This is a genomic window from Kribbella alba, assembly GCF_039529635.1.
Classification (GTDB): Bacteria; Actinomycetota; Actinomycetes; order Propionibacteriales; family Kribbellaceae; genus Kribbella; species Kribbella alba.
This window is the reverse complement of sequence record NZ_BAAANE010000004.1, coordinates 1501583-1559253: the sequence shown is the minus strand read 5'-3', so window position 1 is coordinate 1559253 and position 57671 is coordinate 1501583. Positions and strand designations below refer to the sequence as shown.

The 57671-nt window shown below is 67.9% G+C and carries 49 protein-coding genes and 1 tRNA gene (2 of these 50 running past the window's edge); 27 read left to right on the top strand and 23 right to left on the bottom strand.

Going from position 1 to position 57671, the window contains the following annotated elements; genetic code table 11:
* From ABD210_RS14240 to ABD210_RS14225, 4 genes are all read left to right on the top strand, one after another.
* On the top strand, positions 1–625 hold the 3' portion of the coding sequence (locus ABD210_RS14240; RefSeq protein ID WP_344111737.1) for a carbohydrate ABC transporter permease. Its footprint begins 275 nt before the window's first position; 625 of the gene's 900 nt are visible here — the last part of the coding sequence; its start codon lies beyond the left edge, outside the window; its stop codon occupies positions 623–625.
* Positions 622–1527, top strand: a complete 906-nt coding sequence (locus ABD210_RS14235) for a carbohydrate ABC transporter permease (RefSeq protein WP_344111736.1) — start codon at positions 622–624, stop codon at positions 1525–1527. The genes ABD210_RS14240 and ABD210_RS14235 overlap by 4 nt, the downstream gene beginning before the upstream one ends.
* 185 nt (positions 1528–1712) lie before the next feature.
* Positions 1713–3356: a hypothetical protein gene (locus ABD210_RS14230; protein ID WP_344111735.1), complete on the top strand. Its 1644-nt coding sequence runs from the start codon at positions 1713–1715 to the stop codon at positions 3354–3356.
* 1069 nt (positions 3357–4425) lie between these two features.
* Positions 4426–6210, top strand: coding sequence for an NHL domain-containing thioredoxin family protein (locus tag ABD210_RS14225; protein WP_344111734.1), 1785 nt, complete (start codon positions 4426–4428; stop codon positions 6208–6210).
* Here the strand turns inward: ABD210_RS14225 and ABD210_RS14220 are convergent.
* The gene (locus ABD210_RS14220; protein ID WP_344111732.1) at positions 6200–6448 is read right to left on the bottom strand and encodes a DUF6458 family protein; all 249 of its coding nucleotides are present in this window, start codon (positions 6446–6448) and stop codon (positions 6200–6202) included. The genes ABD210_RS14225 and ABD210_RS14220 overlap by 11 nt on opposite strands.
* Before the next feature lie 539 nt (positions 6449–6987).
* Positions 6988–8847, bottom strand: coding sequence for an acyl-CoA dehydrogenase (locus ABD210_RS14215; protein WP_344111731.1), 1860 nt, complete (start codon positions 8845–8847; stop codon positions 6988–6990).
* A 225-nt stretch (positions 8848–9072) separates the two neighbouring features.
* Between ABD210_RS14215 and ABD210_RS14210 the strand changes: the two genes are divergently transcribed.
* A complete protein-coding gene (locus ABD210_RS14210; RefSeq protein WP_344111729.1) occupies positions 9073–10377 on the top strand; it encodes an MFS transporter in 1305 nt (434 codons plus the stop codon).
* A 1-nt stretch (position 10378) separates the two neighbouring features.
* Positions 10379–11560, top strand: a complete 1182-nt coding sequence (locus ABD210_RS14205) for an anhydro-N-acetylmuramic acid kinase (protein WP_344111728.1) — start codon at positions 10379–10381, stop codon at positions 11558–11560.
* 120 nt (positions 11561–11680) lie between these two features.
* Here the strand turns inward: ABD210_RS14205 and ABD210_RS14200 are convergent, their stop codons facing one another.
* Positions 11681–12154, bottom strand: coding sequence for an AAA family ATPase (locus ABD210_RS14200; protein WP_344111727.1), 474 nt, complete (start codon positions 12152–12154; stop codon positions 11681–11683).
* Between the two features lie 150 nt (positions 12155–12304).
* Here ABD210_RS14200 and ABD210_RS14195 point away from each other — a divergent pair, with 150 nt between their 5' ends.
* Together ABD210_RS14195 and ABD210_RS14190 are read left to right on the top strand one after the other, a co-directional pair.
* Entirely contained in the window at positions 12305–13468 is a 1164-nt protein-coding gene (locus ABD210_RS14195; protein WP_344111725.1) for a DNA polymerase III subunit beta family protein, read from the top strand.
* A 136-nt stretch (positions 13469–13604) separates the two neighbouring features.
* Positions 13605–13937 carry a hypothetical protein gene (locus ABD210_RS14190; protein ID WP_344111724.1) on the top strand — a complete coding sequence of 111 codons (333 nt, stop codon included), beginning with the start codon at positions 13605–13607 and terminating at the stop codon, positions 13935–13937.
* Between the two features lie 41 nt (positions 13938–13978).
* On the opposite strand, the gene ABD210_RS14185 is transcribed toward ABD210_RS14190, so the two are convergent.
* On the bottom strand, positions 13979–14566 hold the full coding sequence (locus tag ABD210_RS14185) for a TetR/AcrR family transcriptional regulator (protein WP_344111723.1): 588 nt from the start codon (positions 14564–14566) through the stop codon (positions 13979–13981).
* A gap of 186 nt (positions 14567–14752) precedes the next feature.
* Between ABD210_RS14185 and ABD210_RS14180 the strand changes: the two genes are divergently transcribed.
* A complete protein-coding gene (locus ABD210_RS14180) occupies positions 14753–16429 on the top strand; it encodes a DUF8094 domain-containing protein (RefSeq protein ID WP_344111722.1) in 1677 nt (558 codons plus the stop codon).
* A gap of 266 nt (positions 16430–16695) precedes the next feature.
* Here the strand turns inward: ABD210_RS14180 and ABD210_RS14175 are convergent, their stop codons facing one another.
* On the bottom strand, positions 16696–19212 hold the full coding sequence (locus tag ABD210_RS14175) for a polysaccharide lyase family 8 super-sandwich domain-containing protein (protein WP_344111721.1): 2517 nt from the start codon (positions 19210–19212) through the stop codon (positions 16696–16698).
* Between the two features lie 818 nt (positions 19213–20030).
* Positions 20031–20101, bottom strand: a tRNA-Gly gene (locus tag ABD210_RS14170).
* 232 nt (positions 20102–20333) lie between these two features.
* Between ABD210_RS14170 and ABD210_RS14165 the strand changes: the two genes are divergently transcribed.
* Together ABD210_RS14165 and dcd are read left to right on the top strand one after the other, a co-directional pair.
* Positions 20334–20774 carry a MarR family winged helix-turn-helix transcriptional regulator gene (locus ABD210_RS14165; RefSeq protein ID WP_344111720.1) on the top strand — a complete coding sequence of 147 codons (441 nt, stop codon included), beginning with the start codon at positions 20334–20336 and terminating at the stop codon, positions 20772–20774.
* A gap of 124 nt (positions 20775–20898) precedes the next feature.
* Complete coding sequence (gene dcd, locus ABD210_RS14160) at positions 20899–21474, top strand: dCTP deaminase (RefSeq protein WP_344111718.1); 576 nt, start codon at positions 20899–20901, stop codon at positions 21472–21474.
* 682 nt (positions 21475–22156) lie between these two features.
* Here dcd and ABD210_RS14155 read toward each other — a convergent pair.
* Positions 22157–22975 (bottom strand): DUF4097 family beta strand repeat-containing protein, encoded by an 819-nt coding sequence (locus tag ABD210_RS14155; protein ID WP_344111717.1) that lies wholly within the window; start codon positions 22973–22975, stop codon positions 22157–22159.
* A complete protein-coding gene (locus ABD210_RS14150) occupies positions 22972–23718 on the bottom strand; it encodes a hypothetical protein (RefSeq protein ID WP_344111715.1) in 747 nt (248 codons plus the stop codon). Before ABD210_RS14150 ends, ABD210_RS14155 begins: the two co-directional genes overlap by 4 nt.
* Positions 23719–23869: 151 nt before the next feature.
* Between ABD210_RS14150 and ABD210_RS14145 the strand changes: the two genes are divergently transcribed.
* Complete coding sequence (locus tag ABD210_RS14145; RefSeq protein ID WP_344111714.1) at positions 23870–24664, top strand: SDR family NAD(P)-dependent oxidoreductase; 795 nt, start codon at positions 23870–23872, stop codon at positions 24662–24664.
* A gap of 42 nt (positions 24665–24706) precedes the next feature.
* Here ABD210_RS14145 and ABD210_RS14140 read toward each other — a convergent pair whose 3' ends face one another.
* The 3 genes from ABD210_RS14140 to ABD210_RS14130 form a co-directional block, all read right to left on the bottom strand.
* Entirely contained in the window at positions 24707–25516 is an 810-nt protein-coding gene (locus ABD210_RS14140) for an SCO4651 family lipoprotein (RefSeq protein ID WP_344111713.1), read from the bottom strand.
* A gap of 152 nt (positions 25517–25668) precedes the next feature.
* Positions 25669–27819 (bottom strand): (Fe-S)-binding protein, encoded by a 2151-nt coding sequence (locus tag ABD210_RS14135; protein ID WP_344111711.1) that lies wholly within the window; start codon positions 27817–27819, stop codon positions 25669–25671.
* A 141-nt stretch (positions 27820–27960) separates the two neighbouring features.
* Complete coding sequence (locus ABD210_RS14130) at positions 27961–30882, bottom strand: M36 family metallopeptidase (protein WP_344111710.1); 2922 nt, start codon at positions 30880–30882, stop codon at positions 27961–27963.
* Positions 30883–31174: 292 nt separating this feature from the next.
* Here ABD210_RS14130 and ABD210_RS14125 point away from each other — a divergent pair, with 292 nt between their 5' ends.
* Positions 31175–31588, top strand: coding sequence for an RbsD/FucU family protein (locus ABD210_RS14125; RefSeq protein WP_344111708.1), 414 nt, complete (start codon positions 31175–31177; stop codon positions 31586–31588).
* A gap of 635 nt (positions 31589–32223) precedes the next feature.
* On the opposite strand, the gene ABD210_RS14120 is transcribed toward ABD210_RS14125, so the two are convergent.
* Together ABD210_RS14120 and adh are read right to left on the bottom strand one after the other, a co-directional pair.
* Positions 32224–32601: a DUF779 domain-containing protein gene (locus ABD210_RS14120; protein ID WP_344111706.1), complete on the bottom strand. Its 378-nt coding sequence runs from the start codon at positions 32599–32601 to the stop codon at positions 32224–32226.
* Between the two features lie 9 nt (positions 32602–32610).
* Positions 32611–34134: an aldehyde dehydrogenase gene (gene adh / locus ABD210_RS14115; protein ID WP_344111704.1), complete on the bottom strand. Its 1524-nt coding sequence runs from the start codon at positions 34132–34134 to the stop codon at positions 32611–32613.
* A gap of 111 nt (positions 34135–34245) precedes the next feature.
* On the opposite strand from adh, the gene ABD210_RS14110 reads away from it, so the two are divergent.
* Positions 34246–35697 (top strand): GAF domain-containing protein, encoded by a 1452-nt coding sequence (locus ABD210_RS14110; protein ID WP_344111703.1) that lies wholly within the window; start codon positions 34246–34248, stop codon positions 35695–35697.
* Between the two features lies 1 nt (position 35698).
* Here the strand turns inward: ABD210_RS14110 and ABD210_RS14105 are convergent, their stop codons facing one another.
* A complete protein-coding gene (locus tag ABD210_RS14105; RefSeq protein WP_344111702.1) occupies positions 35699–35899 on the bottom strand; it encodes a hypothetical protein in 201 nt (66 codons plus the stop codon).
* Between the two features lie 64 nt (positions 35900–35963).
* On the opposite strand from ABD210_RS14105, the gene ABD210_RS14100 reads away from it, so the two are divergent.
* Positions 35964–36185, top strand: a complete 222-nt coding sequence (locus ABD210_RS14100) for a hypothetical protein (RefSeq protein WP_344111701.1) — start codon at positions 35964–35966, stop codon at positions 36183–36185.
* 73 nt (positions 36186–36258) lie between these two features.
* Here the strand turns inward: ABD210_RS14100 and ABD210_RS14095 are convergent, their stop codons facing one another.
* Positions 36259–37272: a LacI family DNA-binding transcriptional regulator gene (locus ABD210_RS14095; RefSeq protein WP_344111699.1), complete on the bottom strand. Its 1014-nt coding sequence runs from the start codon at positions 37270–37272 to the stop codon at positions 36259–36261.
* 149 nt (positions 37273–37421) lie between these two features.
* Here ABD210_RS14095 and ABD210_RS14090 point away from each other — a divergent pair, with 149 nt between their 5' ends.
* Both ABD210_RS14090 and ABD210_RS14085 read left to right on the top strand, forming a co-directional pair.
* Positions 37422–38333, top strand: coding sequence for an amidohydrolase family protein (locus ABD210_RS14090; RefSeq protein ID WP_344111698.1), 912 nt, complete (start codon positions 37422–37424; stop codon positions 38331–38333).
* 64 nt (positions 38334–38397) lie between these two features.
* On the top strand, positions 38398–38961 hold the full coding sequence (locus ABD210_RS14085) for a cysteine dioxygenase (RefSeq protein ID WP_344111697.1): 564 nt from the start codon (positions 38398–38400) through the stop codon (positions 38959–38961).
* Between the two features lie 427 nt (positions 38962–39388).
* On the opposite strand, the gene ABD210_RS14080 is transcribed toward ABD210_RS14085, so the two are convergent.
* The gene (locus ABD210_RS14080; protein ID WP_344111695.1) at positions 39389–41275 is read right to left on the bottom strand and encodes an HNH endonuclease signature motif containing protein; all 1887 of its coding nucleotides are present in this window, start codon (positions 41273–41275) and stop codon (positions 39389–39391) included.
* Between the two features lie 265 nt (positions 41276–41540).
* On the opposite strand from ABD210_RS14080, the gene ABD210_RS14075 reads away from it, so the two are divergent.
* Genes ABD210_RS14075 through ABD210_RS14065 form a run of 3 tightly spaced genes read left to right on the top strand, consistent with a single transcriptional unit; the run spans position 41541 to position 43842 of the window.
* Positions 41541–42353, top strand: coding sequence for a class I SAM-dependent methyltransferase (locus ABD210_RS14075; protein ID WP_344111694.1), 813 nt, complete (start codon positions 41541–41543; stop codon positions 42351–42353).
* Positions 42346–42948: a bifunctional DNA primase/polymerase gene (locus ABD210_RS14070; protein WP_344111693.1), complete on the top strand. Its 603-nt coding sequence runs from the start codon at positions 42346–42348 to the stop codon at positions 42946–42948. The genes ABD210_RS14075 and ABD210_RS14070 overlap by 8 nt, the downstream gene beginning before the upstream one ends.
* 21 nt (positions 42949–42969) lie before the next feature.
* Complete coding sequence (locus tag ABD210_RS14065; protein WP_344111692.1) at positions 42970–43842, top strand: GNAT family N-acetyltransferase; 873 nt, start codon at positions 42970–42972, stop codon at positions 43840–43842.
* On the opposite strand, the gene ABD210_RS14060 is transcribed toward ABD210_RS14065, so the two are convergent.
* From ABD210_RS14060 to ABD210_RS14050, 3 genes are all read right to left on the bottom strand, one after another.
* Complete coding sequence (locus ABD210_RS14060; RefSeq protein WP_344111691.1) at positions 43796–44029, bottom strand: hypothetical protein; 234 nt, start codon at positions 44027–44029, stop codon at positions 43796–43798. The genes ABD210_RS14065 and ABD210_RS14060 overlap by 47 nt on opposite strands.
* Before the next feature lie 633 nt (positions 44030–44662).
* Positions 44663–45793 carry a TIGR03118 family protein gene (locus tag ABD210_RS14055; RefSeq protein ID WP_344111690.1) on the bottom strand — a complete coding sequence of 377 codons (1131 nt, stop codon included), beginning with the start codon at positions 45791–45793 and terminating at the stop codon, positions 44663–44665.
* Between the two features lie 209 nt (positions 45794–46002).
* Positions 46003–46644 carry a hypothetical protein gene (locus ABD210_RS14050; RefSeq protein WP_344111689.1) on the bottom strand — a complete coding sequence of 214 codons (642 nt, stop codon included), beginning with the start codon at positions 46642–46644 and terminating at the stop codon, positions 46003–46005.
* Between the two features lie 261 nt (positions 46645–46905).
* On the opposite strand from ABD210_RS14050, the gene ABD210_RS14045 reads away from it, so the two are divergent.
* The 5 genes from ABD210_RS14045 (at position 46906) to ABD210_RS14025 (ending at position 53451) form a co-directional block, all read left to right on the top strand.
* Positions 46906–49482, top strand: a complete 2577-nt coding sequence (locus ABD210_RS14045) for a sensor histidine kinase (protein WP_344111688.1) — start codon at positions 46906–46908, stop codon at positions 49480–49482.
* Positions 49479–50156 carry a response regulator gene (locus ABD210_RS14040; RefSeq protein ID WP_344111687.1) on the top strand — a complete coding sequence of 226 codons (678 nt, stop codon included), beginning with the start codon at positions 49479–49481 and terminating at the stop codon, positions 50154–50156. The genes ABD210_RS14045 and ABD210_RS14040 overlap by 4 nt, the downstream gene beginning before the upstream one ends.
* 24 nt (positions 50157–50180) lie before the next feature.
* Positions 50181–51197 carry a magnesium and cobalt transport protein CorA gene (locus tag ABD210_RS14035; RefSeq protein ID WP_344111686.1) on the top strand — a complete coding sequence of 339 codons (1017 nt, stop codon included), beginning with the start codon at positions 50181–50183 and terminating at the stop codon, positions 51195–51197.
* 62 nt (positions 51198–51259) lie between these two features.
* Entirely contained in the window at positions 51260–52114 is an 855-nt protein-coding gene (locus tag ABD210_RS14030; RefSeq protein WP_344111685.1) for a hypothetical protein, read from the top strand.
* An 83-nt stretch (positions 52115–52197) separates the two neighbouring features.
* A complete protein-coding gene (locus ABD210_RS14025) occupies positions 52198–53451 on the top strand; it encodes an SGNH/GDSL hydrolase family protein (protein WP_344111684.1) in 1254 nt (417 codons plus the stop codon).
* A gap of 19 nt (positions 53452–53470) precedes the next feature.
* Here ABD210_RS14025 and ABD210_RS14020 read toward each other — a convergent pair whose 3' ends face one another.
* The 4 genes from ABD210_RS14020 to ABD210_RS14005 form a co-directional block, all read right to left on the bottom strand.
* Positions 53471–54892 carry an aromatic amino acid lyase gene (locus ABD210_RS14020; RefSeq protein WP_344111683.1) on the bottom strand — a complete coding sequence of 474 codons (1422 nt, stop codon included), beginning with the start codon at positions 54890–54892 and terminating at the stop codon, positions 53471–53473.
* Between the two features lie 70 nt (positions 54893–54962).
* Complete coding sequence (locus tag ABD210_RS14015) at positions 54963–55799, bottom strand: SMP-30/gluconolactonase/LRE family protein (RefSeq protein WP_344111681.1); 837 nt, start codon at positions 55797–55799, stop codon at positions 54963–54965.
* A gap of 70 nt (positions 55800–55869) precedes the next feature.
* The gene (locus ABD210_RS14010; RefSeq protein ID WP_325024287.1) at positions 55870–56115 is read right to left on the bottom strand and encodes a type B 50S ribosomal protein L31; all 246 of its coding nucleotides are present in this window, start codon (positions 56113–56115) and stop codon (positions 55870–55872) included.
* Positions 56112–57251, bottom strand: coding sequence for a CobW family GTP-binding protein (locus ABD210_RS14005; protein WP_344111679.1), 1140 nt, complete (start codon positions 57249–57251; stop codon positions 56112–56114). Before ABD210_RS14005 ends, ABD210_RS14010 begins: the two co-directional genes overlap by 4 nt.
* Positions 57252–57406: 155 nt before the next feature.
* Here ABD210_RS14005 and rpmG point away from each other — a divergent pair, with 155 nt between their 5' ends.
* Positions 57407–57574, top strand: a complete 168-nt coding sequence (gene rpmG / locus ABD210_RS14000; protein WP_344111678.1) for a 50S ribosomal protein L33 — start codon at positions 57407–57409, stop codon at positions 57572–57574.
* Between the two features lie 9 nt (positions 57575–57583).
* A protein-coding gene (rpsN, locus tag ABD210_RS13995; protein WP_344111677.1) for a 30S ribosomal protein S14 crosses the window boundary here: on the top strand, positions 57584–57671 show its 5' end (the start). 218 nt of this gene lie beyond the right edge of the window; 88 of the gene's 306 nt are visible here — the first part of the coding sequence; it begins with the start codon at positions 57584–57586; its stop codon lies beyond the right edge, outside the window.

Genomic DNA, 57671 nt, shown 5'->3' with positions numbered 1-57671 from the left:
GTTGCTGCTGGAGAAGGGGGTCACCGGCGAGGGCGTGTTCCGGTCGATCTTCCTGTTCCCGATGGCGATCTCGATGATCGCGTCCGGCGTCGTCTGGGGCTGGTTGCTGAACCCGTCCACGGGCGACGACGCACGCGGTCTGAACCGGCTGTTCTCGATTCTCCACCTGAACTTCCTGGAGAATCCCTGGTGGACCGGGGGGAGCCGGTGGACGACGATGGCGTCCATCGCGCTGCCCGCGGTCTGGCAGCTGTCGGGCTACATCATGGCGTTGTTCCTCGCCGGGTTCCGTGGCATCCCGCCGGAGTTGCGGGAGGCCGCCCGGGTGGACGGCGCCAGCGAGTTCAAGCTGTACCGGTACGTGCTGTTCCCGCAGCTGTCGCCGATCGCCCTGTCGGCGCTGATCATCCTGGGCCACATGTCGCTGAAGCTGTTCGACCTGATCTACGCGATCACCGGGCCGAACCAGTTCCGCACCGAGGTGCCTTCGATCTACATGTGGAACACCTTGCTGCGCAGCGACATGGCCAAGGCGGCAGCCATCGCGATCGTGCTGCTCGCCGTGGTCGCAGTACTGGTCATTCCCTATGTCGCCTACACCGTCCGGCAGGAGAGCGAAGAATGACCGTCGTAGAGGCCCCGGCCGCAACCGGTAAGGCTGCCGCGGCGATCACGGGGAAGCCCCGCCGCAGCACGATCGCGGACGGCTCGACCCGGAAGAGCCGGACGATTCGCTACGTCCTACTGCTGATGTTCCTGCTGTTCGTGCTCACGCCGGTCTACGTCGTGGTCATCACCAGCTTCAAGACCTCGGCCGACACCTCCGCCGCCGCGCAGTGGTCCTTGCCGCAGACCTGGACGCTGGAGCCGTGGCGCAAGGCGTGGGACGTGCTGCAGCCGTACATGGTCCGCTCGCTCTCGCTGGCGGTGCCGGCCGCGATCATCTCGTCGCTGATCGGTTCCGCGAACGGGTTCGTGCTGGCCCGCTGGCGGTTCCCCGGCGCGAACCTGGTGTTCGCGTTCATCCTGTTCGGCATGTTCATCCCGTACCAGGCGGTGATGCTGCCGCTGCGGCAGACCTTCGAGGACCTGAATGTCACCCGCGGGATCCCGACGCTGCTGATCGCGCACGTCATCTACGGCCTGCCGATCTGCACGCTGATCTTCCGCAACTACTACGCCACGATCGTGCCGCACGAGATCATCGAGTCGGCCCGGGTGGACGGCGCCGGGCTGGTCCAGACCTACCTGCGGATCATCCTGCCGATCTCGATCTCCGGCTTCGTGGTGACGCTGATCTGGCAGTTCACCTCGGTCTGGAACGACTTCCTGTTCGCGTTGTTCCTGACCCAGCAGAACAACGGACCGGTCACGCTGGGCCTCGCGGCCCTGGCCGGTGGGCAGAAGGTCGACTACGCGGCGAGTATGTCGGGTGCGCTGATCACCTCGTTCCCGACCCTGCTGGTCTACATCCTGCTGGGCCGTTGGTTCATCGGCGGGCTGATGGCAGGAGCCCTGAAGGGCTGATCCTCCTCGGGGGTCTGTCTTCGGAGAGACCTTGCTTTCGTACTACGGCCTGCGGCCCGTGGACCCGGTACTCCGTGCTGGAACCACGGGTCGTGGGGGTTTCGTCACGGCGTGTCGCCCTCACTGTCCACAGGACGCGCCTACCGCCCTGCGGCAAGGGGGTCTTCGGCGGTAATCTCGCCTAGGTGACCAAGTCAGGGGGCCGGGACGGACGCGGCAGCCATCTGCGGCTGGTCGGCTCCAGTCCGGGCTCCACCCCACGGCAGCCCCCGGTGGGTGTCGTCGGGACCGACCTCGACACCACGCCGAGTGCCGCAGTGCTGGAAACCTTGCAGGAGACACTGCTGCTTGATCTGGCGGCGGCGCCTCCTGCCTTGCATCCCGTGATCGCGGAGGCCTCCGTCGCGCGGTCTGCCGCCCTGCTCGCCGACCAGCTCTGGCCTGCCGGGCAGCCCGACGAGATCGGTGAGGTCGAGCGGTTCTTCTGGGCCGATGCCGCGCGGGTTCTCGGTGAGCGGCGTGACCTGGATTCCTTTGTGCTGCTGACGAGTCTGGCCCGGACAGTCGGTCCGGCCGGGCGGCTTCCGCTGCAGCGGGCGCACCTGTCGCGCGGGCGCACGCAGTCCGGCGTACCGGACTGGGTCTCGCGGATCGCCGGGTTCCGGTTGACCAGCGCGATCGTGTCCGAGGACGTCACCGGCGACGGGTTGAGCGTCGTGCTGGACTACGACGACGACCATCATCCGCACACGGTGGTGGTGTTCGTGGACAACAACCTGGGCGCGATCGCGAAGGACGTGTTCGTCGGGCCGCCCGTCGACCGGGTGGTCGAGGCGTATCAGCGCGGTGGGCGGGTGACCGTGCGGACGGTTCGACCGGCGACTGCTGCGGGGATCATCCTGCAGGCGCTGGGCGAGACACACGATCATGACGATCCGCCGGTGACGGAGGACTTCGAGTTCTTCTCCGGCCTGCTGGTGAATCGCCTGACTCAGTTGCCGGAACGCCCTGTTCGTCCACCGGTTCGGCCGCAGCTGTCCGGGCGGCAGCGGGATGAGTTGGTCCAGGAGTTCATCGAGTCGCGGCACGGCGTCGGCCTGCCGGACGATGCGGCCGACATCGCGCGGCTGTGGATCGACCACGCGGTCGACCGGACGGTTGGCGGCCCGCTTCGCGTCAGCGCAGTACTGGTGGAGCTGTTCCTGTCGTACTGGCTGCCGCGCAAAGTGCTTGCCGATAGCACCTACTTCGCGGCGGTGCCGGTGGTCGTGAAGGCGTGGCTGGAGTTCGCGGGGGAGCGGACCGAGCTCGACCTGGACGCGATCGAGGAAGCGCTGGACGCCGTAGACGTGTGGACGCCTGCGCTGGAAGCGGCAGCGCTGTCGGACCCGATCGGCTCGAAGTCCGGCGAGCGGGTCTTCCTGGATGACACCAGCGCAGACCTCGAAGACGCCTACCGAACCCTCGCCGGCCTAGGCGCTCCACCGCGCCCGGACCTCCGCGGCCTGGACAAGTCCCAAGCCGCGACCCTGTCCGTCCTCGCCCCGCACGCATGGCTCCTGGCCGGCGAAACCCTCGGCACGAACTACGCCGCCGAGGCCTACGAGATCGCCGACCGCCTGGTCCGCGACGCCCCCGACCTCCTCGCCAAGGCCCGCCTCTCCACCTGGCCCCGCGCCATCGTCTGGCTCCTCGCCCACCGCCACCGCCTGGTCGGCCCGGGCGAACCCCTCACCCCCCACGGCCTCGCCTCCGAACTCTCCTCGTCCCCACCCACCCTCCGCAAGACCGCCAGACTCCTCACCAGCACCCTCATCCTCCCGCGCTAAGGAGCCGCGCCCTCCCGCGCTGAGGAGCCGCGCCGCTGCCACCCCGACGCCAACTCCCGCTGGCCCGCGGGGACTGGCCGGGTTTTCGTCGGCTGGCGCCTTGCAAGCCGCCATCGGCCGAAGAGCCCGACATCGGGTCGGCGGCTTCAGCCGGGGGTGGGGCGATTCCGACCACCTGCTGTCGCTCGGAATACCGCGACCCCCAACCGGCCCCGAGCCGCGTCCTCGTACTCGACCCGCCACCCCGGCCACCCCGGCCGACCGCCACCCCGGCCACCCCGGCCGACCGCCACCCCGGCCACCCCGGCCACCGCGGCCGACCGCCACCCCGGCCGACCGCCACCCCGGCCACCCCGGCCGACCGCCACCCCGGCCACCCGCCACCCCGGCCACCCCGGCCGACCGCCACCCCGGCCACCCTGACGCCAACTCCCGCTCGCCCACGGGGACTGGCGGGTCTTTCGTCGGCTGGCGCCTTGCAAGCCGCCATTGGTCGAAGAGCCCGACATCGGGTCGGCGGCTTCAGCCAGGGCGGGACGATTCCGACTGCTTCCTGTCGCTCGGAGTACCGCGATCCCCACCGGCCCCGAGCCGCGACCTTGTGCTCGGCCCAGCCATTGCGCGGTCCGGGAAACGGCTGAGCTGTGCACAAGGTGCGGATTCACCCCCGGGCTGAGCTGTGGGGAATCACCCGCCTGGGACTCTGCCGAGTCACTGCGCGGCAGAGTCCCGGCTGGCGCAGCAGGTGGTTCTGGGGCGGTCAGTTCCGGTGGCCTCGGACGTCATCTGCGGACCGTGGACAAGGTATTACCTATTCGAGGTCCCCGCTGGGTGTCCCAAGCCTCGACAACTGTCCAGGCTCTAGGCTCGCCCACCGGCCCACCGGCCCACCGGCCCACCGGCCCACCGGCCCACCGGCCCACCGGCCCACCGGCCCACCGGCCCACCGGCCCACCGGCCCACCGGCCCCGGTCGCCGTCGCCATCCCACCGGCCCACCGGCCCACCGGCCCGGTCGCCGTCGCCATCCCACTGCCGCCTGGCTTGAGGAGAGACGGGACAATAAGGGTATGCATGTGCGCGCGCCGGAGCTCAGGGGTCGGGGATGGTTGAACACCGGGGGCAGGGAGCTGAAGCTCGCGGACTTCCGTGGGCGCTTTCTTTTGTTGGATTTCTGGGCCTTTTGCTGCATCAACTGTCTGCATGTGTTGGACGAACTGCGGCCCCTGGAGGAGAAGTACGGGGATGCGTTGGTGATTGTGGGGGTGCATTCGCCGAAGTTCGCGCATGAGGGGGAGGAGGCGGCCGTCAGGGCTGCTGTCGAGCGGTACGAGGTGGGGCATCCGGTGCTGGATGATCCGGAGCTGGTGACGTGGGAGAACTACACGGCGCGCGCCTGGCCGACGTTGGTGCTGGTGGATCCGAATGGGTACATCGTTGCCCAGTACTCCGGCGAGGGGCACGCTCACGCGCTGGACGCACAGCTGGCTGAGCTGATCGCGGAGCACGAGAAGGCCGGCACGCTGACGAGAGGCAAGTCGCCGTACGTCGCGCCGGTGCCTGAGGCAACGGATCTGCGCTTCCCGGCCAAGGTGGGTCGACTGGGCGACGGATTCCTCGTCGCGGATGCGGGCAATCACAGCATCGTCGAACTGGCGGCCGACGCCACTACCGTGATCAGGAGGTTCGGCACCCAGCAGCGCGGCTTCGCCGACGGTCCCGCGGATCAGGCGTCATTCTCCGAGCCGAACGGCCTCGTCCTGCTGCCCAAGGAGATCGCCGACCAGGTCGGCTACGACGTGGTCGTCGCGGACACGGTGAACCACGCGCTCCGCGGCATCACCCTCAGCACCGGCAACACAAGCACGCTCGTCGGCACCGGCAAACAATGGATGGACGGCGACGGCACGGATGTCCTGAGCTCGCCGTGGGATGTCGCCTGGTGGCAGGACAAGGTGTGGATCGCCATGGCCGGCGTGCATCAACTCTGGACCTTCGACCCGTTCACCAAGAGCACCGAGGTTGCCGCCGGCACCACCAACGAAGGGCTCAGGGACGGCCCGAAGGAGCAGGCCTGGTTCGCCCAGACGTCTGGATTCGCGGTCGACGGCGATCGCCTCTGGCTCGCCGACTCCGAGATCTCAGCCGTCAGGTGGGTGGACACCGAAGTGCACACGGCCATCGGGACCGGCTTGTTCGACTTCGGGTTGCGCGACGGCAAGGCGGAGGAGGCACTGCTGCAGCACCCGCTCGGCGTGACGGTCCTCCCGGACGGCTCGGTGGCGATCGCCGACACCTACAACGGTGCCGTACGCCGGTTCGACCCGCGGACGAACCTCGTCGAGACGATGGCGACCGGTCTCGCCGAACCCAGCGGAGCTGTTGTCGCAGGCAATGAACTGCTGGTGGTCGAGTCGGCGGCGCACCGGTTGACGAGGATCCCCCTGGGCGCTTCGGCGAAGGCGGACGAGTTCAGCACCAGGACGCAACGCCCGCCGATGGAGATCGCCGGGGGCGAGGTGACCCTCGATGTCGTGTTCACCCCGCCGCCCGGGCAGAAGCTGGACAACCGGTACGGGCCGTCCACCCGGCTACTGGTCTCGTCGACCCCCGAGGCGTTGCTCAAGGAAGGTGCGGGTGATTCCACCGACCTGACCCGTCGCCTGGTGATCGACGAACGCGTCGGGGACGGCGTGCTGCACGTCGCAGTACAGGCTGCTTCTTGTGATGACTCGGCAGAGGTGGAGTTCCCGGCTTGTCACATGCACCGGCAGGACTGGGGCGTGCCGGTGCTGGTCAGCGCGGGCGGGCCCGTGCGGCTCGAACTGGTGCTGTCGGGAGCGTCTACTCCTTGATGTCCTTGTGGTGCTCCTCGACCACTCGGTACTCCTCCTCGACCGCGGGATCGAGGGCGTCGTTCGGGACGCGCCGCCGGCGGTTGGTGATGTAGAAGGAGAGCACGATTCCTGCCAGCCCGGCGAGCATCAGGATGTATCCGACGACGGTCAGGTCGACGGCGTCCCAGGAGTCGCGGATGGCGAACGCCAAGATGGCGCCCACCACCATCAGGAAGATCCCCACACCGATGCTCATGCCGAGCCCTCCTCGAAATGATCAGGACACTTCGACGCTATGCCCGCCCCGCTCCGGGGTCCATCACCGACGCATATCGATGACCGGCCCTGGAACCGGGCGGGTGAATTGTCTCCGGGTACCCGGAGACAAACCCACACTACAAATCTAGCGCGCCGCCAGTTGTACGTCGCCGCTGATCGTAGTGGCGTCGAGTTTGTGGGTCCCTTCGGGGCTGTCGATGAGGCCGTTGGCAACGTCGCCGCTGCCGTTGTCGCCGGTCACCTTGGTGCCGCGGGGAACAGTGACCTCGAACTCCGAACGGCACTGCCACCCGGATCAGGCAAGACGCTCAGATCCGCCCTGACGCGGACGTAGCGCGACCCTGGCTCGGACAGGGGAGACCAAGCCAGGGTCGTGCACGGGCAGAAACGTTTCCTCAAACTGAACCGGCCGGGCAGGCCAGATCAACGGGCAGCTCGGGGCAGATCAGCCGCGGCAGATCGGTCGGCGCAGCTGTCAGGCCAGATTCTCGGGCAGTTCAAGCTCAGTCGAACAGCTCAGAAGGCGGATTCGGGCAGGTCCATCACGTCGAGGTCGGTCATCTCGGCCTTGATCCGCTCGGCCCGCACGGTCGGCATCGTCGACCGGACGAACCACTGGGCGGCCGCGACCTTGCCGGCGTAGAAGTCCTTGTCGGCCTGCGACAGGTCCTCGCCGAGCTTGTTCAAGGCAACTTCCGCCTGCCGCAGCATCAGCCACGAGCAGACCACGTCGCCAAGCACGTAGAGCAGCCGCGAGGTGTTCAGACCGACCTTGTAGATGTTGCGCGGGTCGCCGTTCTCGGCCTGCGGGTTGCTCGACATCAGCGCCTGGCCCATCACCCCGAGCAGCTTCTGGGTGTCCTCGAGACCCTTGGCGAGCAGGGTGCGCTCCTCCTTCAGGCGGCCGTTGCCGGCCTCAGAGGCGACGAACTCCTGGATCTGGTCGGCCAGGTGGCCCAGCGCCCTGCCCTGGTCCTTGATGATCTTGCGGAAGAACAGGTCCTGACCCTGGATCGCGGTGGTGCCCTCGTAGAGGGTGTCGATCTTGGCGTCGCGGACGTACTGCTCGATCGGGTAGTCCTGCAGGAAGCCCGAGCCGCCGAAGGTTTGCAGCGACTCGGTGCCGAGCAGGGTCCACGACTTCTCCGAGCCGTACCCCTTCACCAGCGGCAGCAGCAGGTCGTTGACGCGCTCGGCCTCGTCGTCGTGCTCACCGGCGTACCGGGCCTGCTCGGCACGGTCCTGGTAAGTCGCGGTGAAGAGCACCAGCGCGCGCAGCGCCTCGGAGTACGACTTCTGCGTCATCAGCGAGCGGCGCACGTCCGGGTGGTGGGTGATGGTGACGCGCGGCGCGGTCTTCGCCGGGTTGGTCAGGTCGGCGCCCTGGACCCGCTCCTTCGCGTATTCCAGCGCGTTCAGGTAGCCGGTCGACAGCGTCGCGATCGCCTTCGTTCCGACCATCATCCGGGCGTACTCGATGACCTGGAACATCTGCGCGATGCCCTCGTGCACCTCGCCGAGCAGCCAGCCCTTGGCGGGGGTGTTCTCGCCGAAGGTGATCTCGCAGGTGGTGGAGACCTTGATGCCCATCTTCTTCTCGACGTTCGTGACGAAGGCGCCGTTGCGCTCCCCGGTCAGCTCGCCGGTCTCCAGGTCGAAGTCGTACTTCGGGACCACGAACAGGCTGAGGCCCTTCGTGCCCGGGCCGCCGACGCCTTCGATGCCCTGCGGGCGGGCCAGCACCAGGTGCACGATGTTCTCGGTCATGTCGTGCTCGCCCGAGGTGATGAACCGCTTGACGCCCTCGATGTGCCAGCTGCCGTCGTCCTGCAGCGTGGCCTTGGTGCGGCCGGCGCCGACATCCGATCCGGCGTCCGGCTCCGTCAGCACCATGGTGGCGCCCCAGCCGCGCTCGATCATGTGCTGGGCGATCTTCTTGTCCCGATCGGTGCCGTTGCGCCACAGCACGTGCGCGAAGTTCGGCCCGGCGGCGTAGATGTGGACGGCCGGGTTCGAGCCCAGCACCATCTCGGCCGCGGCCCAGCGCAGTGAGGGCGGCGTCGGCTGACCGCCGAGCTCCGGCGGCAGCTCGAGCTTGAACCACTCGGCATCCATGTAGGCGTGGTAGCTCTTCTTGAACGCCTCCGGCAGCTTGACCTCGTGGGTCTGAGGGTCGAAGACGGGCGGGTTCCGGTCGGCCTCATCGAACGACGCGGCCAGCTCGTTCTTGGCCAGCCGGTCGATCTCGGCGAGCACCTCACGGGCGGTGTCGACATCCATGTCGGCGTACGGCCCCTGCCCGAGCACCTCGCCACGGCCCAGGACCTCGAGCAGGTTGAACTCGATGTCCCGCAGATTCGACTTGTAGTGGCTCACGCGGATTCCCCTGCCTCTTCGCTGCCTGTACTCACGAGTAACTTGAGTATATACCCGCCAGTAACGACCACCAAGCCGATTCTCTGTGACGTCGCTCGGGGTGCCTGGTGGGCGCCGGTCCGGCCTCGCCAACGCCCGGGGGTCGCCGATCGGGAACTGATAGACCAAGATGGACCCAGTGACGGGAGGAAAGTTACGGGGGTTCTACGAGCAGTGGAGAGGGCCATGAGCACAGCACCCGGTACTGCGACCGGCGACCTCGACGTCCGGCGGAACCGTCGGTCCCTGGTGGCGGGCACGGTCGGCAACTTCGTCGAGTGGTACGAGTTCGGCGCGTACGGCTTCTTCGCCACGGTGATCGCGGCGAACTTCTTCAGCAGCACCTCGACAAGTGACGCCGAGAGCCTGATCAAGACTTACGCCTCGTTCGCGCTGGCGTTCTTCTTCCGGCCGATCGGCGCGGCGGTGTTCGGCCGGCTCGGCGACCGGATCGGCCGACGGCCGACGCTGATCGTCGTGCTTGTGCTGATGACCTTGTCCACCACGCTGATCGGGGTGCTGCCGACCTATGCCACGGTCGGTGCCGCGGCGCCTTGGCTGCTGACGTTGGTCCGGGCTCTGCAGGGGCTGTCCGCCGGTGGTGAGTTCGGCGGCGCCGTGTCGATCATGACCGAGTTCGCGCCGCGGAACAAGCGAGGCCTGTACGGCGCTTGGCAGTCCCTCACCGTCGCGCTCGGCCTCCTCGTCGGGGCAGGGCTTGCCGCGATCCTGGCGACGGCCCTCAGCGCGGAAGCCCTCAAGGACTGGGGTTGGCGGGTGCCGTTCCTGCTGGCGCTCCCGCTCGGCCTGGTGGCGCTGTGGTTGCGACTGAGGTTGGACGAGACTCCCAACTTCGCAAGGGTTCAGCAAACCGAACAGCTGCCGGCGGACAAGGCCGAAGTCGCCAAGGCGATTGCCCTCGGCATCGGTCGGCTGATGGGCTGGTCGGCTGCCGGGTACACGTTCCTCGTGGTGATGCCGTCCTACCTCCAGGCCACGCTGCACGCGACCTTCCAGCAAGCCCTGGTGGCGACGGTCCTGGCGAACCTCGGCTTCGCCGTGTCGATCATGCCGGCGGGCTGGCTGAGTGACCGGATCGGGCGTCGCCCGGTGATGGTCGCGGGCGCCGCGCTGGTCGTCGTACTGGCGTTCCCGTTGATGAATCTGCTGCAGGACAAGGAGAGTTCGAACGCGGCCAAGGGGATCGCCGTCTTCGTCGCGGGCTTGGTGGTCGGGCTGATGGCTGGTCCCGGGCCGGCGATGTTGGCGGAGATGTTCCCGACCAGGGTCCGCTACACCGGGCTCGGGCTGGCCTACTCGCTGTCCAACGCGGTCTTCTCCGGATCGGCCGGACTCATTATCACCGAGCTGATCAAGCGGACGAAGAACGTCGACATCCCGGCGTACTACGTAGTGGTGACGTGCGCGGTCAGCGTGCTCGCCCTGCTGACGTTGCGCGGCGACGATCACCGGCGGGAGTTGCGGGACTGACATGCGAGTCATCGGCCTGATGTCAGGCACGTCGTACGACGCCATCGACGCCGCTGCGGCGGACCTGCGGATCGAGGACGACCGGATCATCCTCACTCCGCTCGGGATGCTGAGCCGCCCGTACTCCGGCCAGTTGCGCCAGGACATCGCCAATTCCTTGCCGCCAGCAACCACTTCGATGGAGCGGGTCTGCCGGCTCGACACCGGGATCGGGCAGGAGTTCGCAGCGGTCGCCGGACAAGCCGTCGAGCAGCTTTGCGGTGGCCATGCAGACCTGGTCGTGTCGCACGGCCAGACGGTGTTCCACTGGGTCGACGGCGAGGAGGTTCGCGGCACGCTCCAGCTCGGCCAGCCCGCCTGGATCGCCGAGGCCACGGGAACCACTGTCGTCTCGGACCTTCGCTCCCGCGATGTCGCCGCGGGTGGTCAAGGGGCTCCGCTGGTCAGCATCGTGGACGCCCTCTGGCTGCGCGACCGACCCGGTACGCCGGTCGCGCTCAACCTCGGCGGGATCGCCAACATCACGGTGATCACCGGCGAGCCGATCGCGTTCGACACCGGTCCGGCGAACGCCTTGGCCGACGCCGTGGTTCGCGAGCTCACCGGTGGCCGGTCGACCTTCGACGCCGACGGGCTGATGGCTTGGCGCGGGCGGATTCACCCGGAGCTGTTCGAGCGGCTGCTCGCCGAGCCGTACTACCGCAGACCCGCGCCGAAGAGCACAGGCAAGGAGCTGTTCCACCTCGGGTATCTCGCTGAGGCGATGGCCGGGCTCCCCGAGATCGCGCCCGACGACCTGGTCGCCACGGTGACTGCGCTGACCGCCCGCACGGTGGCTGACGCGGTGCACGCGTACGGCGGGACTGAGGTCATCGCCGCCGGAGGTGGGATTCGGAATCCCGCGCTGATGCATCGTCTGGCTGAGGAGCTCCGGGGTGTTCCCTTGCTGAGCACGGACGAACTCGGGCTGCCTTCGGTGGCGAAGGAGGCGTACGCGTTCGCAGTACTGGGGTTTCTGACGGTCAACGGGCTCGGTGGGACTGTGCCGAGCTGTACGGGGGCTCGGCACACGAGCGTGCTCGGGTCGATCACGCCTGGGGTCGGCGCGTTGCCGATTCACCAGCCTCCTGAGCGGATGCCCACGGCGTTGCGCATCGATTCGGCTGACCCGGGCGGCGTGTGACGATCCACCGGTGATCAAGTCCGTGGAGATCCATCCCCGGCGTCGGGCATTGGCCGGGGACGGCCGACCGGTCGCTGGAGGGGATCAGCGAGGACTACACGAAGGTCCTGCAGGACTGGTTCACTCGTCGACCCAGGCGAGGATGAGGCGGGCGGACTCCTCCGGGGTGCCTTCGCCGGGGACCGAGCGGGGGACCAGCTTGCGGATCTCGGCCGCGTCGGCGATCGCCTCGGCGATGTGCTGGTCGGACCAGCCGCGCTGGGCGAGCCGCTTGCGGCGTACTGAGTCCGGGCAGTCGAGATGCAGCCAGCGGCCCTCGGGCATCTCCCGCGGGACCAGCGGCGACAGCAGCAACATGGGAGTGCCCGAGCGGCGGATCAGCTCGGTGATGCGCAACCAGAGCGCGTTGTATGCCGGCCAGTTCGCGGCGGCGGTGGAGTCGGCGATGTCGATGCCGAGCACCTTGCCCTCGTGGTCGAGCAACTCGTCCATGTCCATCACGACGAGGTTGCCGGAATGCAGCCGCACCAGCTCCGGGATCACGGTCGACTTGCCCGCGCCCGGCGCTCCTGTCACCACGTACAACCTCGTCACGCCCACCATTTTCACCGAGCCACGCAAGGCGTGCATGTCAGTGTCGCGTCGAGGCCGTTGCGGCGAGTTGGACGGTCGCGAGTTGACCTTCGAGTTGCCTAACGGTCGCGAGTTGACCTTCGAGTTGCTTGAGGACCCAGGATCGGCGGCATGACAGACGAGTTGCTGACGATCAGCGCCTTCGCGCGGCGGGTCGGACTGACCCCCAGCGCCCTGCGGTTCTACGACGACTGCGGACTGCTCCGCCCGGCGGAGGTGGACGAGCAGAACGGCTACCGGTACTACGCGCCGGAGCAGGAACAGCGCGCTGCGTTGCTCCGGGACCTGAGGGAGATCGACCTGCCACTGGCCGACGTCCGGGTCGTGCTCGACGGTGGTCCGGCCGAGGGGGCGGCGGTGGTGGAGGCGCATCTGCGGACGGTCGAGGGCAAGGCGGACACCGCTCGGAAAGCCGTGGCGCGGATCCTCAGCTCCCTCCCCGCTGTTCCATATGAGTGTGCTGTGACGCTGGGCGGTGCGGAGTTGGCGAGCGCCATCCGGCAGGTCGCGACTGCGGCGGCGTCGACCCCCGACGAGCTCCCCGCGCTGGCCTGCGTACTGCTCGAGCTGGGCGAGGACGAGGTCACACTCGTCGCCACGGACCGCTACCGGCTGTCGGTCCGCAAGCTCCACCCGCTGGCCTTCACGGGCTACCCGCGGAACGTGCTGATCTCCGCTCCCGAACTGACCGCCCTGGCCCGGTGGAGCGCCGCGGCTTCCGAGGTGCGGATCCAAGCCGGCCCAGCCGGTACGACGTTGGTGGCAGACGGGTCGTCTTCTTCCGTGATCCCGGTCCCGGTGGTCGCTGAGGAGTACCCCGCCTATCAGGCGATCCTCGAAGGTCTGGCGCCACCGAGTTGCCGCATCGTCGCAGACCGCCTTGCCCTCCTCGACCTCCTGACCACCGAAACGGTCGCCCTGGACATCACCCCGACACTCATCACGATCACCCCGGTCGCCTCGGCGCCCAAAACCTGCTCCAAGGCGAACGTCCCGTCTGAGGATTCCTCGGTGGTGGCTGGACCACCTGGCTCCGACGGGCACTCCGAGGTGGATGCATCCGGGTCCGGCGGGCAGCTCGAGGTGGTCGGCTCGGGAGCGCCGGTGCGGGTCGGCTTCGCCTCGTCCCTGCTGGCGGCCGCGCTGACCGTGAGCGTCGGCCCGGACGTCCTCCTGGAGATCTGCGCCCCGGACCGCCCGGTCGTCGTACGGTCCGCCGATCAGGGCACCTTCACCACCCTCGTCATGCCCACCCGCATCGACGGCGACGGGTGACCGGACCAGTCTCCTCAGTGGTCGGCGAGTGCGGACTGCGGTGGGGTGAGACAACAGGAGTACCTTGAGGGGACCGGAGGCGGTGGTGGCTCATTGTCGAGTGCCTTGGAGCCTCTGGTGTGACGAGGCGATCTCGATGGCACTCCCTGTGTTCCTGCCGTCCACCAAGCCGTTCCGAACCGAAATGTTCCAGCGCGAGCCGGCGCCGGTGCGCCCTGAGCCGGTACTGCGCAGGCCGACGGACATCACGCTCGGCGTCATCTTCGCCGAACTCTCCGCAGCCCGCGCCGAGAACAAGGCTGAGCGAGGCGCACCGAGGGTCGGTACTGCGGGCGGCCCGCGCGCCGACCGCCTCCTGATGAGCCTCGAGGCGTGCGCCCGAGCGCTCGCCGAGCGAAACCTCCCCATCCCCCCGAGTATCCGAGACGAGCTTCGCCTCCGCCGGGCCCTCTGGCCCACCCGCCGCTGATTCGTCGCGAGACCCTCAGAGCGCCACGCGCAAGAACATCGTCACTCCGTCAGATAGGGCGAGAGCAGCAGCTCCAGCTGGTCCCGCATGAAGTCGGTCAGCGATCCCCAGCCGTTCACGGCCCACACTTGGAGCGCGCCGTTGAAACAGACCAGGGTGAGTCGGGCGAGCGCGGGGACGTCGGCGTCCGGTTTCAGCTCGCCGGCCGCCTGAGCGGCCTGGAGCAATCGCGCGCAGCTGTCAACGATCGCCGCCGAGTGCGCCAGCGCGTGCTCGCGGAACTCAGGGTCGGCGACGTCCAGCTGCACGAAGCCGAGCCCATTGCCGAGCTCCTCCCGATGCTTGATGTGAGCAACGCTCGAGAGTGCGAAATCACGCAAGGTGGCCAACGGCGAGGTATTCCGTGCCTCCGCCTCCTCGGCCGCGCGCAGAACCATCAACGGCGACCGCGCCGCCGAGGCGAGCAGCAGCCCGCGCTTGTTGCCGAACCGCTGCATCAGGGTCGGAGGAGCCAGCCCGACTCGGGCGCCGACCGCCGCGAGCGTCAGCTTGGCCGGGCCGAGCTCGGCGAGCACCTGACGGGTCGCGTCCAGGATCGTGTCGTCGCTGATCAGGCGTGGTCTGGCCACGATCTCCCCCCTGGACGGTTTGTGAACAGCCATTCATTAACTGCGCCGACAGTAACAGATCATTGCCCGCTCAGTTATCTGTTGACGACGGGTGGACGGCGAGGCGCCCCCGCGCCCCGCTATGGTCTGTGCCGTTCGGCCCTCCGCCCTGGGCCGGACTCTGTCGCACCAACGGGGAGCTTTTTCATGCGTTTCGCCCGCCTGTTCCTAGGCCTGCTGTTGGCCCTGGCCGGATTGCTGGTCACGATCGCCGGTGCGGCGGCCGCCTTCTGGCTGGTCGGCCCGGACGACACGATCGATACCGGCGAGCAGCCGTTGTCGAGCAAGGGACTGGCCGTCATGACCGCGCCGGACCTGCTCGACCGGCACGGCCCGACGCTGCACGTGACCGCGTCCGGGAAGAAGCCGGTGTTCGTCGGCATCGGCCAGGACCTCGACGTGGCGAGCTACCTCGGCAGTTCGGAGTACACGCGAGTGCTCCGGCTGAACGTGCCGCCGAAGTTCGACACCCAGGAGATGAAGGGTGGCCTGACCCCGCTCAACCCGCCGGCCGGGCTCGACTGGTGGACCGCCAAGGCCAGCGGTGCGGGGAAGCAGTCGATCTCGTGGTCGATGGCCGACGGCTCGTACGACGTGGTGGCGATGAACGCGGACGGGACTCCCGGGGCGGACGTCCGGCTGACTCTCGGGATGGAGCTGCCCGGGCTGTTCGGGACGTGTCTGGTGGTGTTCGGGGCCGGGCTGGTCCTGCTGTTCGTGGGGCTCCTGCTGATGCTCGTACGCCGGCGGCGTCCCCCGGCTCCCGTGGTTCCACCCGTACCGCAGTACCAGCCGCCAGCTTTCCAGCCGTCGGGTTCGGGGCCTTCGGGACCGCAAGGCCTCGTACGGCGGGTCGGCGTGGGCGCGACGGGAGCAGTTCTGTTGCTGACGGCAACTGGTTGTGTCGGGGTCCCCGAGAAGAACACGAGCCATCCGGTGACTCGCGCGGCGGTCACCGTGGCCGACGGGCAGGCGGTGGTGAAGAGGTACAACGAGCTCAACAACAAGGCGAACCAGACCCGCGACGCCAAGTTGTCCGAGACGATCGAGGGCGATCCGACCCTCGCGCAGACGCGAGCCGGATACCAGATCGGCCGCAAGATCGATGAGGCCGGCAAGGACAAGGTCAAGCCGTTCACCTACACCAAGCCGCAGATCGGTGCGCCGCAGTTCAGCACGTACCCGATGCGGTTCGTCGTCAGCTCGGGCGTCTCGGACGACCCGAACAGCCGGCAGCTCGGCGTGTGGCAACGGCAGAACGCCGGCACTCCCTGGGTGCTGACCCACTCGGTCTATCCATCGGCAACCATGAAGCTGCCACCGATGGAGGAATTGCGCACGCCCGTGAAGGCGGACATGGACAAGCTGTCCAGCCTGCCGCAGTCGGCCGGGAACAACCTGGCGCTGTATCTGAGCGGAGGTACAGCCTCCCCGAAGGCCGGGCTGTTCGTGCCGTCGCCAGGGACGGTGACACTGCTGAACAGCCGAGCCAAGGACAAGGCCGCCGACGTCAAGGAGACCTACATCTCCACCGTCACCGACACGTTCCGGCTCACCGGTGATCCGGTCACCTTCATCTCGTCGACCGGCGAGGGACTGGTGTTCCTGGCGCTGACCGAGCAGTACCTGCAACGGGTCGAGCCGGGCTCCAACGCGTACTGGACCAGCGGCGCGGCCACGGCCTTCAGCAGCTATGTGAAGTACACGCAGACCCTCCATCAGGACTACCTCCACCAGGTGGCCCTCGTCGTCCCCCAGAAGGGCCACGGCAAGATCCGCATCCTCTCTATCGATGGGCAACTGGTAGGCGCCGGCGGCTCCTGACCTCAGGAAGTCCCCCGGTGCGTTCTGGGGCGGGATAGCGGCCCCGGTAACGGCTTTTTCGTCCGGTGACCCCTTTATTTGGCGCCAGCGGCCGAACAACCCGGCAGCCGATCCCATCCCAACCGAGCCAGTCCTGCCCGCTCGCCCCGTGCCGCCCGCGACCCCGACCGACACCGAACGCCCTGCCCGGGGCGCCGACCGACACAACGCCCTGCCCGGGGCGCCGACCGACACAACACCCTGGTCGGGGGTGCGCCGATCGATCCTCAGCGGGTGAGAGTGATGTTCAGTGAGCGACCGTGCGTTTGGTGGGTCGGGAAGGTGACGCGGGTGCCGGTGAGGGTGTGGGTCAGCTGGATGCCCGCATCTGAGGAGACCGTGGTCGCCCGGCGGCCGGGGAGCGTGAGGGTGATGGTTGGGCGGGTCATGGTGGGGTCGGAGACGGCGATGGTGAAGGTGCGGTCGGGGTGTTGGCGGGTGATGACCGAGGCCGGGCCGTCGATGGTGAGGCCGGGGAGGGTGTGACGGCCTTCCGTGAAGGTGTTGGCGGCCGTGAGGTTGAGGGTGGAGTGGTGGATCGCCTGCAGGCGCGGAGTGTTGGCGAGCACCAGCACTCGGCCGTAGAGATATGAGCGCAGTCGGGCTTCCGTGGCGTTCGGCACCAGCGCGTACGCAAGCGCGGTCCGGGCTTTGGCTGGTTGGTTCACCGTGACGCCAAAGACGCTCTTGGTGATCACGGTGTCCGGATTTGAGGTGCGAACTACTCGGCGGCTGCGGGTGACCTGGGCGAGGTCTACGGATACCTGGGTCGGGCTGAGGAAGTAGTAGCCGAGCGAAGCGCCCGCTGTGGTGTTCGCGTACCGCAGCCAGCGCAGGTCCGCAGTACCGGGGCCGGACCAGGTGCGACCGTTGCGCAGGGCACCGGTGATCGCGAGCTGATCCGTTGGAGCCGCCAAGCGCGCGTCGATCGAGGTGGTGACTGCACGGGTTTGATCGCTGACACCTGCGGCCAGTACGACGATCTCCTCGTCGAGCATGAACCACGACTTGGTTGACTCCGCGTTGCGGTAGACCACGAAATCCTCAGGCAGGATCGCCCGGTCGGCGTACGCGACATCGCTCGACTGGATCATCCCCGCCGCGGCGTACGGGCCGAGCGTGGCGCCGCCGGAGTACTGGTTGGTGCCGCGCGGGAAGTAGACGTAGGTGTTCTGCGACTCCGACGACGACGTGAAGTTCAGCGGATGGCCCGGGTTGTCGTAGTACGGCGTGCCATAGAGCTGCGGGACCGTACTGCGTTGCTCGACCGGCGCGGTGACTCCGGCCAGGGCATAAGGGGAGGCGGCTGTGTAGTAGTCGACGCCGAACGACTTGGTCTGGTCCTGGCCGGCCAGGTAGAGGTAGTACGCGCCGTCGCCCTGGAACCACGGCATCAGGTTCTCGCCGCTCATGTACTCGTACTTGCTGATCCGGTTGGAGCTTCGCGCGAGGGCGAACGCGTAGCCGGGCCGACGGTGCACATTCTTGTCCATCGCGTTGAAGGCGATGCTGCTTGCCGCAGGATTGAGGTCGGCTGCCGTGATCGTGGAGTCCTTGGTGATGTCGGCGAATCGCGCGACGCTGACAGGCGAGACGAAGCTGTTCGGGTTCAACGTCGGGCGGGCCGTGAACTTCACGTACCCCTTCAGTGCGGCGGCGTCCACGGGCGCCGCGTAGTCGGACAGGTCGACGATCGCCTCGACCACGATCGCGACATCGTCGTACCCGGTGGTGGTTCGTGACACCGCGCGGCCCTTGACGATCTCCATCATCCAGCCCTCGAAGATCAGCGGGGCGAAGCCGTTCTGCACCCAGCCCTGGACGACCCCGACGAGGTCGTCGCTCTGCGCGTAGTCGGTGCCGTCGAGGGTCTTGATCGTCTGCACGACCCGCGTGAGCAGGGCCTTCCCGTACGACCCGGTGTAGGCGACTGAGTCGTGCTGGATGAACGAGCCGTCCGCGTAGTACCCGTCGGTGACGCCGTGCTGGAGGTTGTCCGGGTCGATCGTGGCGAACACGGTGAACTGGTCCTGCAGGGCCTTGCGGATGCGCCGATCATCGTCGAGCAACGCGCCCTGGATGATCCGGTTGGTGGTGATGTCGGCGAGGTTGGCGCCGGTGTGGAACCGCGAGTCGAGGTTCACGTCGCCGTCGGTTCCGTTGCGGAGATACGCGTCCATCGACGCGACGTACTGGGTGATCAGGTCCGCCGGCGCCTCGAGCAGGGCGAGGGCCTTGCCGACGTGCGTGGAGATGCCGATCTCCCAGGTGAACCAGTTGCCGTAGTACCCCTTCGACTGGTCGCCGTAATAGTTCGCATGCAACCACTCGAGCTTGTCGAGCACACGAGCCTGTACTGCGCTGTTGCCCTGCAGGTCGGATGCCGGGCCCGGGCGCTTCGTGGCGAGGGCGATCTCGTAGAGGTGCTGGTACGACGCGATCAGGTTCGGGTCGCTCGTGCCGAGAGGTAGGCCGGCGAAGACCTCGGTCGCGCCGGCCCGGTCCATCGAGGCGAGCCAGGTCCGCGCCGTCTGGTCCATCGACGCGAGCTTGGCGGCGACCTCCGGACGGGCGTTGGACTCAGGTGTTCCCGCGAAGATCGCGATCAGGTTCGTCAGCAGTTGGTTGGTTGCCGCGGGCTGCCCACTTGCTCCGGTCGACGCGTTCGCGGGCGCGGGTCTGACCGCGGTCAACAAGGCGGTGGCGGGTACGAACGACAGCAGGCGGCGGCGGGTGATCTGCACTGGTACTCCCGGGCGAAGGGGAAAACCTCACACCCCAGAGTGAATCAGCGCAACTAAGTTACGGCAACCGATAGCGATCAGAAAAGCGAGCCAACGTCACCGATGCGACAAGCAGCAAACTCGCAGCTACTTCGGCTGCCGAGGCCTGACCTTCCTCTACGACAACAACTCCTACGGTCGTGCCTACGGGTTCCAGGACCAGACGTGGATCGCGGCCGGGGTCTGTGGGGAACGAACGTCGACAACGGCCGCTTCGTCTACACGTACAAGAAGTACCCCGGACGTCCCACCTGCATCCAGGCCTTCACCCGCTACGGGCAAACGTGGAGCAGCACGGCGATCAACGGCGTAGGCGTCGGCCGGACGCGGTCAGAATCAGCTGGACCAAGAACTCCTGGCAGGTCGCGTCGGCCGGTGGTGACGCGTGTCCATAACCCGCAGGGGTGCATTGTTGCGTCAGTCAACGTTCCGGCCTCACAGGCTGACGGCCAGGGCTAACTGGTCAGGTCCACTACGAAGACCCGGGCAGGTTGGCAACACGTGGACAGCAGAGCCCGGCTCGGCCCTGCGGGAGTTGATTGAGGGCGAACGCACAAGTCGCTCTGATCTACAGACACCCACGCCGACAATCGTCACCGGGCAGTAGCTCAGAAATGTCAGAACTTGTCGACGAAGTTTTGCAGGAAGGTCCGGACGGAGCGGACGAGGACGACCTCCCGGAAGCATCGGGCACACAGTGGGCACGGAGGCTCTACCCGGCGCCTGAGACGACGAAACCCCAGGTCGGAAACTGATCTCTGACCTGGGGTTTCTGCCTGAGCGGGTGACGAGAATCGAACTCGCACTGTCAGCTTGGGAAGCTGATGTTCTGCCATTGAACTACACCCGCGCGCTGCCGGTGAACCAGCAGACCGAAGGATCATACCTGGTCACCCGGACGGTTTGCACGGGGGGTTATCGGGCATTTTCCACAAAGGGCACGCCCAGGACTGGGCAGGTCGGTCATCTTCTGGCAGATTAGAACGCGTTGCCGGGGGCAACATTCGACGCAACGTGAGGATGCGGTCCTTGCCGGGACCGGACAAGATGGTTGCGGGGCAACTGAAAAGAAGGGGTGAACGGTGGCAACTGACACTAACGACGCGCTGGAGAACCTGGAGAAGGAGCTCGTCACGTTGGCGCGCCGGCTGCGAGGTCTGCAGCGGACGCTGTCCGACGAGGCGCATCCGGATCTGGAGCCGGCGCAGTACGCGTTGCTGAACCATGTCGAGGAGCTCGCACCGGTGCGGATGGCCGATCTGGTCGCGGCGCTCGAGGTCGACAAGGGTCCGGTCAGCCGGGCCTGCGCCAGGCTCGAGGAAGAAGGTCTGCTGAAGCGGGCCGCGGACAAGTCGGATGCGCGGGCGACCTTGCTGACGCTGACCGCCAACGGCAAGCGCAAGCTGGCCGCGGCGCGGAAGAAGCGGCACAAGGTGATCGAAGACCTGCTCAAGGACTGGTCGCCGGCCCAGGTGAAGACGTTCGCGACCCAGGTGTCCAGGTTCAACAAGCTGTCCGGCTGAGACGTTGCCATAGGCACGTAGCGGCGGATCCGGGGAGCTGAGGGCTCCGGAGGGCCGCGGACGGGCCGATGGGGGTGACGGGTCGACCAGGCGGAGGAGCAGCACGCTGCGGTAAGTTGCGTTCGTGCTGCTCTCCGACCGCGACATCCTGGCCGAGATCGACGCGAAGCGGGTCCAGCTGGATCCGTTCGATGCTGCGATGGTGCAGCCGTCGAGCGTCGACGTACGGCTGGATCGGTTCTTCCGGGTGTTCGAGAACCACAGGTACCCGCACATCGATCCGGCCGAGGAACAGCCCGACCTGACCCGGATGGTCGAACCGGCCGGCGAAGAGCCGTTCATCCTGCATCCCGGTGAGTTCGTGCTGGGGTCCACCTACGAACTGGTGGCGCTGCCCGACGACGTGGCGGCGCGGCTGGAGGGCAAGTCCTCGCTCGGCCGGCTCGGCCTGCTCACCCACTCCACCGCCGGCTTCATCGACCCCGGCTTCTCCGGCCACGTGACGCTGGAGCTGTCGAACGTGGCGACCCTGCCGATCAAGCTCTGGCCCGGCATGAAGATCGGCCAGTTGTGCTTCTTCCGGCTGTCCTCCCCGGCCGAGCACCCGTACGGCTCCGCGAAGTACGGCTCCCGCTACCAGGGCCAACGCGGTCCCACGCCGTCGCGCTCCTTCAAGAACTTCCACCGCACCGACATCTAGCCGGAACGCGGAACGCCGCCCAGGAAGTGCTCCTGGACGGCCCTCGGGTCAGGTGCATCACTCGCTTGAAGCGCCTTCTGGAGAAGGTAAGCCGACGACTTTCCAAGACCTGCGGGATGCCGACGACCGGGTCCGGCTGTGTCGTTGGTTTTCTCCGACACCGGCTTGCCGTCGGCAAGATCGAATCTCTCCCCGAGGTGAGTCACTCGAGCTCGGGTCGGACTGCTTGTCGTCACCGCCGCTGCAGCCTGCCAGTGCGGCTGCGGCGGTCGCGGTGATCAACTGACGCAACATCTTGGCCTTTCCGCAGGTCGCCCAGCGTGACGGCTCGAACGCTAGCAGTGTCACCAGGTCCTCGGTGTTACAAGACCCATTCGTTGCAACACCTTGCAAACCAGCAGGCCCGTCGGTGCCGGTGCCACCTCAGCGGACGACGGACAGACCGGTACGGCGGTGTCGTGGCTGCGGCTCGAGCCGGTCGGCGAGTCGCCGGAGTGCTCCGGCCAATTCGTGTCGAGGGCCTCCCTGCCGGGCCGCTCGACGAGCGGCCCGGTCCTCCCTGAGCATGGCGTGCGCCTCGGCGTTGCGAAGCTGTTCGGCGACTCGATAACGCGCTACCTCTTGGTGTTCGGTGATCATCGACTTTCTCCCCTCACTGGTCCCCGTTGACTGTGGTGGTGGTTCAGACCCGGACGACGGTGATGTCGCCGGAGACGGTGCGGGCCCGCAGCATCAGCGAGCGTTCGCCCTCGGCCGGCCTCTCGCCGGGCTCGAGGTCGCAGCGGATCTGCCCGGTGACCGTCTTCAGGTCGAGATACGTCGGCACGCCGTCCGGTACGCCGATCTGCACGTCGCCGCGGGCGGTCTCCGCCCGGACGCTGGGCCCGTCGGCGATCTCGACCCGGACGTCGCCCGAACCGGAGGTGGCGACCGAGTGGTCCCGGATCCGCTCGATGGTGATGTCACCCGAGCCGACCTTGACCGTGGTCGGACCGAAGGCGTCACCGATCCGCACATCCCCCGAGCCGGTGCTCAATGCGGCGGCCCCGCCCGCCTCGGTGAGGTCGATGGAGCCGGACCCGGTACTCGCCCGGACTGTGCCGGCGGCGTGCTGGACCCGGACGTCACCGCTGCCGGTGTTCGCTGCCAGGGCACCTTCCACCCGGTCGAGCCGGATGTCGCCGGAACCCGTCGACAGCCGGGACTCGCCCAGCGCTGCCCGGGCCGAAATGTCACCCGAGCCGGTCTTGATCCGGGTCGACAGCTCGACCGGGGTCTGGATCCGGACCCGGATCTCCGGACCGCGGCGGATGTTCTTGGGGCCCTCGACGATCAGTTCGCCGTTGGCGACCTCGAAGACCACGTCCTGCTCGTCGCCGCTGTCGACATCCAGGCTGACCTGGGTCTTGTCGCCGTCGCCGGGCACGATCTCCACCAGGCCGGAGCCGATCTCGATCCTGACGCGGTCGATGTCGTCGGTCAGTTCGTCCTTGAAGCTCACTGGGCCCACCCCGTCATCTGCTGGCCCGGGCCACGTCCGCCCCGGCGATGCCCGCGGTCGCGGTCGCGGCCACGCTCGCCCCGTCGGTCACCGCGGCGTGATCCTTCGCCGAACACACCGTCGGGTCCGAAGGGTCCGTCGGGACCGAACACACCGTCCGGGCCGAAGACACCATCGGGTCCGAGCGGGCCGTCCGGTCCGAGCGGTCCCTCGGGGCCGAAGATGCCACCCCGGGGAGCGCGCGGCGGGCGTCGGGGGCCGCGGCGGCCGCGGTCGCCGGTCAGCGCGGTCATCACGGTGCGCATCAGCCACGCATTCGAGGAGATGCCCTCGGCCGCGGCGGCTTCGTCCACCTTGTTCTTCACCGACATCGGCAGCCGCAGCGTGATCCGCGCCGTCGGCTCGTCGGCGTCCGGCGCCGGTTCGTCGGCCACCGCCTCGTCTGCTTGGTCGTCCAGGTCGTCCAGGTCGTCGTCGTCATCGTGGCTGGTCAGCTGGCTCGGGGCCGGCGTGACCACGAACTCGGGACGGCCGCCGGCCATCCGGAGCTCCACCGAACCGGGCGACAGCTCGCGGCTGATCTCTCCGGCGGCGTCGGACAGGGCTGAGATGAGGGCCAGGCGGCCTGCGTCATCCAGCGTGGCTCCGAGGCGCTGGGCCACGGAGCGAGTTTGGTCGTCGGCCAACGCGGTGGCGTTCTCCACGCTACGGCGGACCGACTCGAGATAGTGATCTAGTTCCATGACGCCAACTATGACGTCATCGTGACGTCATTGTCAACCCCTGGTGATGTCACCGTGTTGTCTTGGTGCCGTCATGGCTGCCGTGGACAGTCCGCCGTGACCCGAAGGCCTCAGGGCAGAATGAGGGCAGTCGATCGAGAGGAAGTCGCGGATGTCCAGAGGGGTGCTCGTCACGGGTGCGTCGCGAGGTGTCGGGGCAGAGGTGGCGAAGGCCTTCGCCGCGGCCGGGGATCGGGTCGTGCTGCACTGTCGTGGCGCGGTCGACAAGGCCCGCGCCGTGCAGGCGGAACTGCCTGGCGAGGGGCACGCGGTCCTGGTCGGCGATCTCGGCGATCCGGCCGCAATCCCTTCCCTGGTTGAGGAATCAGCCGCCGCGCTCGGACGGATCGACGTACTGGTGAACAACGCGGCGCTTTTCGTGGATGAGCCCGTCGCCGGGTCGAGGCGGCTCGGGCATTCGCTCACCGAGACGTCGTACGACGACTGGGTGGCCGCGTGGCGCCGTACGCTGGCGGTGAATCTGGAAGGCGCGGCACATCTGACCTGGTGCGTTGCCCGGCAGATGCTCGAGGTCGACCCCGCGGATGGCGCCAAGAGAGGCGCGATCGTCAACGTCGGGTCGCGCGGGGCCTACCGCGGAGAGCCTGACGTGCCGGCGTACGGCGCGTCGAAGGCCGGGTTGCACGCCTTCGGGCAGTCGATGGCGGTTTCGCTGGCGCCGCATGACATCACCGTGACGTCAATCGCGCCCGGATTCATCGCCACCGATATGGCCGAACAGGTCCTGGGCGGCCCGGGCGGCGACGCGATCCGCGCTCAGAGCCCGTTCAACCGGGTTGCTACCGCCCAGGAGGTGGCTGCCGCCGTCGTCTGGCTCGCATCCCCCGAGGCGAGCTGGTCCTCCGGCGCCGTCCTCGACTTCAACGGCGCCTCCTACCTGCACTGAGCATTGACGTCCGAAGTCGGAAGCAGGCAGACAGCAGGCAGCTCAGCGGGTGACGATCTTGCTGGCCGGCGGTGCCTTGATGGTGACGGGCTTGCCCCAGTCGCTGGCGTTCATCGTCATGCTGACGCCCGCCAGCTCGAAGGTGACCTTGTACGTCAGGTGGTCGGCCGACCCCATCCAGACCGTGTAGACGAGCGTCTTCGGCATGCCGGCGGTCACCTTCTGGCCCTTGGCCTTCAGTGCGGCCGCCATGTCGACCGTGACGTCGTAGCGGTCGACCTTGCGACCGTCGACCGTCTCGGTGCGGATGTACTTGGCGTTCTTCACGCCCGCGTCGAACGCACCGAACGTCTTACTCGGGTCGACTTCCTTCAGCACCGACCCGAGACTCGCCGCCATCGGGTCGGCGGAGTCCTTGGTGTCGACCTTGACGAATTTGCCGGCCGGGACGCCCTTCATCGACAGGTACAGCGTGTCCTTGACGAGGATCATCTTCATCCGGCCGCCGAAGGCCGCGCCGTTCAGGTCGATCTGCATGGCGACGGGCTTCATCGTCTGCACGCCGGTGACGGTCATCGCCTCACCGGCGACTACCATCCGCATGTTCACCCGGACCGAGTTCTTCCCGGCCATGCCCGTCTTCATCGCCGGCAGGAAGCTCGCCGTACTCAGATGGGCGGCCGGTTGGGCTACTGCCTTCGGCGGCGCGGCGGTCGTCGTCGAGGCGGTGGCTGATGGGGTAGCGGCCGGCAGGTCGGTGGCGGCCTGCTTCTGCCCGCCACCACAGGCGGCGACCCCCAGTACGAGCGGCAGGGTGGCGGTAACAGCCGCCACCCGAGTGCGGAACCTCACGATGTTTCCCTCCCATTGGACCAAGCCGTCGGATCCTACGGCCCGGATCCCCTGCGCGGGAAGGGATTTTGCAGCAACCTGCAGAATCCTTGCGTCCGAAGAACCGAGGGGCAGGACCCCCGGCTCTTCGGACGCAAGGAATGGTGGAGACCTCAGCTGGTGCGTTTGACCGAGGTCAGGAGGAGTTGGGCGACGTCGGCGACCTCGACGGATTCGCGGGCGGAGCCGTCGGCCTGCTTGGCGGTCAGGCCGTCGGACAGCATCACCCGGCAGAACGGACAGCCGGTCGCGATCTTGTCGGCGCCGGTGGCGACCGCCTCGTCGGTCCGGTTCAGGTTGATCCGGGTGCCGATCTTCTCCTCCATCCACATCCGTGCACCACCCGCGCCGCAGCAGAACGACTTGGTCTGGTTCCGCGGCATCTCGGCGAACTCGGCGCCGGGAATCACCTCGAGCAGTTCGCGCGGCGCGTCGTACACCTGGTTGTGGCGGCCGAGGTAGCACGGGTCGTGGTAGGTGATCTTCTGGCCGTTGAGCGCGCTGTCGGCCGGGGCGACCGGGGTCAGCTTGCCCTCGCGGACCAGGCGGTTCAGCAGTTGCGTGTGGTGGATGACGTCGAGCTCGACACCGAGCTGGGAGTACTCGTTCTTCAAGGTGTTGAAGCAGTGCGCGCAGGTGGAGACGACCTTCTTCGCGCCGGTCTCCTTGAACACCTCGGCGTTCTGCATCGCCAGCTGCTGGAACACGAACTCGTTGCCGGCGCGCCGGGCCGGGTCACCGGTGCAGGTCTCGCCGTCGCCCAGTACCGCGAAGGAGACGCCGGCGATGTTGAGCAACTCGGCGACAGCCTGGGTGGTTTTCTTCGCCCGATCCTCGAAGGCGCCCGCGCACCCCACCCAGAACAGGTACTCGACCTCGGCCAGCGTCTCCACATCGCTGCCGACTTGTTTGACCTCGAACGGCAGGTCCTTGGCCCAGTCCATCCGGCCGGACGGGTTCATGTTCCACGGATTGCCCTTGTTCTCCAGGCCCTTGAAAAGTCCGTTCAGCTCGGACGGGAAGGACGACTCGATCAGCACCTGGTAGCGGCGCATGTCCATGATCGCGTCCACGTGCTCGATGTCGACCGGGCACTGCTGCACGCACGCGCCGCACGAAGTACAGGCCCACAGCGCGTCCTCGTCGATCACCGCCACGTCGGCCGATCCGACCAGCGGCCGCTCCTGCTCGGCCAGCACCAGCTCCGGCAGCGACTTGCGCTCGTCGTCGGAAGAGGCCAGCAGGTACGGCGCTTTGGCGTACGCGTGCTCGCGCAGATTCATCACCACCAGCTTCGGAGACAGCGGCTTGTCGGTGTTCCATGCTGGGCACTGCGACTGGCACCGCCCGCACTCGGTGCAGGTGGTGAAGTCGAGCAGGCCCTTCCAGGTGAAGTCCTCGACCTTGCCGACCCCGAGCGCGGCGTCCTCGTCGAGCTCCTCGATGTTCTCGAAGTCGATCGGCTCGCCCTTGATCATGATCGGCTGCAGGGCGCCGAGCGCCGTACCGCCGTCGGCCTTCCGCTTGAACCAGATGTTCGGCCAGGCGGTGAACCGGTGCCAGGCCACCCCCATCGTGGCGTTCAGAGAGATGGTGATCATCCACGCGAACGAGATCAGGATCTTGATCATCGCGACCAGGTAGATGGCGTTCTCCAGACCGTGCTCGCCCAAACCGCCGAAGAGGGCGTCGCCGATGAAGAACGTGGTGGGGAAGTGGAACTTGGACGCCTCGCCCAGCTCGTACTCCAGACCTCGCAGCAACAGGATGCAGACCAGTACGCCGAGGATCGTGTACTCGACGTAGTACGCCTGCCAGGCGCGGGATCCGAAGAACCTGCTGTAGCGGGCCTTCTCGCCCTTGGGGAGGTTACGCAGCCGGATCGCGATCAAGCCGATGATCGAGATCAGCCCGGTCCAGGTGAGGAACTCGCTGACCCACTCGAACACGAACCAGTGGCCGATCACCGGCAGCACCCAGTGCGCGTCGAACAGTTGGCCGAACGCCGTCACCAGGCTGAGGAACAGCCCGATGAAGCCGAACGCGACAAACCAGTGCAGTACGCCGATGTGGCTCCACTGCAGCATGCGTGTGTGCAGCAGTGATTCCTTGGCCAGCGTGACCGTGCGCTGCCCAGGGTTGTCGGTGCGGCTGGCCGGCTGGCCGAGCTTGATGACGGACACCATGTGCCCGATCGTCCGGCCGAACAGCGCGATCCCGACGAGGGCGATCGCGAGCGAGACGACGATGGCGAGGATCTGCATACCAGCGATGTTATTGGTTGGTTACCGGTCAGTCATGTCGGTGTCAGCCTCGTCACGCCAGCGTGTCCTGTCTCACTCTCGGCGAACCGCATGACGAAGGGCCGGCCGAGAAGCTCGGCCGGCCCTTCGGTGAGGGGTTTGTTACTTGGTGCCGAAGACCTGCAGTTCCGACATGTCGGTGAACCTGCAACCGCCGAAGGCGCCGGCGGGGCAGTTGTTCGCGAAGTCGGGGACCTGCGGGCTGAGCATCGTGAACCGCACGAACTTCACACCGGTCGCGTTGCCGCTCGGGGTGAGCTCGGTGTACTTGCCCCGGTTGGCAGCAGTGAAGGTGCCCTCCTGAGCGGTCGCCCAGGTGACGCCGTCGGCCGAGGTCTCGATCCGGTACTGACCGGTCGAGGAGCTGCCCGGGTCACCACAGGTGTTGGACGGATCGACCGAGAACTTCGTCACCGTGACGGCCGCCGGCAGCGCGATGTCGACGTGCTTGGGGATCATCACGTTCGTCGGGGTGCCGGCGTTGTCACCGGTGGTGCTGCCCCAGCCGGACCCCTGGACGCCGTCGATGGCGAAGCCCGGCCCACACTGCGGGCTGAAGTCCGGACCGTTGAAGGCCTTCACCGCACCGCCGCCCGAGGCCGAGGCCCAGTTGCGGCGGGGTGCGAAGTTGGCGGTGGTCCCGTTGGCGGCGACGGTGACGGGCTGGTTGAGGATCTCGTAACCGTTGCCGGCGAGCACGAACTTCGGGTAGGTGCCGGGGAAGACGCCCGAGATCGTGTACTTGCCCTGGGCGTTCGTCACCGCGGTGTAGTCGCCGACGAAGCCGGAGTCGTGCCCGGCGACGAAGACGAGCGCGCCGTTGACCGGGGCGTTGGTGTCCTTGTCGATGACGGAGCCCGTCAGCGAGGCGGTCTTGCCGGTCGGCGGGATGTGGAAGTCCTCGGCCGGCAGCGAGTCGCCGGCGTTGGTGGCCCCTGCGAACCAGCCCATGCCGCGGTCGGCGAAGATCTTCCACAGCGCCTTCTGGTTCACGCCACCGAAGGCGACCAGGTCGGCCTGCAGGATGGCGTTGCGCATGTCGAGCATCGACGGGTCGGCCGGGGACAGCTCCATCGCACGGGTGATGTCCATCAGTGCGCGGCTGTGTCCGAGCTTCTTGCGGATGTCCCACAGCGTCTGCGCCCAGACCTCACCGGAGGAGTGCACCTCGGGTGCGCCGCCGATGGTCGGGAAGTCGCCGTAGGTGTAGCCGCCCTGGGATCCGTCGATGCCGACGCAGGTCGACGCGGTCGACCCGACGGAGCAGTCGATCGCCTGCGTCCGGAACAGCTGGCCGGCGGCGACGTACTTGCCCTCGAGGACCTCGCCGTCCTTGGCCGTGTCCTTCTCGAGGCCGTTGGTGACCAGGTAGTCCATCGCGTAGAAGTCGCTCCACGCCTCACCCATCGAACCGGCCTGGATGCTGTTCAGGGTCGAGTTGCCGGAGGCGTCGACCACCAGGCGGTTGGACAGACCGTGGGTGTACTCGTGGTACAGGATGCTGGCGTCGTTCGCGCCGCTGGACGGGACCCACGGCTCGGTCGCGTCGTCGGTACCCGGGAAGTGCCACAGGTACATCTGCATCCTGGGCGACAGGCCGTCGGGCGGGGTGTTCATGTTCGCGTTGTCGACGTGGTTGCCGTCCGGGCCGCCGTTCGCGGCGGTGGCGGCACCGTCGAGCGCGTTGAGGCTGACCGGGTCGCCGCCCTTGGCCTCGAAGTTGCCCGCGGCCGGGGTGAAGCCGATCGGGGACTTCAGCAGCCAGTTGTGGAAGTTGCTGGCCAGGTAGAACGCGTTGGTGGTGTCCTGCTTCATGTTCGTCTTCCAGGAGTCCGGCTTGGCCGGGTCCCAGGTGCAGATGAACGACGCGGAGCAGAACGTGCTCGAGGTCGGGAAGGACTTGAGCACGTACTCCGCGCCGCTCTTGGTGCCGGGCACCTTCACGGTCTCACCGCTGTTGGCGACGTTGTCGTCGTTGACATCGGCGAACGCGACCACCGAGGTGCCGTCCAGCGTGGTCGCCCCCTTCTGGAGGTAACCCTTCTGGAAGAGGTTGACGACCTTCTGCTGGCCACCGCGCGGTGCGCCCGGGTAGTTGTCCTGCACCAGCGCGTCGCCGTTGGCCTCGTCGGTCAGGTCCCGGCGATACAGCACCGCTCCCGACTCTGCGTCGACCACGTGCGTGTAGTTGAGGGAGTCGCCGGCCTGGGTGTACGTCGCCCAGCCCTTGCGCAGCCCGTCGGCGGTGTAGAACCAGACAAGCTTGGCCTGGTCGCCGTTGGTCCAGTTCTTCACCGAACCCTTGGTGGTGCCGCTGACGGCCTTCGCCTTGCCGCCGACATCGTCGGCGGCGCGGGTGCGGGCCGAGTCCGCGGAGACGGCCGGGCCGGCGGTGCGGGCCGCGGCCAGGCCGTTCAGACCAGCTACCGGCGAGCCCTGGATCGAGATCAGCTCACCCCGCTTGGTGACGTTGGCCTGCAGGCCGTTGCCGAACAGCGGGACGCCGTTGACGACCTGCTCCCAGGAAACGTGATGGGTGCCGATGACGTCCTTGTAGTCCTTGCGGAGCTGGAGCGTCTGCAGGTCCTTCTCGGACAGGTGGAAGATCTCCGGATGGGCCCGGATGTAGTCCAGAGCCACCTTCGCGGCGGGCTTGTTGCTCCGGCCGGTGAGGAAGCCGTTCAGCTTCGCGACCTGCTTCGGCGTACCGGTGACCTGGTCGACCGAGACGAGGGCCTGGGAGCCGAGCGAGTCGCGGTACTTCGCCTGGGCGGTGCCCTGCTTCGCCATCGTCTTGGCGGCGTTCGCGTAGTCGACCTTGTTGCTGGGCGTCCGCGCGTCGTAGTTGCCCTTGCGTTCCTTGGCGCCGGTCTGCTCGGTGGGCTTGCCGGATTGCTTGCTTGCGTCGGGTGCCGGCTTGGCGCTCGGCGCAGCCAGCGCACCGGTGGCGGTCAGTGCCAGCACTGTGGTGGCCGAGACAGCGGTGACTGCCAGGAGCCCCCGCCCTCTGCGTGATGTCGTCACAGAAATGCTCCATGGAGTTGTCTGCGCGGATCGCCCTCAACGATCCGTCCGGGAGCGACCTTAAGGGCGGTTCTCCGCTCGGGGAAGGGAAATCCGCGGAATCACGCAGAGACGAGGGTTGTCCTTCGTGAATGCACGAGTACTGCGAGCGACAGCATAGTCGTCGCGCTCAGCAGTACTCCGGATGCGAGGAGTGTCGGCGTGTGTCTCACAGGAGCGCTGGTCGCCCGCGACGGGGCTGGGTTGGACCTACCCTGGGACGACCCTGACCTGAGCCTGCAGGAGGCCGCTGGTGCTGCGTTTCCCGTTGATCCATCCGCCGCTGCTGGGGGCTTTGGCCCGGGCCGGCCACGGTTCCGTCGTACTGCTGGCCGATGGCAACTACCCCTACGCCACCGCGGTATCACCGACCGCCGAGACCATCTGGCTCAACCTGCGGCCCGGACAGATCCCGGTTGACGACGTCCTGGAGACGTTGCTGGGCGTAGTACCGGTCGAGTCGGTCAGGGTGATGGCGACGGAGACCGGGGAGGAGCCCGACATCTACGGTCGGTTCCGCGAACTGCTGACGTCGACTCCGCTGCAGCCTTTGGCGCGTGCTGATTTCTACGCCGCCGCGCGCGGCCCGGAGCTAGCCGTCGCTGTCGCGACCGGCGAACAACGCCTCTACGCCAACATCCTGCTCACCCTCGGCGTGGTCAGCTGATCTGTGGGCGCAACGGACGAGCCCGATCGAGCCCGTCCGTTGCGTGCCGATCAGAAGGCGCTGGCGCCGTTCGGCGTACCGGGGCCGGTCGGGCCGTCCCAGCCGGTTCGCGCGGTGCCGGGCTGGCCCGCTCCGGTCATCTCGGTCGGGGCGGAACCGGCGTGATTGGTGTTCGAAATCGTGCGCCCGTCAGACCCCCTGAATCCAGCGATCCGAAGCCTGACAAATGTCATGGGTCCCGGGCCGCAAGTGCCTGCCGGCCAGCGGTTTTTCCCTTCGTGACGGTCAGATCCGGGGATCGGCGGGAACTGAAGGATTCCCCCTGCCTTTTCCGGACCGACCCCTGACAGGCCGAGGCCTATCAGGTCATGGAGTCAACGCCGTACTCCGGTACGAAGCTCCGCCGGCGGCTACCCGGATGCCGTCGGCGGCACCGACATCTACACCGCGGTCCTCGACCACAACATCTCGACCTCGCCGATCTGCAGGACTACCTCGCGAACGGGTGAGGTTTGAGTCGGGCAGCCGGAAATGAAGAGTGCCGGCCGTCCGGCAACGCCGCCGGACGGTCGGCACCCGCATGGTTCACGCAGGCGAGGCGCCCTGTCCGGTGAGCGCCGCGCCTGCATGAGGATTCAGAGGAGACCCAGGTCAGCGGTCTCGGAGTCGGTGAAGAGGCGGGAGCGGATCAGGAAGCGGACGCCCTCGGGCGCCTCCACCGAGAAGCCGCTGCCGCGGCCTTTGACGACGTCGACCGTCAGGTGCGTGTGCTTCCAGTACTCGAACTGGTTCTTCGACATCCAGAACGCCACCGGCTTGTCCAGCCCGTCGACGTCCAGATCACCCAGCTGCATGTCCGCCGCACCGGTCCTGAACTCCCCGTCGGGGTAGCACATCGGTGAGCTGCCGTCGCAGCAACCACCGGACTGGTGGAACATCAGCGGTCCGTGCAGCTCGGTGAGGCGGCGGAGCAACTCCGCCGCCTCCTCCGTGAACGAAACCCGGTCGACCATCAGCGGGGTCTAGAAGAAGCCGAGCTTGTTGGGCGAGTAGCTGACCAGCATGTTCTTGGTCTGCTGGTAGTGGTCGAGCATCATCTTGTGGTTCTCGCGGCCGATGCCGGAGTTCTTGTAGCCACCGAAGGCCGCGTGCGCCGGGTAGGCGTGGTAGCAGTTCGTCCAGACGCGGCCGGCCTGGATCTCACGGCCTGCGCGGTAGGCGGTGTTGATGTCGCGCGACCAGACGCCCGCGCCGAGCCCGTAGAGGGTGTCGTTGGCGATCTTCATCGCGTCCGCGTAGTCGTCGAACTTCGTCACCGAGACGACCGGCCCGAAGATCTCCTCCTGGAAGATCCGCATCTTGTTGTCGCCCTCGAAGATGGTCGGCTGGACGTAGTAGCCGCCACTCAGGTTGCCACCGAGGTCGGCCTTCTCGCCGCCGGTGATCACCTTGGCGCCCTCGGCCTTGCCGATGTCGATGTAGGACAGGATCTTCTCGTACTGGTCGTTGCTCGCCTGTGCGCCCATCATCGTGTCGGTGTCGAGCGGGTCGCCCTGCTTGACCGCCTGGGTGCGGGCGGTGGCGTCACGGAGGAAGTCGTCGTAGATGCCGGACTGGATCAGTGCGCGTGACGGGCAGGTGCAGACCTCGCCCTGGTTCAGCGCGAACATGGTGAAGCCCTCGAGCGCCTTGTCGTAGAAGTCGTCCCGGCTCGAGGCGACGTCGTCGAAGAAGATGTTCGGGCTCTTGCCGCCGAGCTCAAGAGTCACCGGGATGATGTTCTCCGAGGCGTACTGCATGATCAGCCGGCCGGTCGTGGTCTCACCAGTGAACGCGACCTTGGCAACTCGGTTGCTGGAGGCCAGCGGTTTGCCGGCCTCGACGCCGAACCCGTTGACGATGTTCAGCACGCCCGGCGGGATCAGGTCGCCGATCAGCTCCATCAGCACGTGGATCGAGGCGGGCGTCTGCTCGGCCGGCTTCAGTACGACGGCGTTGCCGGCCGCGAGCGCGGGAGCCAGCTTCCAGGTGGCCATCAGGATCGGGAAGTTCCACGGGATGATCTGGGCGACCACGCCGAGCGGCTCGTGGAAATGGTAGGCGACGGTGTCCTCGTCGACCATCGAGATCGAGCCCTCCTGGGCCCGCAGCGCGCCGGCGAAATACCGGAAGTGGTCGATCGCCAGCGGCAGGTCCGCGGCCAGCGTCTCGCGGACGGCCTTGCCGTTGTCCCAGGTCTCCGCGACCGCGAGCAGTTCGAGGTTGTCCTCGATCCGGTCCGCGATCTTGTTCAGGATGTTGGCGCGCTCGGCCGACGAGGTACGACCCCAACCGGGCGCTGCCCCGTGCGCCGCGTCGAGGGCACGTTCCACGTCGTCGGCGGTACCGCGCGCGATCTCGGTGAAGTTCTCACCGGTCACCGGCGTCGGGTTCTCGAAGTAGCCGCCCTTGGCCGGCGGCACCCATTCACCGCCGATGTAGTGGTCATAGCGCGACTTGAACTCGACCGGGCTGCCTTCTTGCCCGGGAGCTGCATAGATCGTCATCGATCCTCCAGTGGGTTTGGCGGTGACCGCAACCTAGGCCGGGTGACGTTGCACGGACGTTGCATCACTCTCCGCACTTGAATGCCGAGAAGATCCGGGCAAGGCTGAGGCGTGGACGGACCGGAGCATGCGCGCCGGCTCAGCGAGCTGTACGACGAGGTGCTCGGTGGCGGAGGCCGGGCGCCGGGTCTGCCGCGCCCGCTGGTCGCCGAGTCGTGGCAGCGTTCGCTCGCGGCCTCGGTCGACCCCGAGCTGGACGCACCGCCGGTGGTGGTCACGACGGAGCTGCTCGAATCGCTGCGGGAGAACCATCCGCTCCGGGCAGTGTTGCCGATCCTCCGGCAGACGCTGACCACCATCGCGGACGAGGCGTCCCACATCATGATCATCACTGACGCGCAGGGGCTGATCCTCTGGCGCGAAGGCGCCGCCGACGTCCGCCGGCAGGCCGACCGCATCGCGCTGTCCGAAGGGGCGCTCTGGTCCGAGGACGCCATCGGCACCAACGGCATGGGGACCGCGCTCGCCGCTGACCAGCCGGTGCAGATCCACTCAGCCGAACACCTGGTCCGCCGGATCCACGCGTGGACGTGCGCCGCCGCTCCAGTGCACGATCCGGACACCGGCAAGCTGATCGGCGCGGTCGACGTCTCCGGCCCGCTGCGCACTGTCCATCCCGCGATGATGGCGTTGGTGACAGCCGCGGCCCAGTTGGCCGAGGGGCAGCTGCGGGTCCGGATGGCCGCCGCCGATGAGCAGTTGCGCGCCCGCAACATGCGCCACCTCACCGCCCTCGGGGACTCGCCCGGCGCCCTGCTGACCCCGACCGGCCGGGTGCTGGCCGTCCAACCGCTCGCCTGGTTGCCCGACCGGCTGGACGTCTCCGCAGGCGTCGATCGGGTCGAGCTGGGCGATGGGCGCGAAGCCGTCGTCGAGCAACTCGACGAGGGCTACCTGTTGCGCATTCCCGGTTCCCTACGACGTTCGCGCCCGTCCCTGCGGCTGAAGCTCCTCGGCGCGGGCCAGCCGATTGCGGTGGTCCACGGACGGGACCTCGTCCTTACTCTCCGCCGGGCGGAGGTGCTCGCGTTGCTGTTGCTCCACCCGGCCGGGCTCACCGCGGAGCAGTTGATGCTCCAGCTCTATGGCGACGAGGGCAACCCGACGACGGTTCGAGCCGAGATGCATCGACTGAGGAACCTGCTCGGGGTGGGCATCCTCGATACCAAGCCGTACCGGATCGTCGCGGACGTGACCAGCGACGTCACCGAAGTACAGACCGCTGTGCGGGCCGGTGAGCTGGTCAAGGCGATGGAGCTGTACTCCGGGCCGTTGCTCGAGCGGTCCGATGCGCCGGCCCTGCGCGCGGAACGAGCTGAGCTCGACGCGACGTTGCGCGGCGCAGTACTGGAGTCGGGTGATGCGGAGCTGCTCTGGCGGTTCGCGCAGACATCCACCGGGTCCGAGGATCTCGAGGTGTTCGAGGCGCTGGAGGCAGACCTGCCGGCCGCCGACCACCGCCGCTCCGCAGTGGTCGCCCGCCTTCGCCGCTTGAGCCAGTAGGTCAATCGGTCTTCGCGGGTGGGACCTGCTGGGCCCATTCGGCCCAATCGGCGAGCGCTGAGTAGAGCCTGACGCCCGCCTCGATGGCGACCCGCATCGACTGGGTCTGCGGGCTGTTGCCGAACTCGCCGCGATCCTTGGCCGCCGCGTACTGGCGGTACTGCTCGGCGATCTCGCTGTAGAACTGCGCCTCCGCGGCCAAGTGCTGCTGCTTGCATCCCGGTCTCGTCAGGACGGACCTCGGTCGCCAGTTCCCTCGCCTGCAGGTGGCCGCGATCCACGCCTTCGCACTCTCCGCCCGCCGAGGGGCCGAGCCGTTGGTGCGACTTGCGGTCGGCCCTGACTTCCCGCCCGGCTCGTACTACGAGCGCTTCACGCCGGTCCGCTCTTCGTCACTCTCGTACGACGAGGCGCTGGCGGAGCGTCTCTGGGTCGCGACCGAGAAGCTCCGTGGGCCGTTCTCGGGATGGGAGACGGGGTCCAGATAGTGGACCGCGGGATTTAAGTCCACCAGGTTAGTCTAGTTTCGCAGTTGTGGATGCTGTGGTTCAGAGGTCGTCGTCACGCCTTGACGGGCGGGGCGGCGACCGAACCGCGCTCGATCAGGGTCGGCTCGACCGTGGTGCGGCGGACCCGGCGGTTCGTGTCGACGGCCGAGGTGACCCGGGCGACGACATCCGCGACCAGCTCGTCGAGCGGCCAGTGGAACGTGGACAGCGGGGGGCAGAGCAGCTGCGACAGCGGCTGGTCGTCATAGCCGAGCAGGGAAAGGTCTTCCGGGAGCCGGATGTCGAGCTCCTTGCAGGCGGCATAAACGCCGAAAGCCATCGAATCGGCGAGCGCCAGGATGCCGGTCGGCCGGGGCGTGCTCGTCAGCACCGTGCGCGCGACCTCCGTGGCGCCCTGCAGATCGTGCGGACAGGGAACGATGTGGACCTTCAGCTTCAGGCTGGACCCGATCCGCTGCGCGATCTCCTCCGCGGGCCGTTCGATCTCGAACCGGCGGGACGGGCTGAGCACCGCGATGGTCCGGTGGCCCGCGTCGGCCAGCCGGCGCAACGCAGTACTGACTCCTGCTTCGTTGTCGAAGAGCACCTCGGACTTGGCCTTAGCCCCGGGCAGCGCGTCGCCGATCGCGATCACCGGCGCCTGTTGGGCGATCTGCGCCCAGCCCTTGGCGCCCGGGTCGATCGGGATCACCACGATCGCGTCGGCGCGATGGTCGACGAGATGTTGCGCGAGCTCGAGCTGGCGGTCGGCGTCGCCGGCCGAGTCGAGGATCCAGGCGTTCCGGTCCGGAGCGAGCAGCTCCCGGCCGAGCGCGGCAGCGAGTCGCTGCTGCCAGAGGTCTTCGAGCGAGGCGCAGAGCACGCCCACCGAGCCGCTGCGGCCGGACGCGAGCGCGCGGGCCACGGGATCGGCCTGGTATCCGAGGCGCTCGGCGGCTTCCTGCACGCGCAGCTGCGTCTCCGGGGTGCCTTGCAGACCTCGCAACGCGTAGGACACCGCCGCCATCGAGAGACCGGTCTCCGCCGCGATGTCCTTGAGGGTCGGCCTGCGGCCTGTGCCGGACATGGGATCGACCCTAGGGCAAGCCGCCGACAAAAGCTGGCCGACCAGGCGGCGGCTTTGAGACACGGCTTGACAGCGAGGGATTTGAAGCGCTTCAATGCAGCTATCTTGAAGCGCTTCAAAATGACTTCGACCGGGGGAGGGGAAAGCCAGTGGCCGGCGTGATCGACGTACACCAGCACCTGTGGCCGGCCGAGTTCGTCGAACGCCTCCGCGCCCGCACCGAGCCGCCCTACCTCGATGGCTGGACCTTGCACACGACGAGCGAACCGCCGTACGAGGTCGATCCCGCGGCGCATGCGGTCGACAAGCGGGTTGCGCTGGAGCAGGACGACGAGACCGCTCTGGTCGGCCTGTCGTTGTCCAGCCCGCTCGGGATCGAGCAGTTGGGTGACGCCGCACTCCTCGACGCGTGGCACGTGGGCGCTGCTTCTCTACCGGAACCCTTCAAGCCGTGGGCGGCCGTCAATCTCCTGGAGCCGGACCTCGAAGGCCTGGAATCCCTTCTGAACGAGGGGTTTCTGGGCTTGCAACTACCGGCCCACGTTCTCGGTACGCCGGCCGCTTGGGCTGGCGTCGCCTCTTTGCTGGCGGTGGCGGAGCGGTTGGACAAGCCGATCCTCGTGCACCCCGGTACGGCGGTGCCGCCGGCTGAGGAAGTGCCCGGATGGTGGGCGCCCGTGGTGGACTACACCCTTCAACTGCAGGCGTCCTGGTGGGCGTGGCACGCCTTCGGAGGACGGGCCGCCTTCCCGAAGCTACGGCTGTGTTTCGTCGCGGCGGCAGGCCTGGCCCCGGTCCACCACGAAAGGTTGGCCGCACGTGGTGGCCGCCTCGGCACCATCGACCGCAACCTGTACGTCGATACCTCGAGCTACGGCCCGCAGGGGATCGACGCGGTCTCCCGGGTCCTCGGCATCGACCAGGTCGTGCACGGCACCGACCGCCCATACGCCAGGAACGTCGAGCTCCGCCAGGGTGACGCCGCGACCGCGGTGATCCGCCACAGCAACCCGCATCGGTTCCTCTACGGCACCGAACCACCCTCATCGACCAAGCGATGAGGAACCACATCCACCAAGGCCGGATCCCGCAAGGACCCGGTATCACCTCCGAGAGGGGAGTGCAGTGACTGTTCAGCCCGTTTCCGACGCACCCGTCGTTCCCGCGCGCCAAGCCAGCCGGCTCGTGGAGCTCAACGACTGTCTGTCGCTGGACAACCTTCCGGGCCGCGACCTGGATCCCAATGAGCTGTCCGAGCTGGCGGCCTCGATCGCCGCCCAGCCACACCTGTGGGAAGACAAGGTCGCCTACAGCGACGACGAGCGCGTCTTTGCCTCGCTGCACCGCGACGCGAATGTGGATGTCTGGCTGATCTGCTGGACCCCGGTGAACGACACCGGCTGGCACGACCACGACATCTCCTCGGGCGCCGTCGCCGTTGCCCGCGGCAAGCTCGTCGAGCACAACCTGGCGATCGGTGTCGAGTCCATCGAGACCGAGATCGAGGCCGGTGACGTCTACGGCTTCGGCCCGGAACACATCCACCGTGTCGTCGGCCTCGACAAGGGCAGCGTCACCGTGCACGCCTACAGCCCGCCGTTGTGGCGGATGGGCCAGTACTCCGTCAAGGACGGTGTCCTCCGCCGGATGTCCGTCTCGTACGCCGACGAACTCCGCCCGCTCGACTGATCGCGCCACCAACCGCACCGCACGCTGCCCGGCTCGGGCTCTCGCCACCCCTGAGCCGGGCGACGCCATTTCCGCGACGGCGGATCCCGGTCACCCGGCAACGGCTTGCCGGGCGGCGCCATTTCCGCGACGGCGGGATCCGGTCACCCGGTAACGGCTTCTTCGACCAGTAGCGCCTGATTTTGGCGCCAGCGGTCGAAGAACCCGCCAGCCGACCTACTCCGGATGCGCGAGAGGAAGGCCTCGGGTTCGCGGCCGGGTGAGCTGCGCCGACGAGCTGGAGACCTTTGATGCGCGCATTTGTCGAGCCGGGTGCATTGCCGAGTCCGGTGTTGGCTGTCGAGGCCGGCGGTGGGTGCTGGCTGGTGGCATGCGTGTTTGGCCGCGGCAGTGCGTGTGGGCGCGCCGGGCAATGGCCTCGCCGGGGTCACGGGCCGGGGGATTCCGTGTTGTCGTCCTCGTCCCAGGGTGAAACCCAGGTGGTGTCGTTCTTCGGTTGGGTCAGGGTGCGCGCGGGCCTCGGTGCGCACGGTTCGTCGCCCCAGGGGTTGAGGCGTGCGGTTTCCTCCGGCGTGATCCAGGGGATGTCGCTGGTGTGCGGCCAGGCCGGAGCCGGGCGCGGTGGCCCCTGGTCGCCGGGTGGCTGCTCGTCGCCGGCCGCGCCGGGAGAACCGGCTGCCCCGGGTGAACCGGGCGAACCGAGCGAACCGGGTGAACCGGGCGCGCCAGGTGCAGGTGCGCCGGGTGAACCGGGTGCGGGGCGTGGGTCTGGTGTGCTGGGTGGTCGTTTCCGGTTGAGGCGGGTTGGTGGGGGTTCGGCCCAGGTGGGGCGGGTGACGGTGACGCGGCCGCGGGTGATGGTGATGGTCCAGTGGCCGTGGTGGATCTGGATGTGGTGGGCCCGGCAGAGCAAGACCAGGTTGGACAGGGCGGTGGGTCCGCCGTCGATCCAGTGGATCAGGTGGTGGGCGTCGCACTGGATCGGCGGTGCTCCGCACACGACGCAGCCCCTGTCGCGGAAGTTCAGTGCGCGGCGCATCGCGCGGTTGACGAACCGTTCCTCCTTCCCGACGTCCAGGGGTTCGGAGTCGGTGCCGAGGATGATGGGGACGACGCCGGCGTCGCAGGCGAGGCGGCGGACGGCGGCGGCGGACAGGTTGCCGCCGTAGACGAACCGGCCGAATCCCGGGTTGGTGTGGTCGAGGGCGCCGAGCCCATCGAACCCACCAAGGCCCTCGAGCCCATCGAGCCCCTCGAACCCGCCGAGACCGCCGTTCCCGTCGAAGCCGCCGAGCCCATCGAGCCCGCCGTTCGCGCCGTTCTGGCTGAGCCCGCCGGGGCCGCTGCCGGTTCCGGCGTTCCCGTCGGTTCCGGCGTTCCGGCTGTTCCCGGGGCTGGTGGCGGCGAGGGCGTTTTGGAGGTCGGTGAGGTCGATGGTGACGGTGATGTGGGGTTTGATGACGCCGTGGCCGGTGGTGCCGGCACCGGCGGCGGCGTTCAGCACCGTGGTCAGCGCGTCGGCTTGGCGCTTGTCGCGGGAGCGGGGGTCTTGTTCGCCGTCGATGGTCTTGTGGGGTTTGGCGTTGGCGTCGATGAGGGTGTTGAGGAGTTCTGCGTTTTCGTTGGCGAGGAACCCGCCGAACTTCAGGCCGTGGTCGGCGTTCTTCATCCAGAACGCCTCACGGGCGTAGGCCTTGTCCTCGGCCGGTTCGGGACCGTCGGTGTCGAGCAACTCCAGGATTTGTCGGCCGAGGTCGCGCAGGTCACCGGGCGGCAGGTGCCGCGCGGCCCGCACCATCTGCTCCTCCGCCGCGACCACATCCTCCACCGGCACCGTCGTCGGCACCTTTTCCAGCGCGGACACGATCGCCCTCGCCTGCGCCAGGTGCAGCAGCACCGGAGCCTCCCCACCGGCCTCCCCACCGGCGCCGCGGTCCTCGCCGTCGACATCGCTGTCCACCGCGGCGCCGGCACTGCCCCCGTCGGTGTCGGTGTCGGCCTGACCGTCGCCGTCGCCGTCTAGGTTGTCGGTGGGGGTGGGTAGGGCGGCGGAGACGAGTTCGTATTTGGGTAGCGCGGCGGCGAGTTTGAGGTCGCGGCGGACGTCGGCCTTGTCGAGGCGGTGCCGAAACGACACCAGTTCGGCGGTGTCGCGGGCGCCGAGCTCCTTGGCGTGGCCACCGGCGTCGAAGCCGGCCAGGACCTGGAGCCGGTAAGTTTCCAGCCGGCTGATCTCGTCGCGCAGCGCGTCGAGGGTGGTCAGCTGTTCGCTGCCGCTCATCGACCACACCGGCCGCATCTCCACGAGATCCATACCGACAACTGTAGACGGGGCCGCCGACAGTTTCTGTGCCGAGAACCCATTATAGATAAGGGATTTCTTGATGCACCGAAATTGACCCAGTTGTCCACAGCAACGCTCAGCCTGTGGACGCAGAGCTCTCGTTTGAGGGCCAGTTGTCTACAGCAACGATATGACTGGGGATAACGACGTGGCCTAGCGATCTGCCCCTGGTTGCCCTGGGTTGCCCTGGGAATGGCCTGTTGGTGGGGCATGCGGGTGTCCAGAATCGATCGACATGACGACGCAAGTGGACATTGAGACGCACTACACCACCAGGCATGACGAGGCGACCCGGCTGAGCTCGACGTTGAAGGGGCGGCTGGAGCAGGCGAGGGTTCGGGACCTGCTGCAGCGGTACCTTCCCGAGCCGCCGGCTGACATCGGGGACATCGGAGGTGGACCGGGGATTCACGCCAGCTGGCTGCAGGAGCAGGGGTATTCGGTCGAGCTGCTGGATCCTGTGCAACACCATGTCGAACAAGCGACGGCCGCGGGAATCAACGCAGTACAAGGGGATGCGCGGCGGTTGCCGTGGGACAACGAGTACTTCGACGCGGTGCTGCTGGCCGGGCCGATGTATCACCTGCCCGAGGCGGCGGATCGGCGACTCGCACTGCGGGAGGCTGTTCGGGTGATCAAGCCCGGCGGGTTCATCGCGGTGATCGCGATCAACCGGGCGGCCAACCTGATCGGTTCGACGCTGGCCAACAAGCTGCTGCAGCGGCAGGGGATCGTTACCGACATCCTCGACACCGGGTTCAGTCCGGACAACGAGCGGATGGCGGAAACGACGTACCACACCGTCACCCAGCTGCGGACCGAGCTGACGAATGCAGGCCTGCGTGCAGTCACCGTGCACGGCCTGACCGGTCCGGGCGGCTGGCTGACGGTGACGATCGACGCGCACTTCAAGGATGAGCCGCTGCCGGCCAGCTTCACCGAGCCGGACCCGCTGCAGACCGCCCTCGAGTGCTCGAGGCTCGCCGATCGCTTCCCGGAGTTGGTGCCCTCCAGTTCGCTCCTCTTCGCGGTCGGCCAACGTGCCTGACGCCTGGACCGGCCGCGGTTGGAGCACCAGCGGTTGGGCGCGGGACGCCCACGTGCGGAGGGTGCGCGAGCGGGCGATCCGGTACGCCGTCAACGGGTGGCCGGTGGCTCCACTCGCGGTGCCGCAGCACGGTGTGTGCCTCTGCCTTCGCGGCGACTGCGTGGATCCACACCTGGTCGGCGGGGTGGTGCGTCAGGGCTTCCAGGCGGACGCGGTGTGGAGCGAACATCCGTGGGGCATCGCATTGGTCACCGAGGGGTTCGACGTCGTGGACATCCCGCCTGAGTTCGGGGCACTGCTGAACCAGCACCTCAAGACGACTTGCCCGACGGCGATGGCGCCCGCGCGCAGGCGTTGGTGGTTCTTCCTAGTGCCGGGGTCGATCCCCGCCGGACAAGTCGCGGCTGCCGGCGGCGTACTGCACTCGGGTGTGGATGACTGGGTGCCGGCGCCAGGAACAAACAGCGAAACGACCGGGCGGGTGCGTTGGCTGGTCCAGCCGCACCTGACCAGCTGGCAGCCGTACCGGCGGCGGGATCCGATCGACCTGGTGTTCCCCAGCCTGACCGGAGCGGTGGGCAGAGCTGAGCGGTAATTCTCTGACTATAGTCAGAGAATGGGGATCGCCGATGTCAGGAGATTCAACCGGACCGTGACACAGCGGATCGGGGCGCTCAACGATGCTTACATGTCGCGCGATCGCCCGCTCGGCCAGGCGCGGGTGCTCTGGGAGATCGGGCCGGACGGGTGTGACCTCAGGGCGCTGCGGTCGCGGCTGGATCTGGACTCGGGTTACCTGAGCCGGCTGCTCCGGGTGCTCGAGAACGACGGGCTCGTCGAGGTCGACCAGAGTGACGGCGACGGCCGGGTCCGGACCGCGCGGTTGACGAAGAAGGGCAGGGCCGAGCGCGAGGTGCTCGACCAGCGGTCGGACGACCTGGCCGCTTCGATTCTCGAGCCATTGAGCGACCGGCAACGGACCCGGCTGATCAGCGCGATGGGTGAGGTCGAGCGGCTGCTGATCGCGTCGACGGTCCAGGTCGGCAGCGTGGATCCGCGGCATCCGGACGCCCGGTTCTGCGTCCAGGCCTACTTCGACGAGCTGGCCGAGCGCTTCGAGGGCGGGTTCGACCATGCCCGCACGATCTCGGCCGGCGTCGACGAACTGACGCCTCCCGCCGGGCTGCTGCTGGTTGCCACGTTGCACTCGCAGCCGGTGGGTTGCGGCGCGCTCAAGTTCCACGACGACGAACCGGCCGAGGTCAAGCGCATGTGGGTCTCCCGGGACGTTCGCGGACTCGGTCTCGGGCGTCGACTTCTGACCGAGCTGGAGAAGCAGGCCTCGGCCCGCGGCGTCGGAGTACTGCGTCTGGAGACCAATCGCAAGCTGGTCGAAGCGATCGCGCTGTACCGGGCGGCCGGCTATCGCGAGGTTCCTGCGTTCAACTCCGAGCCTTACGCCCACCACTGGTTCGAGAAGGATCTCTGAACGCCGCGAACTCCCGCGGCTCCAGCCGAGCCTCGTCCCCCGCCGCCTTCATCGCCTTGACCAGCTCGGCGCGGTAAGCCCGGTCCATTGCCGACAGCAACTGATCCGGCATCGCTCCACACAGCCCGTACTGCGAGAACGGCAGCCGCAGGCAGGCGGCGTTCAGTCGGGCGATGGCCTCGAGCATCAGCTTCGTCCCCCGTCGTCCGCCGACACAGATTGTCTAGAAGTCTTGGTGCGGCGAAGCCGTGAAGGTCGAGTCAGGTTCAGGCGGTGAGGCCGGACTTTGTGATGTTGCGGGGACAGGCCCGGAGTGCCAGCATTCACAGGCAACCTGCGGGTGTCGCGAGCAGGCCTACGCACGCTCGCTGGAGGCAATCAGCCGCGGTTGATGAGCGTTGGCGCTGCAGGGCTGTCAACGATCCCGTCGAAACCATGCCGCCATTGATCAGCACTCGACTCGGTGGCGCGCAGCGGTCCGGAAGCGGCGACCTTGAACACCAAACAGCGACCGCGGACACGAAATAACGTGTTCAAGGCCCCGACTACCTGTCCCAGGTCCCCGCTCTTGGTCAGGGCAGCACCCACCCAGCCCTCCGCGGCCCCCTGCCGAGAGGCATCATCACGAACTACGGCTGTCGTACTAGCGGACAAAGGGGAAGAGGGAAAGCATTCTCGGTAGGCGGAGGATCCGAGCTGAGGAGTCCCCTCGGCTCCTCAGCTCAGTCCTCCGCTGGCACCGAAACCGTGCTCAGTTCCCCCTAGTTGGGGTACCGCCCCCGGCACGGGGGGTCGGGGGGCCGGGGGCGGTTGTCCCGGGTCAGGGCAGGCGTAGGACGCCGAGGAGACCGTGCGTCTCGTTGGCGATGCCTGCCGAGAACCAGACCGAATCGGTGCCGCCGGTTGCAGTGGTACCGGGTAGCAGAGCCCAGAGGCCAGGGATCACCAGGGTGTGGCCGTTGGTCTTCTTGAGCTGCCCCTCGATCTTGTTGTCGAAGCGGCCCTGCGACTTGGGCTCGACGAAGTTGATCCGACCGTCGCCGAAGTTGCCGATCAGCAGCGAGCCGGCGTGCTTACCCCATGCGGCCGGAGCGATCGCCAGCCCCCAAGGAGCGTTCAGCGAGCCGCGCGAGGCGATGCGGGCGACGAACTTGCCGTCCACGGTGTACTCGTCGACGAAGCCCAGGCCCTTGCCGCTGGCGTTACGCCCGGTCTTCGGGTCGACCTTGGCGTAGGCCACGAAGATCTTGTCGCTGCCGTTGACCTTCAGCGTCTGCGCGTTGAACGGGGAGTAGCCCTTCGGCAGGTGGGAGTCCCGGAAGGCCCCATAGGGCTGCTTGACCTTGTCGAACTTGCTGTCGAAGACGTCGATCCGGCCCTGCGCGAAGTTCGCTGCGTACAGCTGAGGACCGTTCTTGGCCGTCGCGATGGCGAGCCCGGTGTAGACGGCGTCCTTCACGGTCGCCTTGATCTCGGCCGCGCCGATCAGCGGGTCCACCGTGCCGGACCAGGCGGCGATCTGGCCGCTCAGGGTGGCGAAGATGAAGGCGGCCGGCGCGGTGGCAGTGTCGCTGCTGAGCACGAAGCCGGTGGTGTTGTTGAAGACCTGGCCGGTCGGCACTGGCACGGTGACGCGGACGCCGGCATTCTTGGTTGCTGTGGTCTGGCCCGGGAGCCAGCGGTACAAAGTGGAAGTTGAGGTGCCCTGGTTCGACGACCAGATCGGCGTGGCTGGGCCGAAGGACAGGCCCCATGGGTTGACCAGGTCAGGATCGAGGAGCACATCTGGCCCCATCGGCAGGTCCGAGACCAGGTTCACCTGCTTGACCGCGAACCCGTCGCTGTGACCCGAGGACTGCTGTGCGCTGGCGGCGCTGGGCGCGACCAAGGCCAGTCCACCGATCAATGCGGCGACGACGGCGAGTGGTCGGCCTTTCGTACGAAGCGACATAACACTTTCCTGTCGGTTAGGAAGTGGAACATCCTCCACACGACCGAAACAGTGGCGTGGTTCACCTGTCTCGAAAGAGGCGCCGATCCCTTGCGACGTGCTCTGGATTCCCGCACGTGCGATCACTCAGTGTCGATGAGATTTCGCCGAGCGCCTCGGGCGGGACAGCGTGGTCGAGCGCCACGCTGTCCCGTCCGGGGCGGCCTGATCTAGGCCCAGGTCTCCGCGTGGGTGACGACGCCGTTCGGGGCGCCGATCTCGGTGACGACGTCGTCCGCGTCCGCTTCCAGCGGCTCGAACGGGTACTCCGGTACTACGTACGCGCGGGCCCCGGCGACGAGGTCGACCCCGGGCAGCTCGAACCACGCCTCGCCGAGCTCGCGGCTGATCTCGTAGATCGCCTGCTCGGCCGAATCCACCGGCTCCCGCTCGCCTGACTCGTCCAGCTCGGCCGGGTGCCGCTCCTGCGCGGACCGGCCGGCCTCGAGCAGTGCGTCCAGGTCGACCACGCGCAGGTCGAACCGCGACACCACGCTGATCAGCTGTTCCTGCTCCTCCTCCGGCTCCTCCTCTTCCTCGTCCTCGCCTTCCTCCTCGAGCAGCAGCGGCGCCGTACCGGTGTGTTCGAAGACTGCGTCGTTCCAGCCCTCGACGAGCTCCTCCAGCGCGACGTTCTGCTCGTACAGGGTGTTCTGCTCGTCCGGCCCGCCGGTCATCGCCAGCAGGGCCTCGGTGTGGGCCTGGAGCCGCTCGGCTAGCAGGCGGCTCGCCTCGGCCAGCGCCCTGCGGCTCTCTTCAGAGAAGAACTGGTCCCCGGAACCCGGGACCTGCTGGTCATCCACTTCAGTCACTGCGTTCTTCCCTAACTCTCAGGTGGGCCTGCGATTGCCAGGCGTAAGTATGCGCAGTCCGACCCGCAGACCGAAGTCGTGTCCGAAAACCGTCCGCATGAGAGAGCTGTTAGAGGTCTGGACGGGGTTGTTAGAGCACCGTGAGAACGCTCCTGACGGCGCCACCAGCGGTGTGCAGTGGACGCTCATACCAGGCGCTCGCCGCGCTGGGCCGAACCGAACGGCGACAGGGCGAATGGGCCGAACTGAGAGCATGGGGGTATGAGCACTAGCGGTCGCGGGCATCTGCGGATCTACCTGGGTGCCGCGCCCGGCGTCGGCAAGACCTACAAGATGCTGGGCGAGGCCCAACGCAGGCGGGAACGCGGCACGGACGTGGTGGTGGGATTCGTCGAGACCCACGGCCGGGAGCACACGGCCGAGATGCTCGACGGCCTGGAAGTGGTGCCGCGACGGATTCTCGACCACCGCGGCGCCAGTTTCACCGAGCTGGACGTGGATGCGCTGCTGGCCCGCCGGCCCGAGGTCGCCCTGGTCGACGAGCTTGCCCACACCAACGTGCCCGGCAGCCGGAACGAGAAGCGGTGGGAGGACATCGACGACCTGCTCAGCGCGGGCATCGACGTGATCTCCACGGTGAACATCCAGCACCTCGAGTCGATCAACGATGTGGTGCAGAAGATCACCGGCGTGCCGCAGCGGGAGACGGTGCCGGACCGGGTGGTCCGTGCCGCGGACCAGATCGAGCTGGTCGACATGACGCCGGAGGCTCTGCGCCGACGGATGGCGCACGGCAACGTCTACGCCGCCGATAAGGTGGATGCTGCCCTGGGCAACTACTTCCGGGTCGGCAACCTGTCCGCCCTGCGCGAACTGGCGTTGTTGTGGCTGGCGGACCGGGTCGACGCGGGCCTGCAGCAGTACCGTGCTCAGCATGACATCGACTCCACCTGGGAAGCCCGGGAGCGAGTGGTGGTGGCCCTCACCGGTGGTCCCGAAGGTGAGACCCTGATCCGGCGTGCCGCCCGCATTGCCGCCCGGTCCTCCGGTGGAGACCTGCTCGCCGTACACGTCACCCGCTCCGACGGACTGACCGGCGCCAATCCCACCGCACTCGCCACGCAACGGACCCTGGTCGAGAGCCTCGGTGGGACGTATCACCAGATCGTCGGCGAGAACATCTCGGATGCGCTGCTGTCCTTCGCCCGCGGGGAGAATGCCACCCAACTGGTGCTCGGCGGCAGCCGCCGCTCCTGGTTCTCGTCGCTGCTGGGGCCCGGCATCGGCGCCGGCACGATCCGCGACTCCGGGGACATCGACGTCCACATCGTCACCCATTCGGAGATGGGACGCGGCCGGTTGCCTCGGGCGCGCGGCAGCCTGTCGCCCCAGCGACAGCTTCAAGGCTTCGCGCTGGCGATTCTGCTGCCGCCGTTGCTGGCCCTGCTGCTCGGTCTCGGTGGCGACACGCTGAACCTGACGAGCAACGTCCTCGCGTTCCTGCTGGCCGTGGTGGTCGTCGCGTTGGTCGGCGGGCTCTGGCCCGCGATCGTGACCGCAGTCGCCGGCACGCTCGTGCTGAACTACTACTTCACCCCGCCCACCCGGACCTTCACGATCGCCGAGGTGAACAACGCCTTGGCGCTGGCGATCTTCCTCCTCGTCGCTGCGCTCGTGAGCTCGGTCGTGGACCGGGCTGCCCGCCGGACCCGGCAGGCCGCCCGCGCCGCCGCCGAGTCCGAGACCCTCGCGACGCTGGCCGGCACGGTACTGCGCGGCGAGACCGCCCTGCCCGCCCTGATGGAACGACTCCGCGAGGCCTTCGGCATGACCGGCGCAGTACTGCTCGAGCGGGTGCAAACCGACGAGCTGACCGAGACCTGGCGACCTCTGGCCGCAGCCGGTACTGCGACCTGTCGCCGCCCCGAGGAAGGGGATGCCGAGATCCCAGCCAGGGATGACCTTGTCCTCGTCCTCCAGGGCCACCAGCTGGCTGCCGACGAACGCCGGCTCGTCGGCGCCTTCGCGGCACATGCGGCGGCCCTGGTGGATCGGGCCCGTTTGAGCGAAGCCGCCGCAGAAGCGAAGCCGCTCGTCGAAGCCGACAAGTTGCGTACTGCGCTGCTCCGGGCAGTCGGCCATGACCTGCGCTCACCGTTGGCCTCGGCGAAAGCGTCGGTGACCAGTCTTCGCAGCGACGACGTCGAGTGGACCGAGTCCGAGCGGGACGAATTGCTCACGACTGCAGACGAGTCGCTGGACCGGCTCGCGCGACTGGTGGACAACCTGCTCGACCTGAGCCGGCTGCAGGCCGGCGTCCTGCCCGTCTTCGCCCGGCCGATGGCGCTGGACGACGTTCTGCCAGGTGCTTTGGCCGAGCTGGGTGATGCCGCTGCGAAGGTCACGGTCGACATCCCGCACACCCTGCCGTTGGTGGCCGCGGATGCCGCCCTGCTGGAGCGAGTGATCGCGAACCTGCTGGCCAACGCTGTCCGGCACTCACCAGAAGGCCGTCCGCCGCTGGTGACCGGCAGCGCGCTCGGCGATTTCGTCGAGATCCGGATCATCGATCGCGGCCCGGGGATCCCGGCGGCCGACCGCGACCGGGTGTTCGCGCCGTTCCAACGGCTCGGTGACACCGACAACACGGTCGGGGTCGGGCTGGGCCTCGCGCTCGCCCGCGGCCTGACCGAAGCGATGCACGGGACCCTGCAGCCGGAGGACACCCCCGGCGGTGGTCTGACCATGGTCGTCTCGATGCCTTCGGCAACCTTGCGTCCGGCCGACGCGCCGGTGCCCGGCAGTCGGGAACGCGCTGAGCCGGAGGTGCAGGGATGACCAGGGTGCTGGTGGTCGACGACGAGCCGCAGATCGTGCGGGCGCTGCAGATCAACCTGAAGGCCCGACGGTACGAAGTACAGGTGGCGGGCAGCGGTACGGCGGCGCTCAAGGTGGCCGCGCAACATCCGCCGGACCTGGTGATCCTCGACCTCGGGTTGCCCGACTTCGACGGGGTCGAGGTGATCCGCGGGCTGCGTGGCTGGACGGAGGCGCCGATCCTGGTGCTGTCCGGGCGGACGGACGCCACGGACAAGGTGGAGGCGCTCGACGCGGGCGCGGACGACTACGTGACCAAGCCGTTCGGGATCGACGAACTGCTCGCCCGGATGCGCGCGGTACTGCGCCGCAGCAACCTCGCGCAGGACGCGCCGGTGGTGATCGTCGGCGGCGCCCAGGTGGACCTTTCGGCGAAGCGAGTCACACTGGACGGCGGAGAGGACATCCGCCTCACCCCGACCGAGTGGCATCTACTGGAGGTGCTTGTCCGGCACCCTGGCAAGCTGATGTCGCAGCGGCAACTCCTGACCGAGGTGTGGGGGCCGGGCTACGAGTCTGCGAGTGGCAACCTGCGCTTCTACATGGGGCAGCTGCGCCGAAAGCTCGAAGCCGACCCCGCCCGGCCGGCGCATCTGCTCACCGAGCCCGGCATGGGCTACCGCTTCGAGCCGTGACTTCCCTACTGCTGAGGAGATCCGTTGGCGATCATCGAGAACGCCGTCTACGTCGACGGCCGCCGCGTCAGCGAGCCCGCGACCCTCGATGACACCTATACGCAGCTCCGAGCCCGGGACGGGATGGCGTGGATCGGGCTCTACCGACCCGACCCCTTGGAGATCGAGTCGGTCGGGGACGAGTTCGGCTTCCACCGGCTGGCCGTCGAGGACACCATCTCGGCCCACCAACGCCCGAAGCTGGAGCGCTACGGCGAAGTGCTCTTCACCGTACTGCGCTCCGCCCGCTACCGGGACGACCTCGAACGGGTGGAGTTCGGCGAGCTCCACATCTTCACCGGCAAGGACTTCGTCGTCACCGTCCGGCACGCCGAGTCGCCCGATCTCGGCCTGGTCCGTAAACGGCTCGAGGAGACCCCCGACCTGCTGAAGTGCGGCCCCGAGGCGGTGCTCTACGCCATCCTCGACCAGGTGGTCGACGAGTACCAGCCGGTCGTCGACGGCCTGCAGGGCGACATCGACGAGATCGAGGACCAGGTCTTCAACGGAGATCCCGAGGTGTCCCGGCGGATCTACGAACTGCTCCGTGAGGTGGTCAAGTTCATGCGGGCGACCCAGCCGCTGCCGGCCATGCTCGCCGACTTGCGCGGCGGGTTCGAGAAGTACGGCGTAGCCGAGGAACTGCAGCAGAACCTCCGCGACGTGGCAGACCACGTCGAACGCGTCGTCGACCAGTCGGCCGGGTTCAAGGTGCTGCTGATCAACCTGATCGGGGTCAACGGCACGCTGGTCGCGCAACGTCAGAACGACGAGACCCAGCGGCTGTCCGAGCTCAGCCTCCGGCAGAACGAAGAGGTGAAGCGGATCTCGTCCTGGGCCGCCATTCTGTTCGCACCGACCCTGGTCGCCTCGGTCTACGGCATGAACTTCACCCACATGCCCGAGCTGCATTGGATGGCCGGCTACCCCTACGCCCTCCTCCTGATGCTGTGTGTCAGCGTCGCCCTCTACACCATCTTCAAGAAGCGCGGCTGGCTCTGACGCTGACCGCCCTGTCCGATTCGTTCAAGACGGGTGGGCTGCTGATGCGGGAGGGTGTGGGCATGGAGACTTTCACTGCTGCTCGTGAGTTCATCCGGCGGGAAGGCCGGCTGGTGGAGCGCCGGCTGTTCGCGACGCTCTTCGAAGGGGCCGATCCGGCCGGGGTGGTGGACGCGCTGCGCGGCTATCAGAACGCCGACGGCGGGTTCGGGCACGGGCTGGAACCGGACAAGAGGTGTCCGGACAGCCTCGCGATCGACGTCGAGACCGCCTTCGACATCCTGCTGGCCGCGGGTGCTCGCGACGACGAGATGATCGGGCGGGCGTGCGACTGGTTGCAGTCCGCCGCCACGCCGGAAGGTCCCGTGTCGCTTGCCACGCCGGTGATGGAGCCATATCCCAAGGCCGCGCACTGGAGCGACTGGACCTACGCGCCCAGTCTCAACCCGACCGCCGGACTCGTCGGACGCCTTGACGCGTTCGGCTTCGAGCACCCGTGGCGTGACCAGGCCGCCGCCTGGTGTGCCTCCGCCTTGGCCCAGGGCTTCCCGGACGAGGCGCACGCGATGCACGAGTCGATGGAGTACCTGGAGCGTCACTCCGACGAGGCGGACGTCGCCAAGGTGAAGGAGTGGCTGCCGAAGCTGTCGTACTACCGCGCCGACGCCGCCGACCCGGAGTACGGGGTGACGCCGTTGCACTTCGCGCCGACGCCGGACAGCTTCTGGCGGCAGCTCTTCGACGATCAGCAGCTCGAGGGACACCTGGACCGGCTGGTCGCGGACCAGCAGGCCGACGGCGGCTGGGCGATCACCTGGGAACCGCCGGGCGTCGCCGCGACTCTCGAATACCGAGGCATCGAAACGCTTCGAGCCCTCCGGGTCCTCAAGGCCTACGACCGGTTGCCGACCAGCTGATTCGCCGGCCCAGGCGCGACATCGCCCGGGAGGAGCATGATCGCCGGCTGTGACAGAATCGGCGCTCGTGAGGAGGCCGACTCGTGCTGGTTGCTGACGGCTGGTGGCAGTCGTTGTTCTCCTCGATCGCTGCAATCGCCGCGATCTTGCCGGGCGCCGGAGTCCCGGCGGTGCCGCTGGCTCCGCAGGCGCCGACTAGGGCAGCGCGTTCCGACGGCTGGGCAGGTAGTTGGGCCGCCGCTGTCACCGAGGCTGACAAGACAGGTGTCTCCGCGACCGGTGTCGCGAACACGACACTGCGCCAGGTCGCGCATCTGTCCGTGGGTGGCGGTTCTGTTCGCGTCCGATTTTCGAACCGTTTCGGTACCCGTCCGTTGGTGATCGGCCGGACCACCGTCGCGCCGCGGAGGGCCGCACTCGCCGGTACGCCGACTGTCGAACTACTGCAGCTGGTTCCCTTGACCTTCGGCGGGCGTGGTTCGACCACCATCCCGGTGGGCGCTGAGGCGGTGTCGGATGCGGTCGCCCTGCCTGTCGCGGAGGACAGCGACCTCGTGGTCAGCACGTACTTCCCGCAGCCGACCGGGCCGCTCACCCAGCACCCAGCCGGGTGCGCGACCGCGTTCAGTGCTGACGGTGACCAGACTGGCTCGGGTGGAGCGCCGTACCGGAAGGTGGCGGGGACGGCCCGCTACGTCGTCGACGGGGTCGATGTGCGGGGCGACGCGGAAGGCTCGGTCGTCCTGTTCGGCGACTCGATCACCGACGGCGCCTCGTCGCCGATCGACAAGAACCTGCGCTACCCGGATCAGCTGGCCGATCTGCTTCTCACCCGTGGTTTCGGCGCGCTCAACATCGGCATCGCCGGCAACCGGCTGCTGGCGAACGGCGGTACCTCGGGTGAGGCCGCGCTCGGCCGGTTCGACCGCGACGTGATCCGCTGGCCCGGCGTCCGGAGTGTCGTCATCCTGGAGGGCATCAACGACATCCGCATCTCCCGCGGTTCGATCCCGGCGACGCAACTCATCAACGCGCACCGCCAACTGATCTCCCGGGCGCATGCGGCCGGCCTGAAGGCGTACGGCGCCACGCTCACGCCGTACTGGGCCTCCGACCAGTACACGGTCGGCGGCGAGGTGGCCCGGCAGGCGCTGAACCACTGGATCCGTACATCAGGCGAATACGACGGGTTCGTCGACTTCGAGCGCGCCGTCCGCGACCCGAAAGCACCGCTCCAGCTCCTGGCCGCCTATGACAGCGGCGACCATCTGCACCCGAACACCGCCGGCTTCACCGCCATGGCCCGAGCCGTCAACCTGGACCTCATCACCCGCTGAACCACCTGACCGCGCCTCCTCAGCCGGCCTCGGCCGGATGCTCGACCTGGCGGTCTCCCCATTGGGTCAGCAAGCCGCGGGCGATCTCGAGGTCGTCGCGCAGCGAGCGATCAGCCAGATCATCCGGCAGCGCGGCCAACGCATCCGCCAGCCACGGACCGACGGCAGCGGGTGCGAGTTGCTCCGGCTGCAAACCCGCCAGCCTCACCGCGCGAACCGCCGTCACGAGCTCAGCCGACAGCACGTCCCGCAGCGCATCAAGCAACTGCGCGGTCAGTACGGCGGCCTGTGGCGCGAAGCTGGCGTGGTGCTCCGCCCCGCGCGAAAGTGTCGCCGTCCCAAGGGTGGCGGGTTGTGCCGTCGAGCGGACCGAGGCGAGCGCGTCGTGGGCCACGTACTCGATCATCATCACACCCGAGCTCGCCTCGGCCCCACTGGCGAGGAACCTGCTCAGCCCGGTGAACTCCGGATCGACCAGGTTCGCGACCCGCGAGGTGGAAAGCGTCGCCACACTGTGCAGGCTCAGTCGCAACGAGTCGAGCGCCAGCGCGATCGGCATGGCGTGCCAGTTGCCGTTGTGCAGCACGGTGTCCCCGACGACCAGTGGGTTCTCCGCGGAGGCGTTCATGTCGATGGTCAGAGTGTTGCCCAGGGCATCGACATGGTCGACCGCCGGGCCGAGCACCTGGGCGAACGCGCGCAGGCCGAACGGATCCTGGACGCGCGCCGGTGGGATCGGCAGCCCGTCCAGCAGGCCGCGCATCCGCCGGGCCACCCGGACCTGGCCCGGCTGGGGTCGCGCCTCGTGCACGCGCACGTCGTACACCTCGGCGTTGCCGCGGAGGGCGACGTGGGACAGCGCGCCGACCAGCGGGACCACGTTGATGAGGGTCGCGGCCTCGACGTAGGCGAGGCAACACTCGGCGAGGGTGAGCGCATTGCTGGAGAGCAGCGGTAGGGCGCTGGTGCCGTCGATGACGTCGCCCAGCGCCAGCCCGAGCTCCGCCAACGGCCCGAGGTCGCCGGTGCCGATGGCGCCGCCGCGATGCAGGTCGGGCAGGTCGTCATTGTTGAGCAGGGCAACGATCGCGTCGGCGACCTCGGGAGCCAGCCCCGACCCGCCCGTGGCCAGCTGGTTCACCCGGATCAGCAGCCCCAGCCGCACGACGTCCTTCGGGTACGACGTGATCCCCGTGGTCGAGTGGGACGCCAGCAGCCGCGCGCCGTGCTCCGGATCTACCGTCAGCACGTCCCGGTTGGCCCCGACCCCGGTGGTCCGCCCGTACACGGGTCGGTGCAGCGCGATCTCCGCGACCGCTACGGCCGAGTCCGTCATCCGCTTGCGCGCGGTCTCACCCAGCTGGACCGGCGTGCGCCGCTGCCCGAGCGACACGGCGTTCAGCGGCGTCAGCCCGACCCCGGAAATCTCAATCGGCTCCACTCGCACAGTGTGGATCCTGTGACCGCCGACACGTAGTAGCCCGCCCGCCTACGTGTCTGAGATCCGAGACTCAGTAGAAGAACGGTAGCTCCACGCCGATCACCCGGAAGGGCGGCGCGGCGGCGCTGCCCTTGGCGAACTGGGAGTTGACGATCAGTAGCCGCTTGCCGTCGGTGGCCAGCGTGGTGGGAGTGTCGAACGCGGGATCGGTGTATTCGCCGATCGGGATCACGGTCCGGGCTCCGTCCGGGACCTCGAGCGCAGCCAGGAAGAACTCCGCGTCCTGGATGGTCTGACCACGATTGCAGACGCCGATCAGAATGTTGCCGATCATCAGCAGGCCGTCCGCGGCGAAATCCGAGGCGATCGGCCGAGCGGAGCCGTCGGCGAGTTCCACCCGCCAGAGGGTCTCCGTGCCTTGGGCTGCTGCCAGCAGGGCTGTCTCGTCCGCGGTCGAGACGATGCCGTTCAGATAGGCATCGGGACCGGCGTCGGGGACGGGTACGGCGACCGGGTCCGCATCGGAGAGGAGGCTGAATCGCCAGATGACCGGTCGTGACGAGTCGGTCGCGTAGGCGTAGTCGCCGACCACCCAGACGTCGTTGAGGAATCCCTGAACCCCACGCTTGGAGACCAACCCGCGGCTGGCCACGTCGTACACGAAAAGCTGGCCGGTCTCGCCTCCGCAGACGACCAGCTGCGACCCGGAGTACAGGGTCATACCCACGGCGACGGTCCGGCCGTCGGTGCCGGCGGGTAGCCAGATCTCTGCTGTGGGTGACGTCAAGGCGCAGCGGAAGATCGTGCCGTCGGCGCTGCTGCCGCTGAAGAAGTCGTTCTCCGGTCCGAGCGTGATCCCCTCCGGACGCACCCAGTCGCCTGGCAGCACGTACTCGGAGATGGGCATGACCTCCAACAGTAACGGCCCGCCGATCCTCCAGGGATCTGCGAGCCGTTGAGCCGTTGGCTACCGGGGACTACTTCTGGCCGTAGCGCTTCTTGAACTTCTCGACCCGGCCCTGGGTGTCCATCACGCGCTGCTGGCCCGTGTAGAACGGGTGGCTGGCCGACGAGATCTCGACGTCGACGACCGGGTAGGTGTTCCCGTCGTGCCACTCGATGGTCTCGTTGCTCTCGCGCGTCGAACCGGTCAGGAAGCTGAAGTTGCCGGACTTGTCCCGGAAGACGACGCGGCGGTAATCGGGGTGGATGTCCTTCTTCATGCGGCAGTACTTCCTTCCAGATAAGGGGCGAACGGGTCGGTCAATGTGCTGTCCCACTCATCCGCACGAAGGACACAACCATCCAGCCGCCGCCGTAATTCCCGGACGTCCAGATCGATTCCGGTGATCGACAGGTACGACGCGCGGTCGCCGTGGTCGGGGTGCCACTCGAGCGCTGAGCGGGCCTGGTGGGTCTGGCCGACCTCGGACCAGCGGTCCACCGGCAGGTCCGCGAGCCAGGGACCGAGCACTCCGAGGGCAATGTTCGTGCCGAAGCTGTCCCAGCCGAGCCGAGCATGCGGTTGCGACGCGAGCCACACCGTCCCCTTGCCCCGGGCGGTCCGAGCGACCAGGTCCTCGAGCGCGTCGTAGAGCCGCTCGGGGTGGAACGGTCGCGCGGACTGCCACACCAGGGTCTGCACCCTGCCCTCGTCCTGCAGGGGTGCGCTGATGCTGCCGGGCTCGACCCAGGTCTCGGCCGTATCCGGATCATGCAGCCGTACGCCGAGCAAGTCCGCGGCCGCCCCGGGGCTCCGGATGAGCGCCTGCGGGTTGAGCGCCCGTGCCAACGCCGCGGCGGTGTCGTCGGGACTACTCAGGATCACGGCGTTCGCGTATTCGATCTGTCGGGCGATCACCTCGGCGATGGCACGGCCGTCCTCCGCGGCGGTCGGGATGCCGCGGTCGTGGATCAGGTCCTCGCCGGTCAGGTCGTCGACGAAGGTGCCGGTGTGGGCCACGGTCAGCACGGCATTCACCCGGAGTTCCGAGCTCGCGTCGCGGGCGATCTCCTCGGCCAGTGCCTGGGTGTCCCCGGCGCCGGGGACCGACACGATCACCAGGCTGTACTTCTCGGCGGCGGCGATGCCGACCAGCAGCGGGACTAGCGAGTCACGCATCGCACAGGAGACACAAGGGTGACCCAGCCGGATCAGCTCGCGGTCGATCACGCCGGCCAGAGTCCGTGCGATCCGTACTACGGAGCCACCCGCCAGGCCGCTCACGTCGTACTCGACCAGGACGGCTGGTCCAGTTGCGGCCGGACCGGCAGGTCGGTCCGCGGCGGTCAGCAGGGTGGTGGCGACGGAGCCCCGGGTGGTCTCGTCGACCCCCGTCAGCAGAGTGACCGGCAGCATGGCGTCTCCCGTCTTATTGAAAACGATAACCAGTACAACGTACACTGTGCGGACCCGGACGGACTGCAGGGGTCCGAAGGAATACCCGGCCCCCGGCCCGGCGTTCACGGTACAGAAGTTCTACGGCGCGGGGACGCGCCCGGAAGGAAGGTCTGATGGCCAAGCGCAACGACGTCCGCCCGATCATCAAGCTGCGGAGCACTGCCGGCACCGGGTTCACCTATGTGACCCGCAAGAACCGGCGGAACGACCCCGATCGCCTGACGATGCGCAAGTACGATCCTAAGGTCCGCCAGCACGTCGACTTCCGCGAAGAGCGGTAAGGCCGACCGGTGGCAAAGACCAGCAAGATCGCCAAGAACGAGCAGCGCAAGAAGACGGTCGCCCTTTACGCCGAGCGCCGTGCGGAGCTCAAGCGGA

Coding starts and splice junctions, on each gene's coding strand:
- ABD210_RS14235 (WP_344111736.1), top strand. CDS start 622: ATGACCGTCGTAGAGGCCCCGGCCGCAACCGGTAAGGCTGCCGCGGCG.
- ABD210_RS14225 (WP_344111734.1), top strand. CDS start 4,426: ATGCATGTGCGCGCGCCGGAGCTCAGGGGTCGGGGATGGTTGAACACC.
- ABD210_RS14220 (WP_344111732.1), bottom strand. CDS start 6,448: ATGAGCATCGGTGTGGGGATCTTCCTGATGGTGGTGGGCGCCATCTTG.
- ABD210_RS14210 (WP_344111729.1), top strand. CDS start 9,073: ATGAGCACAGCACCCGGTACTGCGACCGGCGACCTCGACGTCCGGCGG.
- ABD210_RS14205 (WP_344111728.1), top strand. CDS start 10,379: ATGCGAGTCATCGGCCTGATGTCAGGCACGTCGTACGACGCCATCGAC.
- ABD210_RS14195 (WP_344111725.1), top strand. CDS start 12,305: ATGACAGACGAGTTGCTGACGATCAGCGCCTTCGCGCGGCGGGTCGGA.
- ABD210_RS14190 (WP_344111724.1), top strand. CDS start 13,605: ATGGCACTCCCTGTGTTCCTGCCGTCCACCAAGCCGTTCCGAACCGAA.
- ABD210_RS14180 (WP_344111722.1), top strand. CDS start 14,753: ATGCGTTTCGCCCGCCTGTTCCTAGGCCTGCTGTTGGCCCTGGCCGGA.
- ABD210_RS14150 (WP_344111715.1), bottom strand. CDS start 23,718: ATGGAACTAGATCACTATCTCGAGTCGGTCCGCCGTAGCGTGGAGAAC.
- ABD210_RS14145 (WP_344111714.1), top strand. CDS start 23,870: ATGTCCAGAGGGGTGCTCGTCACGGGTGCGTCGCGAGGTGTCGGGGCA.
- ABD210_RS14135 (WP_344111711.1), bottom strand. CDS start 27,819: ATGCAGATCCTCGCCATCGTCGTCTCGCTCGCGATCGCCCTCGTCGGG.
- ABD210_RS14120 (WP_344111706.1), bottom strand. CDS start 32,601: ATGGTCGACCGGGTTTCGTTCACGGAGGAGGCGGCGGAGTTGCTCCGC.
- adh (WP_344111704.1), bottom strand. CDS start 34,134: ATGACGATCTATGCAGCTCCCGGGCAAGAAGGCAGCCCGGTCGAGTTC.
- ABD210_RS14095 (WP_344111699.1), bottom strand. CDS start 37,272: ATGTCCGGCACAGGCCGCAGGCCGACCCTCAAGGACATCGCGGCGGAG.
- ABD210_RS14080 (WP_344111695.1), bottom strand. CDS start 41,275: ATGGATCTCGTGGAGATGCGGCCGGTGTGGTCGATGAGCGGCAGCGAA.
- ABD210_RS14075 (WP_344111694.1), top strand. CDS start 41,541: ATGACGACGCAAGTGGACATTGAGACGCACTACACCACCAGGCATGAC.
- ABD210_RS14065 (WP_344111692.1), top strand. CDS start 42,970: ATGGGGATCGCCGATGTCAGGAGATTCAACCGGACCGTGACACAGCGG.
- ABD210_RS14060 (WP_344111691.1), bottom strand. CDS start 44,029: ATGCTCGAGGCCATCGCCCGACTGAACGCCGCCTGCCTGCGGCTGCCG.
- ABD210_RS14055 (WP_344111690.1), bottom strand. CDS start 45,793: ATGTCGCTTCGTACGAAAGGCCGACCACTCGCCGTCGTCGCCGCATTG.
- ABD210_RS14045 (WP_344111688.1), top strand. CDS start 46,906: ATGAGCACTAGCGGTCGCGGGCATCTGCGGATCTACCTGGGTGCCGCG.
- ABD210_RS14040 (WP_344111687.1), top strand. CDS start 49,479: ATGACCAGGGTGCTGGTGGTCGACGACGAGCCGCAGATCGTGCGGGCG.
- ABD210_RS14030 (WP_344111685.1), top strand. CDS start 51,260: ATGGAGACTTTCACTGCTGCTCGTGAGTTCATCCGGCGGGAAGGCCGG.
- ABD210_RS14015 (WP_344111681.1), bottom strand. CDS start 55,799: ATGCCCATCTCCGAGTACGTGCTGCCAGGCGACTGGGTGCGTCCGGAG.
- ABD210_RS14010 (WP_325024287.1), bottom strand. CDS start 56,115: ATGAAGAAGGACATCCACCCCGATTACCGCCGCGTCGTCTTCCGGGAC.
- ABD210_RS14005 (WP_344111679.1), bottom strand. CDS start 57,251: ATGCTGCCGGTCACTCTGCTGACGGGGGTCGACGAGACCACCCGGGGC.
- rpmG (WP_344111678.1), top strand. CDS start 57,407: ATGGCCAAGCGCAACGACGTCCGCCCGATCATCAAGCTGCGGAGCACT.